The sequence below is a fragment of the Acinetobacter sp. AS167 genome (assembly GCF_037152175.1).
Lineage (GTDB): Bacteria > Pseudomonadota > Gammaproteobacteria > Pseudomonadales > Moraxellaceae > Acinetobacter.
On record NZ_JBBCMP010000019.1, the window covers coordinates 1 to 44,126 of the forward strand.

Annotated in this window: 33 protein-coding genes, 4 tRNA genes, 1 rRNA gene and 1 pseudogene; 11 read left to right on the forward strand and 28 right to left on the reverse strand. The window is 36.4% G+C overall.

Annotation, left to right across the window (positions count from 1 at the left end):
- Positions 1-34 precede the first annotated feature (34 nt).
- From WFN33_RS19265 to WFN33_RS19285, 5 genes are all read right to left on the reverse strand, one after another.
- Positions 35-110: transfer RNA gene (locus WFN33_RS19265), tRNA-Val, on the reverse strand.
- A gap of 71 nt (positions 111-181) precedes the next feature.
- Positions 182-258: transfer RNA gene (locus WFN33_RS19270), tRNA-Asp, on the reverse strand.
- Positions 259-303: 45 nt separating this feature from the next.
- Positions 304-380, reverse strand: a tRNA-Asp gene (locus tag WFN33_RS19275).
- A 24-nt stretch (positions 381-404) separates the two neighbouring features.
- Positions 405-480, reverse strand: a tRNA-Val gene (locus WFN33_RS19280).
- Between the two features lie 274 nt (positions 481-754).
- Positions 755-1,153, reverse strand: coding sequence for a YbaN family protein (locus WFN33_RS19285; protein ID WP_336954645.1), 399 nt, complete (start codon positions 1,151-1,153; stop codon positions 755-757).
- A gap of 226 nt (positions 1,154-1,379) precedes the next feature.
- Between WFN33_RS19285 and WFN33_RS19290 the strand changes: the two genes are divergently transcribed.
- From WFN33_RS19290 to dapE, 3 genes are all read left to right on the forward strand, one after another.
- Positions 1,380-2,213: a DUF1853 family protein gene (locus WFN33_RS19290; RefSeq protein WP_336954647.1), complete on the forward strand. Its 834-nt coding sequence runs from the start codon at positions 1,380-1,382 to the stop codon at positions 2,211-2,213.
- A gap of 128 nt (positions 2,214-2,341) precedes the next feature.
- A complete protein-coding gene (locus WFN33_RS19295) occupies positions 2,342-2,482 on the forward strand; it encodes an entericidin A/B family lipoprotein (protein ID WP_336954649.1) in 141 nt (46 codons plus the stop codon).
- A 156-nt stretch (positions 2,483-2,638) separates the two neighbouring features.
- Positions 2,639-3,772, forward strand: coding sequence for a succinyl-diaminopimelate desuccinylase (gene dapE, locus WFN33_RS19300; RefSeq protein ID WP_336954650.1), 1,134 nt, complete (start codon positions 2,639-2,641; stop codon positions 3,770-3,772).
- A 74-nt stretch (positions 3,773-3,846) separates the two neighbouring features.
- Here dapE and WFN33_RS19305 read toward each other — a convergent pair whose 3' ends face one another.
- The 6 genes from WFN33_RS19305 to pilG form a co-directional block, all read right to left on the reverse strand.
- Positions 3,847-4,311 (reverse strand): hypothetical protein, encoded by a 465-nt coding sequence (locus WFN33_RS19305; protein WP_336954651.1) that lies wholly within the window; start codon positions 4,309-4,311, stop codon positions 3,847-3,849.
- Between the two features lie 8 nt (positions 4,312-4,319).
- Entirely contained in the window at positions 4,320-8,843 is a 4,524-nt protein-coding gene (locus tag WFN33_RS19310) for a hybrid sensor histidine kinase/response regulator (RefSeq protein ID WP_336954653.1), read from the reverse strand.
- 143 nt (positions 8,844-8,986) lie between these two features.
- A complete protein-coding gene (locus WFN33_RS19315) occupies positions 8,987-11,056 on the reverse strand; it encodes a methyl-accepting chemotaxis protein (RefSeq protein ID WP_336954655.1) in 2,070 nt (689 codons plus the stop codon).
- A 43-nt stretch (positions 11,057-11,099) separates the two neighbouring features.
- Complete coding sequence (locus tag WFN33_RS19320; protein WP_336954656.1) at positions 11,100-11,636, reverse strand: chemotaxis protein CheW; 537 nt, start codon at positions 11,634-11,636, stop codon at positions 11,100-11,102.
- 3 nt (positions 11,637-11,639) lie between these two features.
- Positions 11,640-12,008: a response regulator gene (locus tag WFN33_RS19325; RefSeq protein ID WP_336954657.1), complete on the reverse strand. Its 369-nt coding sequence runs from the start codon at positions 12,006-12,008 to the stop codon at positions 11,640-11,642.
- Positions 12,009-12,028: 20 nt separating this feature from the next.
- On the reverse strand, positions 12,029-12,412 hold the full coding sequence (gene pilG / locus WFN33_RS19330) for a twitching motility response regulator PilG (RefSeq protein WP_004723803.1): 384 nt from the start codon (positions 12,410-12,412) through the stop codon (positions 12,029-12,031).
- Positions 12,413-12,696: 284 nt separating this feature from the next.
- On the opposite strand from pilG, the gene WFN33_RS19335 reads away from it, so the two are divergent.
- Together WFN33_RS19335 and WFN33_RS19340 are read left to right on the forward strand one after the other, a co-directional pair.
- Positions 12,697-13,338 carry a hypothetical protein gene (locus WFN33_RS19335; protein WP_336954658.1) on the forward strand — a complete coding sequence of 214 codons (642 nt, stop codon included), beginning with the start codon at positions 12,697-12,699 and terminating at the stop codon, positions 13,336-13,338.
- A gap of 247 nt (positions 13,339-13,585) precedes the next feature.
- Positions 13,586-15,301 (forward strand): proline--tRNA ligase, encoded by a 1,716-nt coding sequence (locus WFN33_RS19340; RefSeq protein ID WP_336954659.1) that lies wholly within the window; start codon positions 13,586-13,588, stop codon positions 15,299-15,301.
- A gap of 69 nt (positions 15,302-15,370) precedes the next feature.
- Here WFN33_RS19340 and WFN33_RS19345 read toward each other — a convergent pair whose 3' ends face one another.
- The 5 genes from WFN33_RS19345 to WFN33_RS19365 form a co-directional block, all read right to left on the reverse strand.
- Positions 15,371-16,318 (reverse strand): DUF6160 family protein, encoded by a 948-nt coding sequence (locus WFN33_RS19345; protein WP_336954661.1) that lies wholly within the window; start codon positions 16,316-16,318, stop codon positions 15,371-15,373.
- A 95-nt stretch (positions 16,319-16,413) separates the two neighbouring features.
- Positions 16,414-18,903, reverse strand: coding sequence for a DUF6160 family protein (locus WFN33_RS19350; RefSeq protein ID WP_336954662.1), 2,490 nt, complete (start codon positions 18,901-18,903; stop codon positions 16,414-16,416).
- Between the two features lie 26 nt (positions 18,904-18,929).
- Complete coding sequence (locus tag WFN33_RS19355; RefSeq protein WP_336954663.1) at positions 18,930-19,667, reverse strand: hypothetical protein; 738 nt, start codon at positions 19,665-19,667, stop codon at positions 18,930-18,932.
- A 16-nt stretch (positions 19,668-19,683) separates the two neighbouring features.
- Positions 19,684-21,867, reverse strand: a complete 2,184-nt coding sequence (locus tag WFN33_RS19360; protein WP_336954664.1) for a hypothetical protein — start codon at positions 21,865-21,867, stop codon at positions 19,684-19,686.
- A 258-nt stretch (positions 21,868-22,125) separates the two neighbouring features.
- Positions 22,126-23,655 (reverse strand): hypothetical protein, encoded by a 1,530-nt coding sequence (locus WFN33_RS19365; RefSeq protein WP_336954665.1) that lies wholly within the window; start codon positions 23,653-23,655, stop codon positions 22,126-22,128.
- Positions 23,656-24,356: 701 nt separating this feature from the next.
- Here WFN33_RS19365 and WFN33_RS19370 point away from each other — a divergent pair.
- Positions 24,357-24,932 (forward strand): annotated as a pseudogene (locus WFN33_RS19370) (DUF4882 family protein); the annotation flags it as partial.
- Positions 24,933-25,040: 108 nt separating this feature from the next.
- Here the strand turns inward: WFN33_RS19370 and WFN33_RS19375 are convergent.
- The 5 genes from WFN33_RS19375 to WFN33_RS19395 all read right to left on the reverse strand — a co-directional run bounded on the left by WFN33_RS19375 (position 25,041) and on the right by WFN33_RS19395 (position 33,369).
- The gene (locus WFN33_RS19375) at positions 25,041-26,723 is read right to left on the reverse strand and encodes a ShlB/FhaC/HecB family hemolysin secretion/activation protein (protein WP_336954666.1); all 1,683 of its coding nucleotides are present in this window, start codon (positions 26,721-26,723) and stop codon (positions 25,041-25,043) included.
- A gap of 84 nt (positions 26,724-26,807) precedes the next feature.
- Positions 26,808-29,792, reverse strand: a complete 2,985-nt coding sequence (locus WFN33_RS19380) for a two-partner secretion domain-containing protein (protein ID WP_336954668.1) — start codon at positions 29,790-29,792, stop codon at positions 26,808-26,810.
- A 500-nt stretch (positions 29,793-30,292) separates the two neighbouring features.
- Entirely contained in the window at positions 30,293-31,741 is a 1,449-nt protein-coding gene (locus WFN33_RS19385; RefSeq protein WP_336954669.1) for a hypothetical protein, read from the reverse strand.
- 325 nt (positions 31,742-32,066) lie between these two features.
- On the reverse strand, positions 32,067-32,636 hold the full coding sequence (dcd, locus tag WFN33_RS19390; RefSeq protein WP_056515236.1) for a dCTP deaminase: 570 nt from the start codon (positions 32,634-32,636) through the stop codon (positions 32,067-32,069).
- A 139-nt stretch (positions 32,637-32,775) separates the two neighbouring features.
- A complete protein-coding gene (locus tag WFN33_RS19395) occupies positions 32,776-33,369 on the reverse strand; it encodes a LysE family translocator (RefSeq protein WP_336954672.1) in 594 nt (197 codons plus the stop codon).
- A 455-nt stretch (positions 33,370-33,824) separates the two neighbouring features.
- Between WFN33_RS19395 and WFN33_RS19400 the strand changes: the two genes are divergently transcribed.
- The gene (locus WFN33_RS19400; RefSeq protein ID WP_336954673.1) at positions 33,825-34,376 is read left to right on the forward strand and encodes a DUF2062 domain-containing protein; all 552 of its coding nucleotides are present in this window, start codon (positions 33,825-33,827) and stop codon (positions 34,374-34,376) included.
- 28 nt (positions 34,377-34,404) lie between these two features.
- Here WFN33_RS19400 and WFN33_RS19405 read toward each other — a convergent pair whose 3' ends face one another.
- From WFN33_RS19405 to WFN33_RS19415, 3 genes are all read right to left on the reverse strand, one after another.
- Positions 34,405-35,283 carry a 5'-methylthioadenosine/S-adenosylhomocysteine nucleosidase gene (locus WFN33_RS19405; RefSeq protein WP_336954675.1) on the reverse strand — a complete coding sequence of 293 codons (879 nt, stop codon included), beginning with the start codon at positions 35,281-35,283 and terminating at the stop codon, positions 34,405-34,407.
- Between the two features lie 343 nt (positions 35,284-35,626).
- Positions 35,627-36,877 carry an iron-sulfur cluster carrier protein ApbC gene (gene apbC / locus WFN33_RS19410; RefSeq protein ID WP_336954676.1) on the reverse strand — a complete coding sequence of 417 codons (1,251 nt, stop codon included), beginning with the start codon at positions 36,875-36,877 and terminating at the stop codon, positions 35,627-35,629.
- A 676-nt stretch (positions 36,878-37,553) separates the two neighbouring features.
- Positions 37,554-37,742 carry a hypothetical protein gene (locus tag WFN33_RS19415; protein ID WP_336954677.1) on the reverse strand — a complete coding sequence of 63 codons (189 nt, stop codon included), beginning with the start codon at positions 37,740-37,742 and terminating at the stop codon, positions 37,554-37,556.
- Positions 37,743-37,935: 193 nt separating this feature from the next.
- Here WFN33_RS19415 and WFN33_RS19420 point away from each other — a divergent pair, with 193 nt between their 5' ends.
- Positions 37,936-38,154, forward strand: coding sequence for a DUF6500 family protein (locus WFN33_RS19420; protein WP_336954678.1), 219 nt, complete (start codon positions 37,936-37,938; stop codon positions 38,152-38,154).
- Here the strand turns inward: WFN33_RS19420 and WFN33_RS19425 are convergent.
- The 3 genes from WFN33_RS19425 to WFN33_RS19435 form a co-directional block, all read right to left on the reverse strand.
- Positions 38,151-38,462, reverse strand: coding sequence for a putative quinol monooxygenase (locus tag WFN33_RS19425; RefSeq protein ID WP_336954686.1), 312 nt, complete (start codon positions 38,460-38,462; stop codon positions 38,151-38,153). The genes WFN33_RS19420 and WFN33_RS19425 overlap by 4 nt on opposite strands.
- A 68-nt stretch (positions 38,463-38,530) precedes the next feature.
- A complete protein-coding gene (locus WFN33_RS19430; protein WP_336954679.1) occupies positions 38,531-39,025 on the reverse strand; it encodes a hypothetical protein in 495 nt (164 codons plus the stop codon).
- A gap of 102 nt (positions 39,026-39,127) precedes the next feature.
- Complete coding sequence (locus WFN33_RS19435; RefSeq protein ID WP_336954680.1) at positions 39,128-39,928, reverse strand: hypothetical protein; 801 nt, start codon at positions 39,926-39,928, stop codon at positions 39,128-39,130.
- Positions 39,929-40,108: 180 nt separating this feature from the next.
- On the opposite strand from WFN33_RS19435, the gene metG reads away from it, so the two are divergent.
- The 3 genes from metG (at position 40,109) to WFN33_RS19450 (ending at position 43,877) form a co-directional block, all read left to right on the forward strand.
- Entirely contained in the window at positions 40,109-42,163 is a 2,055-nt protein-coding gene (metG, locus tag WFN33_RS19440; protein ID WP_336954682.1) for a methionine--tRNA ligase, read from the forward strand.
- 120 nt (positions 42,164-42,283) lie between these two features.
- Positions 42,284-42,757: a hypothetical protein gene (locus WFN33_RS19445; protein ID WP_336954683.1), complete on the forward strand. Its 474-nt coding sequence runs from the start codon at positions 42,284-42,286 to the stop codon at positions 42,755-42,757.
- A 142-nt stretch (positions 42,758-42,899) separates the two neighbouring features.
- Positions 42,900-43,877: an MBL fold metallo-hydrolase gene (locus WFN33_RS19450; RefSeq protein ID WP_336954684.1), complete on the forward strand. Its 978-nt coding sequence runs from the start codon at positions 42,900-42,902 to the stop codon at positions 43,875-43,877.
- A 158-nt stretch (positions 43,878-44,035) separates the two neighbouring features.
- Here the strand turns inward: WFN33_RS19450 and rrf are convergent.
- Positions 44,036-44,126 (reverse strand): 5S ribosomal RNA (rrf, locus tag WFN33_RS19455); the annotation flags it as partial.

Consider the following 44,126-nt stretch of genomic DNA (forward strand, 5'->3'; position numbering starts at 1 on the left):
ATTCTAACCAACTGAACTACCGCTGCGTTGTATATGGTGGGCGCTGACGGGATCGAACCGCCGACATTCTGCTTGTAAGGCAGACGCTCTACCAACTGAGCTAAGCGCCCTAAACTAGAAAAATAAAAAACTATTTAAATTCTAATTAGGTATTACATCTTACTACAAAATCATTGTAAAGTGGCGCAGCGGACGGGACTCGAACCCGCGACCCTCGGCGTGACAGGCCGATATTCTAACCAACTGAACTACCGCTGCACTTTTAACAATAAAATTGCTACACATACGATGATTGAATTTAAGTGGCGCAGCGGACGGGACTCGAACCCGCGACCCTCGGCGTGACAGGCCGATATTCTAACCAACTGAACTACCGCTGCACTAAAAAATTCAACGTTAAAGCTTGGTGGGCGCTGACGGGATCGAACCGCCGACATTCTGCTTGTAAGGCAGACGCTCTACCAACTGAGCTAAGCGCCCTAACGACTTCATCGTTTGTGAGGTGCATTATAGAGAATCTTTACTGAGTGTCAAACGCTTTTCTCGATGTTTTACCTATTTTAGGTTTGAGTGATTAAAAAATAGATCATTTTTGTTTTAATTGGTGTTTTTTGTTTATTATTTATCTATTTATAAAGTTTTAAAACCTGTATTTAAATAAATTTAGCTGATCATTTAATCACTATTTTAATCGTATTATTCATTTCATCTAGACTTAATAAGATTTTCAGTGATTAAAAATACCGAATAAAGGCTATTCGGATTTATCCACTTCATTCAGATTTTTTATAGTAAGTTTTGGTTCAGGACGTAACCAAAGCCAGATAGCCACAATTAACATGGTCACATCGGTAAAAATTTTCACAGCCAATGGCGCATTGGTGAATAACATAATCACCCCACTGATCAACATCATAATACTGGCGATCCACTTTGCTTTACGTGGTACTGTGCCATTTTCACGCCATGCACGAAGCGTTGCACCATATTTGGGATGATTGAGTAACCAAGCATCCACCTGTGGCCAACCTTTTGATGCCGCCCAAGCTGCCAAGATGAGGAAAACTGTCGTTGGCATTCCCGGTAATATTGCCCCGATAAACCCGAGTACAATAAAAACAATCACCAATGTTCGCCAAAACAAAACTTTCATAGATTAACTCAATCTGCCCATTCGACTAGTATACCGCCCAAATGATTTTGCCAGTATATTTTAAATCAATTGAAATCATTGTATTTTAAAATCACGATGTTCATCATTTCCAATACAGTCAAATTGAGCTTGCATCTATATCTACTTATTTGCTTGAATCTCAATACACTAAAAACCTTTTCTTTAAAAATAAACTGAGTGAGTCCTCAGCTTAGGACAGCATACAATGACAGACTACTTTGAGCCTTGGTTAAAGTACAAACACCCTATTGTTCGTCAATTGGCTTTTTGCATTGCCAGTCCCAATATTATTCAGCATCTGCCTGATGAATTAGAAATTAAAAATCGTTTTGAAGTACACGACACAGCGTTTTGGCAACAACAATATATAGATTTTCAAACGCGCTTAGATCAACTCGATCACGACCCCACCCCACTCATTGAATTTTTGCAACAACTCAAAAGTACACGTTTAGGGTTACGTTTTGAATATTTATTTTGGTTCTGGTTGCAAGATGAAGCCAATCAACATTATCAACTCATTCAGCATAGTATCCAAATCATTGAAGCAAAGAATACATTAGGCGAAATTGATTTCCTTGTTCGTAATCAGGCCACAAAACAGATCGAGCATTGGGAAGTTGCTTTAAAGTACTATTTAGGCGAATCAAACTTACAATTAATGCATTGGTATGGTCTAAACCGTAGTGACACTCTTTTACGAAAACTTAATCATTTCTCAAAAAAACAATTTCAATTTACACAGGCTTTAGATTTTAAAATTGAAAAGAGGCTGGCTATAATGAAAGGACAACTTTATTTGCCAAATCTTGCAGACCTTACTGTACTTCCCTCATGGATCAATACTCAACATCGATTGGGACAGTGGGGTCATCATATTGAAACAGGGTATTATCGGTTACAGCGGCATGAATGGATTTGTCCAGATCTAGAGCAAAGCTCACCTGTTGCACAATGGTGGTGTAATGGCTTATATCACAACACAAGTACCCTACAATTTTATATGTACCGCCAAGCCCCCTCTGGTATTTTCTTTTGACATAAATGCTTAATTATTCACGTTTCTTATACATGGATTAACGAATTCACTCATAAAAGCATAACGATATATTTACGAGATACTCGTATACTAAAATTCTAATTAACGCGTGAAACACGGAGATAGTAATGAAAAAAATTTTAGCAGTTTCAATGTTATTCGCTTTTGTTTTAGCTGGTTGCAACACATTTAAAGGTGTTGGCAAGGATGTCTCTAAAGCGGGGGATGCTGTATCGAATTCTGCAGAAAAAGTTGAAAATAAATTGTAATTCTCAATTTTATTCTACAACATGAGCCTTATCTAATTAGATAAGGCTTTTTTAATGCTGATTTAAATAGTTTTCTACTTTCTCTCGTTTTTAGGTTTTCATTCGGTTTTATCTTCCTCTATTATATTATTCAATTTACTTACTTGATCAATGTCCATGAATCATTCGGATACTTTAGAACTGAGTTTACAACTTCTTCGCCAGCCTTCTGTGACACCTATAGATCACACTTGCCAAACCATTATGGCAGATCGTCTATCTGCTATCGGCTTTAATATTGAAAATATGCGTTTTGAGGATGTTGATAATCTTTGGGCAAGACGCGGAACAGCATCTCCAGTTTTCTGTTTTGCAGGTCATACCGATGTGGTACCTACAGGGCATCTAGATGCATGGGAGTCTGATCCATTCTTACCTGAAATTCGAGATGGTAAACTTTATGGTCGTGGTAGTGCTGATATGAAAACAGCATTGGCCGCAATGGTGGTTGCATCAGAACGTTTTGTGAAAAATCATCCCAACCATAAAGGTTCTATTGCTTTTTTAATTACTTCTGATGAAGAAGGCCCTTCTATCAATGGTACGGTTAAAGTAGTTGAAACTTTAGAAGCACGTAATGAAAAAATGACATGGTGTCTGGTAGGTGAGCCTTCAAGTACAGATACGTTGGGGGATATAGTAAAAAATGGTCGTCGTGGCTCATTAAATGCAGTATTAACTGTAAAAGGTAAGCAAGGTCATGTTGCCTATCCACATTTAGCCATTAACCCAATTCATACTGCATCAAAAGCCTTATCTGAATTATGTGATACTGTTTGGGACAATGGCAATGAGTATTTCCCAGCAACTTCTTTTCAGATTTCCAATATTCAAGCAGGTACTGGAGCAACCAATGTTGTACCTGGCAGCATGACAGTAACCTTTAACTTCCGTTATTCTACTGAAGTTACTGCGGATCAGCTTAAACGACGCGTTGTTGAAATTCTAAATCTTCATAATGTTGAACATGATATTGAATGGACTTTATCAGGTTTGCCGTTTTTAACTCCAGTTGGCGAGTTGGTCAATGCTGCACAAACTGCAATTAAGAACGTGACAGGAACAGAGACCAAACTATCAACCAGTGGTGGTACTTCTGATGGACGTTTTATTGCGCCTACAGGTGCTCAAGTGCTAGAGTTAGGTGTTTTGAATGCAACTATTCACCAAATTAATGAACATGTAAACATTGATGAATTAGAGCCATTAGCTGAGATCTACGAACAAATCTTAGTCGAATTACTTGCTTAAGTTTTATAATTTTCAATCAATAAAAAGGACGCAAACGCGTCCTTTTTATTGATATTCTTTGGAGTTATGACAGATTAAGTCTTCTTTATCCCAATCTGTAACTGAATTTGATCTAGATCTGGCACATGATAAGTCTGATCACCAATTTTCACATACTGTAAAATAGTTTTATCTTTAACTGTATCCTCTGCATCGACTACTTCAGAAATACGTAACCGTATCGAACTTGGCATTTCATTGCACATCAAGGCAAAACGCTCATCTGCGTCTTCCCCTTCAATGATCAATGCGACACCCAGTGTCTTTTTAGGATCATTCACACTAAAAGTCGGTAACTTCTTTTCATGCCATTCTACGACATTAACATAGGTCGGACTATTCTGAGCAGAAAGCACCACATTTTGTGGTAACAACATCGGTGCTTTATCATAACAATCAACAATATATGCATCAATAAATCCAGTAGACACCGTAATTAAGTGCTGTAATTCTCGTGTGCTAATTTTATCAATGGAAGATTTTTCGATATTCTTTATCATGAGTGCTCCTATTTAACCGTCAACAAAGCATCAATATTTTCCAATAAATCAGCTTCTTGGAATGGTTTACCCATATAATTTGTCACCCCTAAGCTAAATGCACGTTCACGATGTTTTTCCCCTGTTCGTGACGTAATCATAATAATAGGCAAATCGCGGTGAATTTCATGGTGGCGAACCAAATTTGTGACTTCAAAGCCATCCATTCGAGGCATTTCAATATCCAGCAACATCAAGTCTGGTTTGACATTTTCAAGTTGCTCAATCGCATCCACGCCATCTTTGGCAGTAATCACATCGAAACCTTGACGCTCTAGCAAACGTGAAGTGACCTTACGAACTGTAACTGAGTCATCCACAATCATAATCAAACGGCGTTGATCACGATGACGTTGTTTGTCCTGTTGAAGATGTTCAGCACTACTACGAGTAGATGCCTGAACCTGTCGTGCAATATTTTGCCCATCAAGAATCAAACAAACCTGCCCATCACCAAGAATGGTTGCACCTGCAATCGCATTGATTGTTGCAAACTGCTTACCAATTGGTTTGACCACAATTTGTGAGCGTGAACCAATTAATTGATCGACAAGAATGGCAATGGATTGCCCTAAGCTTCCCTTGATCAGCAATACCGGTAATGAATGTGCAAGCCCGTGTAAACGTGGAGTGACTTGACTCGCTGTGAACTCACCTAAATAACGTAGTTTATAGCTCTGGAAATCGATGTCAAAATAGTCATTTTGAGTTTCAAAATACTCTTCCAAAGCAGCTGGAGAAATTCGAACAATACGATCAATTTGCGATAATGGCACTGCAAATTGCTGATCACCCACTTTCACCATCAAGGCATCACTAACCGCAACTGTTGTGGGTACAGTAATTGTAAAGGTTGAGCCGTAACCTAATTCAGAACTGACACTCACTTGTCCACCAAGTGATTTAATTTCACTTTGCACGACATCCAAGCCAACACCACGACCAGAGATTTGTGTTACTTGCTGTGCTGTACTGAAACCAGGATGGAAAATAAACTGAAGTATTTCCTCAGGCTCTAACTGTTGATCAGTTTTGATCAACCCTTTTTCGATTGCTTTGTCACGAATAACTTTTGGATCAATTCCTTTACCATCATCTTTAAACGATACAAGCACATCTGTACCTTGACGACTAATATTCAAATCAATTCGACCTGTCAACGCTTTGCCAGATTTCTGACGCTGTTCGGCATCTTCTATCCCGTGGTCAATCGCATTACGTAGCATATGTTCTAACGGCGAAACTAACTTTTCCAGAATATTGCGGTCCAATTCCCCTTCAGTATTATTGACTAAAAGCTCAGTGGGCTTATTAACTGTTGAAGAGGTCTGGCGAACCAAGCGCTGTAATCGAGGTAACAATCTTGAGAATGGTACAAGACGAGTACGCATCAAGCTTTCCTGAATTTCAGCTTGAATACGAGATTGCTGCAGCAATAAGCCTTCAGTATCACGAATCTTTTCAGCCAGTGTGGTCTTAAAATCAACCAAGTCAGATGCAGATTCAGCCAGCGATTTTGATAACTGATTTAGAGATGAATATTGATCCATTTCTAAAGGGTCAAAATCGGCATAACGAGAGCTTAAATCACCATGTTTTGCAATGATTTGACTTTCCAACTCGCCTTCCATTCGGCGTAGCTGATCAGCCAAACGTTGGATTGCCAACTCCATATCAGTCAAGGTATTACCTAACTGCCCTAGATCCATCTCAATACGTGAACGGTTAATTGCATTCTCACCAGAAAGATCAATCATTTTTTCGACTAAATCCGCAGAGATACGGATCATCTCATTGTTGGATTCAGTTTTTTGTGAAAGATCCCATTCACCCAACATTGACGGTGGCTCAGTGCCATCCCCCTGAACAAACTCATTAATTGATTGCTCAAAAATTAAATTGGTACGGGATAATTTTTCTGGAAGCTGTGCAGATACATCAACATATTCAATGCTATTTAAACTCGATTTTAAGCTTTCAAAGTTGTCATAATCATGTTTAAAAATAGCTGTATCTAGCCAATGAAAGGTTTTTTCCAGCAAGCCATCATAAACATTTGAGTTAAAATTATGTAAACCAAATTGTTCAAATGCATTTTCCAACTCATAAGCAATATCTGCGACTTCTTCCAATTTCACCATCTTCGCACCACCTTTTAAGCTGTGTGCAATACGTTGTAATTGGAGTAAGAAGCTACGATTACTTCGATGATCAAACCATTGAGTTAAAATGCTTAGACCTTCATCAATCAGCTCTCGAGCCTCTTCAATAAAAGTTTCTTGAGCAATCATTTCAACAGGATCCAAATTCAGATCTTGATCAATATCTACAAACAAGTGATGATCATTAATTGCTGATTGATGATCTTTATCAGATTGTTCAATTTCAAGCTGTTCCGATATTGGATCGTTCGTTAAAACAATTTCATCTTCAATATATTCAACTTCATGCAAATCTGATAAATCATGGGTAAATTGCGATTCAAGTGCTGTTGAAGCTTGGCTCGTGTCAATCGGACGTTGCTGATCAATATTTTGTAAAACATTGAGAATGTGAGTCGCAGGATAATCGATTGCTTTTTCACGAATCAATTGAATACGATCTGCCACATCATCCTGAATTAAACGAATAGATTGAATAAGATGTGGTTCAGCTTTGAGCTGACCTTTGATCACTCGTTCATAAATCGTTTCTAACTCATGTGCAATCAAACCAATAAAGGTGGCTTGAACCATATTTGCCCCACCTTTTAAGGTATGCAAATAACGCATCAAATTATTTAATGCAGTTGTGTCATCAGGATGGCTTGACCAAGTATTTAAGTCATGATCCATCCCAACCAACAACTCATCCGCTTCTTCAATAAAAATGTCTAAGACATCTGCATCAAATTCACGCTGACTATGCTCTGAGTCAATATTCTGTTTATCAAGATTAATTTGTGTCAGTACATAATTACCCACTGATTCAACAGGATTTACTTCAATGAATACTGTACTTGACTGTTGCTCAATTTCCGGCTCTATACTTGTTTCAATAGTCTGATCATCAATACTTGTGTCTATTTCTTGGTGTAAATAGTCATGTAACTCAGCCAGAATCGCTTGTGTTGAATCATTTAAGCTGACCCGTTGGCCTGAGGCCAAGGTGTCGAATAAATGAATAAATTCTTGATGCGCCTTAGAAAACATTTCAAAAGCATAATCAGTATTTAATAAATCAGGCTTGCGAATAACTTGCTCATAGCCATCTTTTAAAGCCAGACTAAAATCATGGATGCCTTGTGCAGCACGATTATTAGTATGATCAATCAGCATCTGTGCTTGTTGTGTTAGCTGTTGGAAATATGCTGGATATTCAACTTGGGCTCGCTTATCAAACTCAAACTCGGCATCTAACAGTAGATCAATCTCCAGATCAACTAATTGTGTGACTAACCCCGTTTGTGAATGCTGATATTGGTGTTGGAAATCATAACGCTCCCAAGCATCATTAAATTTTTGATATATAGTTTTCAGCTCAATGGCTTGATTACCTTTCAGCTTTAAAACATAGAGATAGTCACTGACAAATTCAGCATAGTAGGTTAGTAAAGCATTTTCATTTTTTGAAGATTCAGTATCTTCTTGAACCAATACTTTAAATAAATGCTCTACTTTACCACTTGCTTCAAAGACCTCATTGACATGCGCCATTGAAGAACTACCACGCAAAGTATGTAAGGCACGAATCAAGCGATTATATTGATCAGGCGTATGTTCTTCTAAGTGCAAAAAGTCTTTAATTGCCGCCAGATGTTCCTCTGACTCTTCGACAAAAATCTCCAAGGTTTCAGATGTTAAACTATCATCTAAAATCGTCGATTCAAGCACTACATCTTCAACAGTATTTAAGGAACCACTTACAACTGGATCAATCACATGCGGAGTTGTCATAGAGATTAGGTCTGCTATTACCGTATCTTCGCCAATCTCCAACCCCGTAATGACATTTTCATTATCTAGTGTATTTGATAATGCCAGTAACTCGCCTAAAGCAGGTTCTAAGCTTTGTTTCTGTTGTAATTGTTGCCCCAAATACACCAAAGGTGCTAAAGCTAAATGATGCGGTTTTCTATTTAAAAACTCTGAATACAGTTTAAACTTATAAATATTAAATACTGCGCGTACATATTGTTGAATCTCAGCAGTAAGTTCCAGATTTTTCGTAATAGTACGATTTAATGTATCTTCAACAGTCCAAGCAAGCTCACCAGAACGTTTAGCCCCCACCATGCGTCCAGACCCTTTAAGAGTATGAAAATAACGGCGAATATTGACCAATTCTGTATCTTTAAACTCTTCGAGTTGCCAGCGATCAAGAGACGTTTGTAACAATTCAAAAATTTCTTCGAGTTCTTCTACAAAAATTTCTAAAATTTCATCATCCTGACCAAGATACTCATCTTCAGGTAAAGTGACATGTTCCACTAAATGTTTTAATATTTCTTTCATAGCTCAGGCTTCTATGTTAGTTCCCGTCTTTGGGACTAAAACCTTTCAAAATACAGTCAATCTGAATGGCTTTAGAAGGCTTTCCATTCAGTGCAATACCCACTTGTTACAGGAGATATTGCACGTATAAAGTATCAATCGTTTTAGTCAGGTAATTTAAAGTCTGAAACTGATTGACGTAATGAATCCGCCATACTTGCCAATTCAGAAACCGAACGGGCTGTATCAAACGTTGCCCCTGTAGTTTGTGAAGTAATTTCTTGTACGACATTCATCGTATTTGCAATATGACCTGCTGAAGCAGACTGCAATTTAGCCGACTCAGAAATACTTTCAATCAAACCAGCCAAATTACTTGATACCGTTTGAATTTCACCCAAAGCAACGCCCGCATCTTTTGCAAGGTTCGCACCACGCACAACTTCCGATGTGGTTTGTTCCATTGAAATTACAGCTTCGTTGGTATCGGTCTGAATGGTTTTAACCAGCGTTTCAATCTGTTTCGTTGCAGATGCTGAACGTTCAGCAAGGCGCTGTACCTCATCCGCAACCACAGCGAAACCACGTCCCGCTTCACCAGCCATAGATGCCTGAATTGCTGCATTCAATGCCAGAATGTTGGTTTGGTCGGCAATATCATTAATTAGCGATACAATGTTACCAATCTCTTGAGAAGATTCACCCAAACGTTTAATACGCTTAGAAGTTTCTTGAATCTGTTCACGAATGGTATCCATACCTTCGATTGAGCGGTTTACCACATCTGCACCATTGGATGCAATTTGTACTGAACGCTGTGCTACTTCTGCTGATTCAGCCGCATTTGCAGATACGTGGTCAATGGACTGTGCAATTTCATTAATCGCTGTTGATGCCCCTGCAATCTCTTGAGCCTGATGCTCAGAGGCTTCAGCCAATTGGTTAGTAATCTGTTGCGTATTCTGAGTATATTGTGCAACTTCTTGAGAAGTATCGTTAATTCGAGATACCAGATCACGTAATTGGTCAATCGCAAAGTTAATCGAATCGGCAATAGCACCCGTAAAGTCTTCCGATACTGTTGCATACGAACTTAAATCACCATCTGCCAAATCGGCAATTTCATCAAGTAAACGTAAAATCGCATTCTGGTTACGGTCATACTCATCTTGTAAGCGTGTTACACGGACTTTATCCGACTCACTACGTAAACCGAGTAGTTTAAATACTGCAAATAAAAATGCGACGAGGGCAAGGATTAAAATCAATGCAGGTAAAATCGTACCCACACCAGTATTCACTGAAAGTCGATCCAAACCTTTTAATAAATTATCCGATTGAGCAAAGATGTCTGACGATGCTTGACGTACTTTAAAAATCTGATCCGAGTTCTTCAATACAGAAGTCGAAGCAAGTTGCACAATTTCATTGTAATCAGCTTTAATACTCTCTAAAGACTCGCGTAGTTCAGGTTTATCAATACGTGTTACACCTAAATCAGCACTACCATCTAATTGAGCATTTAAGTAGGTACCAAAAGTTTCGGTATCCGCATTAAAGTCGTCAGCTGAAGCACGTGTATTATCAGAACCACCTAGTACTGAACCAATAGAACGTAAAATACGTTCCGCAAGAAATACTTGGTTCTTCGCGATGACAACCTGGGTACTTGGCATATTATCACGAGCCATCTGGTCAACCATTGCGTTATATTCAGCCTGCATCCCAGGAATCACATCAGCAACAGCAATGTTGGTATCATATAATTGGTTAATAATTTTCTGATGTGTCGCGATCATGTCGATATCAGCAGAAACTTGTTGCCAAATTTTTTCAACACCCTCTACTTGTTTTGAAGACGCATGAATATCTTTGACGACATCTAAGTTTTCTTTAAATTTCTTTTGTGATGTAACTAAAGCACTAATTGATTCTGCTGAACCAGATGCCGTCGCTTCAGTTGCTTGACGAGATAATGTCTGTGATAAAAGTTTTAATTCACCCAAACTACGAGTTAAGTCGTTATTTCGAGGAACTGTATAGAATAAAACCAAAAGCAAAATAATCGCAACGATGATACTGGCAATGGCCATTTGAATAAATGGCTTAGATTTGTCGCTTTCCCCAAACAACTTTGCAAATTCATCAATTTTTGATTTGGTTTTGGTTACTACACCTGAACTACTTTTTTGAGCAGTATCCCCTGTATTTTTCTTCTTTAGTTTAAAGCCCATTCAGCTTCTCCCGATTCGCTTAACTCTTAATTAGGCGTCAAAGCTAGTTTATAAATTTTTCTGATGCATTCATGTATTGAGGATCATTTAACAAACGACTAAATAAGAATATATTCCAAGCTTGATTATGCTGCTGAAAATATCCCTGACAGTAAGTTTGAAGGTTTTCTTCTAATTCATTGTTTTTAGAAAAAAAACCTTTTTTATTAAAATGTTGAATCCCCAAAACCTGATCTACGATCAGCCCAACATAGTGGTCATTATGACTAATACATAAGACTTTTTGAGTAGGTAGAAATTGGCTTCTATGCCCCGTTAAATAAAAAGCCAAATCAGAAACTGATAATAATCGTCCGCGAATATTTGCTAAACCTTTCACCCAACCTTGAACATTAGGAACAGGTGTATATTTTGGCGGATAAATAACTTCTGAAACCTCACCCAAAGGAGCAACAAAATATTGCCCCATCATTTCAAATGCAATGCCTGACCATCGGTTTACTTCATTTTCATTGTCAGCGTAATTTTTATTTCCTCGCTTAGACAATCGAAGTAATTCGATAAATCCATTTGCTGCCATACACTACCCTGCTTGTAGATGTTGCTTAATCGTATTGATCAGCTGATTCTCATCAATTGGCTTTGTTAAGTAGTCACAAGCCCCTTGACGTTTTCCCCAAACGCGGTCGGTTTCTTGATCTTTAGTACTTACAATCACAATCGGAATATGCTTGGTGGCCGCACCGCGCGCGATCTGACGAGTCGCTTGGAAACCATTTACACCTGGCATAACAACATCCATTAAAACAAGATCAGGCAATTCAGCTTGCGCGAGTGTTATACCATCTGCCCCATTGGTCGCTTCAATCACCTCGAATCCATGTTTAGCTAGAATTTCTTTAAATCTAAACATTTCTGTCGGTGAATCATCAACTATTAAAATTTTTGTCATTATTTCCCCCAAATTAACCGTTAAGCAGTTACATGATTGCGAATAGCATTTAATAGTTCATCTTTACTAAATGGTTTTGTTAAATATTCGTCCGAACCGACAACACGACCTTTTGCTTGATCAAACAGGCCATCTTTACTTGATAACATGATGACTGGAATATTTTGATAATTTTGAGAATTTTTAATCAAAGCGCAGGTTTGATAGCCATCAAGACGAGGCATCATGATATCGACAAAAACAATATCTGGATTTGCTTCAGCAATTTTAGATAAAGCTTCAAAACCGTCTACAGCAGTGACAACCTCACAACCTTCTCTTTGTAATAATGTTTCAGCAGTACGACGAATAGTTTTAGAATCATCGATCACCATGACTTTTAAATTTTGAAATTTATCGTCCATTTAATGCCCCTTTCCGTAAGCTTGGAATGAATTGTGCTGTACAGATTTATTTTTACAATTAAGCATGTTTTTTTAACATATATTAACTCACTTTATCAATGAGCATTTCTTGTCGGAAATCTCACTTCAAACAGTAAAACACAGCAAAGCTCACATAAAAAAAAATATTATGCTTTTTTTTAGAAGTTAATTGTTTATTAAAATTTTGTAACCACATAAAATGGCCAAAGATAGTTTCAAAATCATATAACTTACATTGATTTTTTGGGGATGGCAGACTTTAAATGGATAGAATAATCTATTACCAAAATTTAGGTTCAAAAATAAAAAAAATATTCAGTATTTTGCTCTCAGTTTGCTTACTTATTTACACGTTATCGGTCTATGCTGATACACCTCCGGCTAAGGCAGTATGGTATAGGTATTATGATAAAAATGGGGTTGCTAACATCAGCACATCGGTTACACCGGCACACATTAAAAATGGTTATGAAGCACTTGATCGCAATATGCAAGTCATCAAACGCAACCAAGCTTATAATGTCGAAAAAGATTTGCAACAATCGACTTCACGCGCATCTGAAGTACGTAAGTTAGAACAAGATGCACGTTTAAAGCGTGCTTATGGCAACTCATCTGTTGCAATCAACAAAAGAAATGAACTTCTAAACAGTCTAAAACAACAAATAGCACTCCAAAACCAAACACTTAAACAGCTTCAAAGTGCAAGAATTATACTTAAACGACAGGAAATGGAATATTATCGCAAAGGAAATACCGTCCCTGTAACACTTAAAGATCGGATCAAATACAACTCAGAAAATATCGAAAAAACAAAAAATTATATCGAAAACCTACAAAACAACTATCGCTCTACACAAACACACTATGATGATATTATTAACCGTCTCAAAAAGCTTGAATAATCACCTTTTAATTAAAAGTTTTTCAGCTTTATTATTAAAGAAATCTTAACAAAAAATCTAAACTTTGAGAACAGCCACCCGCAATGTTGGATGCTTTTAAGTTAAAAGCAAAGTCAGATCACATCGATAGCGTAAGAATATAAAGTTTTCAATTTAAACAATCATTAAAAATGTTCAGCTTATTTTTTTATCGTATTTTTTTATCGTATAATCCTTTTTTAAATCTAAAAATTTTAGGACAGTTTCCATGCGCGCGAGTCGCTTTTTATTTGCAACGTTAAGAGAAACCCCAAATGATGCTGAAGTCATTTCACATCAGCTCATGTTACGTGCTGGGATGATCCGTAAATTGGCTTCAGGTTTATACACTTGGCTGCCAATGGGTGTGCGTGTGCTCAATAAAGTTGAAGCGATTGTTCGTGAGGAAATGAATCGTGCAGGCTCTTTGGAAACATTAATGCCCGTAACACAACCAGCTTCGCTATGGGAGGAATCTGGTCGTTATGTACAATATGGTCCAGAACTGCTGCGTTTTAAAGACCGTCATAGCAATGATTTTGTATTAGGTCCTACACATGAGGAAGTCATCACAGATTTAGCTCGTAATGAATTAAAAAGTTATAAACAACTTCCGATGAATTTTTATCAAATTCAAACTAAATTCCGTGATGAAATTCGTCCACGTTTCGGCGTAATGCGTTCTCGTGAATTTATTATGAAAGATGCCTATTCTTTTCATGTCGATCAAGCCTCATTACAAGAAACTTATGATGTCATGTATGACACATATTGCCGAATTTTCACACGCTTAGGTTTAAATTTTCGCCCTGTTCAAGCTGACACTGGCTCCATTGGTGGTTCAGGTTCACATGAGTTTCATGTACTTGCTTCAAGTGGCGAAGACGATATCGCCTTTTCAACAGTATCGGACTATGCGGCCAATGTTGAAATGGCTGAAGCAGTATTGACTGGTGAGCGTGCTGAACCAACTCAAGATCTAAAAATTGTAGATACACCAAATAAAAAAACAATTGCTGACGTTTCTGTATTTTTAAATACAGATCCAGCTCAATCTGTAAAAGCCTTACTTGTACAAGGTGTTGTTGATGAAAAGGGCCATGTCCCAGTTATCGCGTTATTCTTACGTGGCGACCACGAGCTTAATGAAATTAAAGCTGAAAAGCATCCACTCATTGCTGCACCTTTAACATTTGCAACAGATGCTCAACTGAATGCTCTAGGTTTAACCGCAGGATTCTGTGGTCCACAAGGACTCGTAGATAAAGGTTTAACTGTAATTGTTGACCGTGCAGCCTCAGTACTTTCTGATTTTGTTGCTGGTGCCAATGAAGTTGATAAACATGCAACTGGAATAAATTGGGAGCGTGATGCAAAATTTACAGAAGTTTTTGACTTACGTAATGTGGTTGAAGGTGATCCCTCTCCAGATGGTCAAGGAACAATTTTAATTAAACGAGGTATTGAAGTTGGTCATATTTTCCAATTAGGTACAAAATATTCTGAAGCATTAGGTTGTAAAGTTTTAGGTGATGATGGCAAACCTTTAGTCGTGACGATGGGGTGTTACGGGATTGGTGTAACACGTGTAGTCGCTTCAGCAATAGAACAAAACTTTGATGAGAAAGGTATTATTTGGCCATCTGCGATTGCACCCTTTGAAGTTGCAATTGTTCCAATGAATGCTCAAAAATCTCCACGTACACTTGAGGCTGCTGAAATACTTTATGCTGAATTACAGGCTGCAGGCTACGATGTTTTACTCGATGATCGTAATGAACGTCCAGGCGTTAAATTCTCTGACTTAGAGTTAACGGGTATTCCTCACCGTATTGTCATTGGTGAAAAAGGCTTAGATGCTGGTACTTTCGAATATAAAGGTCGTAGAGATGCAGAATCTATAAATCTAAGTAAAGATGAGTTATTGGCTAAATTAGTAAAATAGTTTTTTCAATAGTATTAAAAAACCCACTGCATGCGGGTTTTTTAATACTTTACTATTTATAAAACATTATTACAGCCCATTAATTTTTACTTTTAAATCTGTAACGGATGTCCCGATTGCCCCAAAGTTCCCCATCGAGCCATTTTGCAAACCATTAAAAGCTCCTGCTGCACTTGCTCCACTTGTTCCCATAATCATCTGATTGATTCCAAGATCAAACTTACTCGATTCACCTGTATTACCAAATACAAAACCTGTTGGTTCAACACCAGCATAGAAACCTTTTAATGAAAAACCATTGGTTTTATCTGTTCCTGTTAACTGGAAATTAAAATTTGCACCAATATCACTATCATCCGATAAAAGTGTAATAGCACAGCCTGTTCCCGTACCACAAATTGATTGAATTGCCCCACCAAATACAATCATACGTCCTTGAGGTGCATTTCCAAGCTGCAAATTAATCGATGGTTTAGCTGCAGTAAAGTTAATATCAAAACCGTTGTCCATTTTTAAAAATTTAATGACATCTGACTTTTCACTGGTTCCTGTAAAAATAGATTGAGATCCTGTAGGCCCAGAAGATGAATTCGCCCCAACCAAGTAAAGTGCAAATGGTGAAACTTTAATACCCGAAATATTGCTTGCAAAGCTCATTCCTATATTGGCAAAAGGTTTACCACTTATTCCACTATCTGTGTCCATGACAATATTCATGGTTGGGGTATTTGAAGCCCCAAGAAAAGTAATATTAACGCTTTGGTCAGCAACAGTAGTTGCACTTTTACCCGCAAGAACTAGGGATGCTTTATTGGCATCATTCACAGTCGAACCAAATCCATCACGATCAATGATTGACAGTTGATTCAGTTGAACCTTACTCAGATTTATACCAACATTAATTCCATCTTGCCCTGTTGTTTGGGAAAGACTTTGATCATCCATAGGTTCCATTGCCATCGCAACTGGACTTAGTATCAATAATGATATACATCCTAGCTTTCTATTTTTTTTCATTATCCTAATCCTTAGGAAAATTTATATACTGCCTACCACGTCACAGTCTAATCAGAAATTCTTTATGATAAAAGCATAACCCGACCAATAACGCATTAGTTCCGTGGAATAATGTTGAATTCACTGGTTAAACGACCACCTGTCAACGCCATTTCACCTAAACGCGCACCTGAAACCAAAGCACCATTCATTGAAGGTGGATAAAAGTTTAAATCTCTCGCTCTAAATACACCATCAACCGATTGTGTTGGATTAAATTGTAAACTTGCATTAAATCCAACCTGACCATTCCCAGTGGTTGAGTTTTTGCTGATCACAATCGCATTGTTAAAACGAATATCGCCTGTCAAGTTATCTAAACCAAGTGTAGAACCATTTGCTGGATCACTAATTTGAATTGTATTATTTGTAGTTGCCAATTTTAAATCGCCGACCACAGTTAAACGATTTCCTGTTCCATCTGCTTTAATTTCACTATTTGGAATAAGTGACAAATCCATATCACCACCAAAGCGAAGTTTTAGACCAAATAGCACATCATCACTTTTGGCGAAATTATTAGAATCTGAAACACGCTTATTTCCACAAGCTACACTTGCTGTCGCAATACCACCAGCACATGATGCATATGTGGTTCCAGGCAAATAACCTGCTGCCACTTCTGCCGCCATTACCACCAGCATGTTTTTTAAACTTAAATTTAAACTTCCATTCTCAACGCCTATGCTGCCATTCCCTTTCAGCAACATATCAATGTTTCTTAAGCCTAAATAATAGTCCCTAGAAGTACCTGCTATAGGAACACCAGCATCATTTTTCACCTGACCACCATCAATCACCAGAATAGATGTGGTTTTATTGCCAAGCTTAGTTGTCCCATTTTTATCCACACCGTCCGTACTAAGACCTAAAGAAAATCCAAGTCGAGAGGTTTGAGTACCAGCTGTTGCTGCTACACTGTTTTTAGTACCATCAGTTAAGTAGTAATAGGCTTTATCAGCATCAACTGTTGTACCATACATCGCTAAATTAGCATTTAAGTTATAAAATGGTAAAGCCAGCCCCCATCGATTATTTAGACCGTTCTCGGTAAATAAATTCCCCGCGGCAACACCAGCAGTAGTAGTAAATCGTCCTCGTCTGGAGATGGCTTGGAACTCTCCACCACGGATTGAAGCTACCACAGCATAAGGACGATTAGCTGCCGATAGGGTCGTATAAATATCTTGTTTATAATCATTCAAACTGGTTAAAGCTTGACCATTACCAAAACTTGAATTTTGAAAGGTTGCATTTACAGGTATGGTGACTTGCTTAGAATCAGTTAGGTTTAAAAAAATATTTCCCGTATCAAAAGAAGCACGAGTTCCTTTTTGTAAACCTGTTAAATTACCAAACTCGAAGCCATAACTATTTAATCCTGCACCACCAATTTCCAAAGTTGTTGCATCTCCACCGCCAGTCAGCATAGTATCGCCCTCTTTGGTGAAATCCGTCTTCATACGAAAGGCGATACCTGAACTACCAACGATATCTTTTCCTGTATCTGTACCACTCGAATTAACAGCAGAACCAATTAAACTACTGGCATTTTGCACACCACGAAATTGGAGTGAGCCATTCACCATACGCCCACTTGCACCTACGCGAATCAGTCCTTTTGCTCCCGTTGGCGTATTATAATTATCTACATCATAAAGAGAGGTAGGATTTATTCCTTTATTATTCACCATAATTTCAAGGTTTAGTCCGGCATTTGTTGTAGAACTTCCGTTTCCATAACTACCTGTATTAATAAAACCTGCTTTTGATGAAGCTGGATCAACCACTCGTGTTAAATCCACATAGCCATAATTAGTATCGGGTGCCTGACTTGCACCTGCTATATTGCTTCCAGAATTCGTTTGTAATTTAAAACCTTCAGCGGCATCTATAAATGCAAAGCCTTTACCTTTAAAATTAAAATTAAAGTTTTTTAGAATTAGTTGATTTAACTCACTTTTTGCACTACTCTGCCCCAAATAGATGTTGGCATTTTGAAGTCCTAAAGTCAGCTCAACCTGATCTGTTTTACTTAAAAGGCCATTGCTGGTTTTTAATCCAATACTTGTATTTGACGCCGTTTGTACCGCTAAATTGCCCAGTTTTGCACTACAACGTGCTCCACTTGGATCACTATCACAAACACGAAATGAATCGACAGTCATAAGCATAGGAGAGAGGGATAAATCTAAATTCACTCCAGTTTTTCCTGCAACAGTCCCTATATTAAGCTTCATATCGGCTTTTAATGGATCTGTAGAAGTATTGCTCTGTTGTATTTTAACCGTATCTGCTGTTGCAATAAGCGCTTGACTGGTTGCATCTGATTCTGCGCGACCGACCTGATCTGTCCAATATAATGTTTTAATATTGGCTTCTTTTAAGCTTGCCTCAATATGTACACCATCTTGACCATTTACGTTTCTTAAATCACTATCATCTAAAGCTTGCAACGCATAAGCTGGTATATGTATAGCCAACAAGCTCAAAGCTAATGTATTTAAAATAAATCTTTTTCCATGGTCTTGTTTTTTTATGTTCATTCCTAAACCCTCAGATTTACTTTATCTTAGCAACGCTTGTTACTCGTAGAATTACAACTAAACATCATGATTTTACCTTGCAATGCCAAATTTCCATTCATACGCATGCCCATAAAACCGGTTTCGTTACCTTGGTCATAAGTGGAGTTGGCTGCAGTCGTTGCATCATAGATGGTCTTTTTTAAATAGCCGTACTTATCGGCTGTTGCTCCAGAAGAGTTTTCAGTGACTGTTCCATTTGCATTGGTCTGGCTTGTGAACTCATCCTTTTCAATCGATAATGCATTAAAACCAAAGTTTCGAATTTGAATTGGATTTGTTGCATCAAAACCCAGCTGAATTGCAGGTTTAATCCATGGTGTCCCAGCAGCGTCAATACCTCTGTAGACTAAGTCCACACCATCTAATCCAAGTTTCTGAATATTAATCGTACCTTGAATTCCTTTAAATACCACCCACAGTTTATTGCCACTGACACTGTTTGCAGCGCCACCAGCATCTACATATCTATTGTTTACTGAAAGTGCTAAGCGGCAAAACTCTAATTTTGCGCACACCCCACCAGTATCACTATCGAACTTATAAGCATTTCCAGTAGCGTAATATGAGTCACTTGCATTAACCTGATTCAACACCAATTTTAAAGATAAATCTGCGCCAGCTTGCCCCTCAACCTGTTGCAAATCGGAATCAGTTAAAGCTTCCATAGCGGCCAAATGAAAACTTACCAAACTGGTTAAAATAAGAAGCACACTTTTTTTCATCATATTTCTCCTTATCTTATAAGCCTTTGGTGGTTATTTTCATATGCTGAATCAGCATTCCATCAATTAAGGCTGAACCTAAATTATTCAAGGGTGTCCCTGGTATATTTGGTGTTTGAGCCATGTTATTGTTTAATATTGTCGCCCCTGTAATTCCATTACCCGATCCTATAAAATTATCAACTGTTGTATTTGAAGCTGTACGCCAAGCTGCACCATTTAAATTTGTATCAGACCAAGTACGGTTCGCTGTAGTAGCATTTATTTCAGTTGTATTCGGGTTTGGATTTGGAAAATTATTACAAGAGTTGCTTGCACCAAAACCTGTACCACAAGCTGTTGCATCATTTGGCTTAGTCTGCGATCCAGTTAATGAATTAACCCAGTTAGAACCATTGTTATATTGCCACTGAGTTAATGTTCCAGATGTTGATGTGACATTACTACATCCAAAAATACCAGTAGTAGAACATCGACTATTCTGAAGCCATGTTTGACTTTGTAATTGACGCTGAGCATATCTTATTTCATTAGTTGTTAATGTATTTGAAACAGTACTTGACTTTACTAAATTGCCAAAAGACACCCCTACAGCATCTGCTCCTGTATATGCTTTTAAAGTTTTTCCACCATCATCACTATAAACAGTTCCGATACTAATACTACTGTGGGTTGCATTGTTGCCTTGATAGCCTGAGATAGTTGAAGTACCACATTGGTAAATATTACAAGTTGAACCCAAATAGGATGAATCGGCTCCAGTATAATCCGTATAAATCTTTTTATAGATCGACTCTTTATTTGGAATACGTGCAATTTCCAAACTAAAATTCTTACCATCAGATCCTAAAATTAAAGGCTGATACAAAGAACCTAAAACCAAGTTGGTATTTAAATTATAAATAAAAATACCTTCGTCTTTTGCAAATGTTGGTGCTTTTGCATTTCTAGAAGTATCTAATGCTGGTGTGTACAGTAAATTAGTATCTGTGGTTTCTTGAGTGCTTAAACGTAACACTCTATTTTGATATTCTGCGGGTAAATCCCAACTACGTGTTAACGTTTTCGAATCAGTGCGTGTTCGTTTTTGAACTATATATTGACACCCAACACCAGAACCATTACTAATCGCTCCTGTACCACTGTTACCACAATTCCCTGTTGAAGATGTACTTAATGTCGAATTTGCTCCTGCATGGAGAGTATTAGTAGAAATTGCACTCATACTTTCAGATGCAATGTCTGTTGTTTTTAATTTCAAATTAGCAGCATCACCACTATTTAAACGGATTACACCAGCCAAACCCAAAGTTTTATTATAAAATGGACTCAAACCACCAGTATTAGTTGCACCATCTAAAGTTTGAAATAACTGAATTTTACTACCATTTAAACTAAAGTTATTCCAAATTGCTTGCAACCGAATCCGATTTTCTCGATTTGTTATTTCGGTTCCATTACCTCGAGTGCCTGTACTTGTTCCATATTGGAACTGGTTTGGATCACCATCTTTTTTGTTTGGATTTCGGACAAAAGCATCTGCCCACATCCCTAGTTTAAGCTTATAAGCATCTGAACCCTCGGCATCCAATGTTCCAGTCTCAAAAGCAGGTGCTTCTAAAGCTAAATAAGTGACTTTGCCTGTGTCCGTATTTTTTGAGCCACCTGCAATATCTGGCGTAAATGTTGGCACGGCATCCATCGTATCTACTTTCAAAATCCAAGGATTAGTTGCAGTTCCCCAGCTTTTGATTGCATTAATTGCTGTTGCAACACCTGAAGTATTTTTAAGCATTCCCACCCGTTCATTGATATCATTTGGATCTGCATCATTGGCTTTAGAAAGTGCTAAACCGTATAAAAATAAATCCGCTTTTCCTACAGCCAAATCACCAGAATCAATGCTGTTATTTTTATTAGTGTCTGCGGCCGTAAGACTTAATGGTCCAACAGGAATATAGTTAATAGATCCCGTATCTTTAGTTCGATCTAATAATTGTGTAGCTGTTTCATTAACACCAACGCCACGAAAAACCATATAAGCATCTTGAGGAAGTAAGGCAATCCCTTCACCCGTTGTATTACTTAACTTTTCATCTGACATTTCTTCAAGTGCGAAGCAAGATTGACTGATCAATAAGCCAATAAAACTCGCTAAAACGGTTTTATGAAATTTTACCGTATAATTGAGTGTAGTCATCCACGACCTTCCTGTGTTATACGATGCTCCGCACCATATTTTATTTTATTTCTTAAATTTTCACTTCAACTGTATAAAATTATCTTCCCTTGTTCATACAGTTTTGTTATCTATATCACATTTTATATTATGCAATATTTTTTATTATGACAAAGTCTTTTATGTAAAATATACGATTTTCCGATAAACGAATATTCGTAGACAATGAAAAGCAATAGCCTTTAACGCTATTGCTTTATAGATCTTCAAATAGTTGGGTTAACAAAATTTTAAAGAACCATAACAGTTGGTTGAAACTTCTTGGTTCGTTAATTTTAAATTTTGAAGTGTTAATCTTGCTGGATTTGTGGCCGTATATGGACCAATATCAATATTCAGAGTTTTGGTAATTGGCGCACTGACTAATGCTGTAATTGCATCTCCAAGTCCTAAATCAATTGGATTATCTGCTAATTGTTTAGTAATCAGAACTGCTAATTGTGGCAAAACGGGAGAAATGTCAACTTTATCCCCACCTTTTAAATAGCCTAGCTGCACAGGATCAGCAAAAGACATCCACCACCCCTTTTGAGCAACATCAGTTTTTGTCATTTGGTTTAATGTCTTACCAGTAGTATCAGATGAATCCACATAACTTCCTGGCCATAGTAAAGCCATTTGTTGCAAACTTAAATAACCACCTGTTCCTTGTAATGGAATATTATGAAACATACTTAAAGCCTGATTAAAAGTTACATTTAAATTTAAATTACTTAAATTTGAACCTTGACCCATTTTGAAAGTTGCATCACATAACCATAAAATACATGACTCAGCATTATGATTACCCGTATCTCTTAAATTTACTTTTAATTGATCATTTGCCCATTGATTACAATATGTTGCCCCTCCAGTACAATTATCAGGAGTTGCCAAAGGAATTGAAGGAAGTGTTAACAAAATATCTTTTGCTATTGCAGCATTTAGTCGAGAACCATTTACCTGAAATGATGGTAATGTGAAACCTACTCCATTAATTTCAGGAACAGTAATACCTGTTGTACCATTGAGTATATTGTCTTGTGCATTTGGATAACTTTGAATCCATTTATTTATAGCCCCTCCTAATAACTTAATATTTCCACCAATTGATTGATCTTTTACCAAACCAAATTTACCACCTAAAGTATCAACTTCCCCTTGTGTCTGTGCTATACGCATAAAGCCACTAAGTGACTGGATGCCATCTGTTGAAGAAGGAGTGCTTCCATTGGTTAAACCTGCTGTTAAAAGCCCCGTAATTTTTTCAGCACTAAAACGTAAACCAACAATTTCACGAGTTGAAGCGGAGTTTGGATTTTTTACAGCAAACTCCATGAATGGATTGCTTAATTTTGCGCTAGTAGATGCTCGACCCGCACTTCCGAAATCAGGGGAATTACCACTTGAGGAATCGTAATTTGCAGGTAACCCACTCAATGATAAATTTTTAATATCAACATCACATGCACCAGCACCATTTGCACCACCACAACCTAGCTGCAAGTTTTTAATATTTGCATTTAAGTCCATTTCTGCTTCAAGTCCAAGTTTATAAAAACCAACGTTTGAACCACTACTATATTTACTCATTAAATTAGTAGAATCATTTGGTGCAAGATAAGCTAGACTCATCAAAGCTTGGCCTGTGGTTTCAGACAGTTGTTCATCTGACATACTTTTTAAAGTTGTAGGTTCTGCGTATACATTAAATACTGCAAAAGCACTTAAAGAAAAAAGTGTTAAACATAAAGGCTTTATTTTCAGCATGAACATCTCCTTATCCTTAGACTATGTTCAAAATTGTGAATCTCTATTATTTTAATAACGCAGCCAGTTCTTAGATAAATCTCATAAAATTTAGGCTGTTAGCGCTACAAAAATGTATTTTAGTTTTCAATAGAGAAATATATTGTGATTAATCTATCACAATATATTTCTGTTAAGACTAAATTTCCGATAAAGTGATTTTTCTTTTTAATAAAACTTATTGGATTTTCCCTATTTCTAGTATCGGTAATATGAGGAAAGGTTTTTATGCGAAATAACATAATTCCTAAAAAGAATTCAATTCTCTTATATGAGAACTGAATATATCTACGGCCACATAATTTAAGATTAACCTATCACAGGCAGGTTGTGATCTCTAAATTTTACAACTACTCTTTTATCTGTTTTTTACCATTTGTTTATTTCTTTATCTTATATTTCAATTTCAAGATAAAAAGGATAAGTTTGTGAAAAAGATAATAATCAGGTTGACTATCGGAACTATAAGTTTAGAGAGTTGGGGAGCGTGTAATTATAATTTTGATGCAACAACTACTGAAATCCAGCAGATGATTGGAAATCCCATTCCACCTGCAAAAAAACTTCCCTACTTAAACTGAACAACTGCTAGTTTTCCACTTGAGAATTCATCATATCAATATCATGCAAGCACTTCTGCATTTGCGCAATCTTATAAAAATTATATGAATGGAACGAATAGCACAACTCTTGGAGATAAGAATTTATCGAGCACAGGAAAGTATGCTGTTGAGCTAAAAATTGATAACTTTGCAGATATTCCTATAGGATCTCATTCGAGTAATCAGAGTGGTGTATATACATTAGGTTATAGTTTTTATGGTATAAAAAATGGAAACTTGAAGTATGGAGGCTTCGTATGGATTGTAAATTCAGATGATGCTAAAACCAAAACAGTCTATATTAGTTTTTCTGATTTAGGTGCAGGCATTAATTATGGGAAAGAGTTCGATATAGGCTACAACACTGCAAATAATTATAGAATTGGTCTTTATTTAGATCAAGATGCAAAACAAATTGGAATAAATTTAAATGGTGTAGATAAAGGCTATATTAACAATACACCATTATCAGACTTAGCTACTCAAATCAGTTTCCTGATGTTTGGTCTTCTCGGTGGCTATCCAACATTACTTACAGGAACTTATCAGCCAACGGAAACACTTATCTTTGACAGCAACCAAATGACTTTAAACTATTCTTCCAACACCAAAGATATCTGTGGCAATAAAATTTAAGGTATCCGTCTATTAAACTTTAATCCAATCCCGCTCTTTTAGCGAGGGAAAACCCTCTGCACCCACAACACATAGAGCTTTAGTTAATTTCTTTTTTACATAACAATATTAAAACCGCCAACCAACTTGAAACAACAGTCTTGGATTTTTGTCTTTATCGCTTCTCGCTGCTGAAGTATCTCGCCATCCCAATGTCGCATTATAGTCAAAGTTTTGATAGCCTCCTCCAAAACCAACGCCTGTACCGCCAAGAAAGCGAGTGTTTTTTTCAGTTAAGTACTGATTCTTATTTTGTTGTATTTGACCAATATCTTGAAATAGATACATATTTAGAAACGGTTTAAGTTGATAATAAAAATTTATTGAAGCTCCCCATCCCTGATCACCTAGACCTTCTGCAGACGGATAGGCTCTCATTTGATTAAATGAGAATTTCTCAGAAGAATCGAGATTTTTAGATGCAAGTTGTCCATAAAACTCACCCGTCAACCAAGAATATTGAGTCAGTCTTTGTTGTCGAGCAAATTTTATCTCATGTTTATTAAAACTGCCTTGGGTCTTTGCAGACAAACTATCTATGTTTAATGCTGTAGGACTTTTAATATTTAAACTGCCAAGAGTAGTCAACAATTCAAGTTGATTAATACCGCCTTTTGCATCGCCTATCCCCCACTCGTCAGTTCGACTAAAATTCAGTGCTATACGACTAGCTTGAGTGTGTTTAGAGGTTTGGGTATCTGTAACTACAATTTCATCGAATAGTCTTCTTTTCTCTAGTTGCAGCTTTAAATTGAGGTTGGTTTTCTGGGATCGGATCAATGGATAAGTAAAGTTTAAATTATAGTTTTCAGAATTTCCTTTAGCATCCAATAATTTAAATTGTTCTCCTAATTCATATTGAGTAAGGCTATATCCTCCCCCAATCCACAAACCATTTCCCATGATCGGAAATTGGGCATTTAAATTGCCAGATATAAGATCTTGATTGCTTCCTAACAGTTGAGCAGATATTTTTTCACCGTATCCCATCATACTGTTACCTTCTACATATCCAGAAAGACGATATTTGCCTGTATATGTACTTCCAGCATTATCAAATCCGACTCTCCCTTGAAATTGCTTCTGACCAGCGATGTCCAAGATTAAATCTGTTTGCCCTATTTGCTTGCCTGCTTGCAAATTCGCCTGTATTGGTCCAATACCAGATAAATCGGAAAGATGTAATAGTATTTGATTACTTCTTTGTTGCTCTAAAGCTTGTTGTTTCGGAATTCTGTTTGTATACCTACCAATAACAGAATTTTTAATATGAGATTGATTATTTAAAATAATATTATCTAATTGTCCTTCTAATACTTTAATTACAAGAATTCCCCTGACTAGCTTTTGTTTCGGTAAATAAGCTTTTGCTAAAAAATACCCTTGTTTTTTATAGTATTGGGTAATGCTTGCTACACCCATTTGTAAATCGGCTAGGACATTGTTTTTATTTTCTAAATGCTTAACCAATTCATGCAGTACTTTTGTGTCAATCTTTTGATTTCCTTCTATTTCAACCTTTCCCACCCAAATCGGGGTTTGGTCTTGACTATAATTTTGTTGAGATGCATCTGAGTCAAAATACTGTTGAGCTGCTTGAGTATTTTGACTGAATTGTTCTGGACTTAACTGCTTAACAATTGTTCCGCTATCAGGTACAGATATTTCTGCATGAGTATTTTCGGAAAAGCTAATAAGAATAAAAACATAGCCTATTTTTCGAGGAGTTTTTTTAGTTAAGTAAAAGGTCATATTTTCTCTAAATGTGCTCAAGATTGATACATAAAGCGAAGGGTAAATGCCCCTCGCTTTTAAGGCTTAAAATTTATTTTTATATCAATGATTATATCTCAGCCATGGAGTCTTATTATTTTCATCAATAACCCATATTGAATTTGAGGTTAGATCAGAAACATCTGCGATGTCCCAGCCTGTAAAGGTCATGATTTTCCGAAGTTCTGCTGTTGTTTTGCCTTCTCCACCAGCACTTTGAGTTTGACCAGAAGTTTCTATATTCCAAAAGCTATCTAATACAGTTCCACCAGTATAGTATTCTCCCCCAATTAAACCACCAGTATGGGCAACTCCTACTACAATTCCTGTAGAATAACTAGTCTCAATAACTCCTGTATTGGATCCAATTAGTCCACCTATAGACACATTCCCATCAACACTACTAGTTGAAAAAGAATTTTTCACAATACCTTGATAATTAGCACCTATTAAACCACCAACATCTTGATTTCCTTTTACCTGACCAGTAGCATAACTATTAGATACCGCTCCCCATAAAGAACCTACCAAGCCTCCTGCACGGTAACTATTTGAACTTACATTTCCAGTAGCATAACTGTTTGAAATATTAATCATCATCTCTGGACTAGAACTAACAATACCTATTAGGCCACCTGTTCCTCCATAAGTTAATGAGTTAGTAACAACATTTCCAGTAGCATAACTATTGTCTATGGTTAGATTGGTTTTATTAAAATAATATGTACTTGCACTACCAATTAACCCTCCAGCTGTATCTTCGGCTAGGACTTGGCCAGTTGCGTAACTATTTTCAATCCTATGACTATCAGTATTTTTGAGCCAAAAAGAGCCGACCAACCCTCCTATAGTCGAACCACCAGTTACATTACCATTAGCATAACTATTGCTAATACTACCATCGGTAACTCCACCAACTAACCCTCCTATTCCCACAGTAATATTCTGAAGTGATTGCATAGAGTTTATTACAATATTTGAATGACTATCTTTAATCATTAGATTTTCTGCATAACCAATAAGGCCACCAGTATTTGAAATCCCATTTACAATACCCGTTGCATACGAACTTAGTATCAACGATTTACTTTTTTCATTACCTACTTGACCAATTAATCCTCCCACATAATCCTCACCAACGACATCAACATTACTAGCATATGCATTTTTTACTGTGCCTTTTGGCATATAAGCAACTAAACTACCCACTAATGATAGACCTGCTATTTTTGCTTCAACTAGACCAATATCTCTTAATGTATTAGTTGCATTACCAAACATTCCTGCCGCATTCATACTATATTTTTGAGTTAGACGATCCACTTCAGGAATATCTTTAAATAAATTAATATTAAGATTATTTACACTATGTCCTAAACCGTGAAACTGGCCTATATAGGGTTTATCAATTTTCTCAAAAGAATCATTTGATCTATCAATAAAAATTTCTAATTCACCAATAGGCTCAAAACCATCACCATTGTTCCAATTCACAGTGTCAGTAGCATCGATATTGCTTCCTAACGCATAGTTCCCACTCAAATTATTTCTCATACCTTGCAGAGTATTTATACTTGCGTCACCTTCCTCTCCTAAATCATTGATGACAACATAAGATGTACCATTGATAAGTAAAGTTGGTGCAGAACCTGTAATATTAATTTTCGATCTATTATTTAAATTGTAATCTGAACCAACACCATAATTCATTGCTAGTTTGGCCTTATCCCCACTTAAGTCCAAATCACTATTAAAGTTAATGTCTTTGGTTGCATTTAAAGTTAGAGCTGTATTGTTACTCCAATTGGTTGCATCATTTAAATTAATAATTCCTTGAGCATCTCCAGTTCCAACAGCACTCAAGGTTACATTACCTTTATTCAACGCATTTCCCAATGTTGTACTACTTACACTACCACCAAAAAAATCTATATCTATATTTTTAGCTTGTAACTCCCAACCACTGGTTGTTGGCGGCAAACTACTTGTAGTATTACGCTGAGTTGTAATATTTGTACCAGTACTGATTTGCACATTCGAAGCAGTAGTCTTTATTTGCCCACCATTCCCACTGGTTGGAGCTGAAGCATCTAAAATTCCACTCACATTTACCGTGCCACTTACTAGATCACTACCTAGCTCAATGACACCGCGAACATTATTTACAGTCTGTGCTTGTACTACTCCTACGCTATTTACAACAGCATTGCTTAATTCATCTAAACCTTTTGCAGTTAGAATAACCTTTCCTCCATCTGCTTGAATCATTCCACCCGAATTAATTAGTGCTTGTGCTTTACCCTGATTGATCGTATAGCCAAGTAAACTACCATTATTTAAATTTAAAGTAATATCTCCACCTGCAGCAAGTAGCACATTCCCTTGCGGTGCTTTAATTGTACCTGTTTGTCTCACACTTGGTGCAATTAGTGCCACTGTCCCCCCTACAGGTACCGTAATTTTTCCGCGATTTTCTACAGTTTTATTATTTGCTGCATTACTAAATTTAAAATCATTGTTATTAAAATCACTATTACTTAAATTAAGCGTTGAGGCAACTAAGCCTCCAGTATTGACTTGTGATGTACTACCAAATAAAACACCATTCGGGTTGATAATAAAAACTTGCCCATTTGCATTCAATTGACCATTTAAGGTTGAAATACTATTACCAGTCACCCTGTTTAAAGTAATTGAGCTTGAGTTCGGTTGAACAAAATTGATTGCCTCGTTACTATTACTCGAGAAGCTACTCCAATCAATTGCTGCTTTTGCAGTAGATTGGTTAATTGTAGTTGTACTCCCTGTTGTTGAGATCGTGGCTGCCCCTGAACTCACCACCCCACCCGTTGGCCCTGCAAGTGCGATACTTGCACTCAGTAAATTAATTGTTAACAGGCCTATTCGTTTCGTAATTAGACTTAAAGTCGCTTTAGATTTAATTCGACTGGGTGATTGTTTTGAGGCTGTAGTACTTTTTGCCAATTCACTTACAGCTTGCCAACAGAAGTATGTTTTGTTCCAGATGAGTCGATAAGTTCTATTCATACGTGTTTCCTTTTATTTTTGGCTTTCACTAATATTTTTATGAAGAAATTTTTAGCATATTTTTTATTTTAATAATTACTTTTTGGATAATTTCGGACAAATGGTAGTTATAAAAGGTTTCAACTTATTTATATTTTTAGAAATTAATATAAAAGAAATATATGGTCCATATTTAAACTAGAAATTGATAAACTTACATTAAAAATTTCTAAATTCAAAAAATTAATACTCTATAGATTTTATATAAACTAAAGACTTTATTGAAAATAATAATTATCTATTTCAATAAATGTTCATCTTAAATTACTCCCTTTTAATACAATAACTTTCTTCTAATCTCTCACTTTTTATTGAACTTTAATTATTTCACAAGAAAAATTTAAGCAACTAGATGCTTATATGTTTTTTTAATCTCTTTCAACCAATAAGTACCTTTCAATCAGAGTATAAAAGGTACTTTTTTTAAGATCGGTATAAAGTTTTTAAAATATTATTCAGAATTAACAGAATTTTAATGAGCCATAACAGTTAGCTGTTAAATTCTGATTTGCAAGCTGCAAATTTGCCAAAGTCAATGTTGCTGGATTTACAAGCGTCGCTTGATTTAAATCCACCACGATTGGATTTGGTGTAGTCATAGTAATTCCAAAAAGTGTACCAATAGCAGCACCAGCAGGTGCGTAAACTCTATTTTCTTCCTTTAGTAGCTCTGCGGTCATCAAACTAGCCACTTGAGGTAATACATTAGATATATCTACTTGTTGGGTAGCTTTTAAATATCCCAACTGTACAGGTTCTGCAAATGACATCCACCAACCTTTTTTTGCGACATCACTATTAGTCATTTGTGTAATTGCCTTGCCAGAAGTATCATTTGAATCAATATAATTTCCAGGCCACAATAAAGCCTGTTGTTGTAAACTTAAATATCCCCCAGTACCTGTTAAAGGGATGTTATGAAACATACTCAATGATTGATCAAACGTAATATCCATATTCAAATTTTTTACTGCTGAGCCATTTGCAAGTTTAATTTTAGCTTGTGTCGCAATAAGTAAAATCGGATCAAATGTAACTTTCAACTGATTTAACGGTCCTTGATCCAATGCAATTGAATCAATTTTTGTCGATACACCTTCAACATGCGCATTATTCAATCGGCTACCATTCACCTGAAATTCCGGTATGGTAAAACCTGCTTTTAATGAGGGTACCGTAATACCTTGCGTATCCGAACTAGTAGGATCTGATGTAAATACTCGATTATTTCCTAATGCATTCAATAGCCCTTGAATCTGATGATTTGGCTGATTACCAAATACAGTTGCTTTTGTAGATGCCTCACCTGTGGTTGCAGCAATTCGCATAAACCCACTCAGACTCTGAATTCCGTCGCTCGTGGAAGGTACAAGACCATTTTCAATTCCTGCAGTTAATAATCCCACTATTTTTTCAGCACTAAAACGCAAACCAACCACTTCGCGTTGTGATGCTGATTGTGGATTTTTAATTGCGAACTCCATAAATGGGTTGGTAAGTTTAGCACTTGTAGATGCTCTTCCTTCTGCTCCAAAATCAGGAGAACTACCACTAGAAGCATTATAGTTTGCAGGTAAGCCGCTTAATGATAGGTTTTTTATATCTACGTCACATGCTCCAGCGCCGTTCGTCCCACCACATCCTAGCTGCAAATTTTTAATATTTGCATTTAAATCCATTTCAGCTTCAAGTCCTAGTTTGTAAAAACCAATATTTGAGCCGCTGCTGTATTTACTCATTAGATTGGCAGAATCATTTGGTGCAAGATAAGCAAGACTCATCAATGCTTGACCTGTCGTTTCTGATAATTGCTCATCAGTCAGTGCTTGTAATGTTGCAGCATAAGTAGCATTTATCCCTAAACCACTCAATGCTAGCAATACAAAACTTAAATATTTTCTTTGGGACATCTTACGCTTCCATCCTTAGCAAAGCTTGACCTTATTACTTATGTTAAATTACCCTTCGAGATAAGAATAAATAACATGATATAAATTACATTTAGATTTAATGTTTATTTGTATCATAGATCGAAATTCAGACCGAATAAAAATTTGTATTTTCCGATAAAAAACAATAATTTCACATAAATTAAAATTTTATTTAACTAAACTTAACTCTCATTCTATTATAAAATTTTTATTATAAAATAATGTCTAAATCATATTTATTATGTTGGTGAACACATAAAGAAGCAAGTGATATACACTTGCTTCTTTCATCTCATTTTTTAATTTAAGCTTTAGGTAAGGTTACCCCAACCTGACCTTGGTATTTACCACCACGATCTTTATAAGAAGTTTCACAGACTTCATCAGATTCAAAAAACAGCATTTGAGCAACACCTTCACCAGCATAAATACGTGCAGGTAAATTCGTTGTATTTGAAAACTCTAATGTCACATGACCTTCCCACTCGGGTTCAAGAGGTGTGACGTTTACAATGATACCACAACGAGCATAAGTCGATTTACCTAAGCAGATCGTCAAAACATTACGAGGAATACGGAAATATTCAACTGTACGTGCTAATGCAAATGAATTTGGAGGGATGATACAGACATCAGACTCAATATCGATAAAACTACGCTCATCGAAATTTTTAGGGTCTACAATGGCAGAGTGAACATTGGTAAAGACTTTAAACTCACGTGCACAACGTACATCATAACCATAGCTAGATACGCCATAAGAAATTAGCTTTTCACCTTGTTCATCATAACGCACTTGGTTTTCTGCATAAGGTTCAATCATACCGTGCTTTTCGCTCATTTCACGAATCCAACGATCAGACTTAATTGCCATTTATCTCTATCCCAAAACTGTGCTATTTACTGCGCTGTACTTTAACTGAAATTGCTTTTGAAAGGAATGTTTATGACGAAATAGAGCAACCCAAGTCTGTAAGTAAACGTACAAACTTAAGTTTAACTAACATCGATTTTTAAAGGCTTAAAAGTGCTGAATAGCTCAGAGGTACAGTAAAACTCACTAAAACTAAAGATGCAGTTCTTTGCATATTGCGCTGATTGAGCCACGTCACTTTATTACTGCAAATTACAGAACCAATAAATGTCCAAAAAAATGCAATGGGGATGATTAACAATAAAAACACCAACATATGTGAAGTATAAGCAGATGCATTTTGCCAAACGTATGTTGGGAAAATTGCAGAAGCAAAAAGAAGTGCTTTCGGGTTTAAAAGGGTTGCAAAAAATAACTCACGCGCCCGAATTGTCGCATGACTAAAGTTTTCATCTCGATTTGCTGTACGCCATAATTTTAAAGCAAGAAATAAAATATAACCTGCACTAAATAATTTAAGAATAACAGGTACACTTGGAAACTGTTTAGACACAGATCCAATAATTAATCCCCAAATCGAAATGGAGATCAGATAGCCAAGTGCTTCTGCTGGAATTAATGCAAGAGATTTTCTAATTCCAACTTGAATCCCAGAAGATGCTAAAAGTGTATTGGTTGGTCCTGGTGTCAAAAGAATCGTCACCACCAAGCCAATAAAAAACCATGAAATCATCAAATGACCTCATCAATGGATTGACCGCAGATTAAATCTTTTAAATTGAATTGGCAAAAAAATAATTGTAAGAGAACTTATTAAAGAACATTATCCCAGATTAAAATACATTTAATTTTCAATGCATTGATAACTTAAAATCCGATAAAAACTGCAAAGTCACTGGTCGAAGAAATACTGCTTTATGTCCAAATTTAAACTTAAAAATTAATAATAATATCTTTTAAATCAGTATGTTTATTCCAAAATAGAACATTGATTAGCCATAAAATAAGAAGTAGTTCCAATATAGGCAGACCTAGTTACGAATAGAGGGCTTTTTTAAGTAAATTTTCAGTTTTATTGACTATTCTTTATCCATATTTTTCCCTTACTCATTAGGTTTTTGTCAGAAAGGTTGTCGTTTTTATCTACATTGATGCACAATAGTGACCTTTCTTGCATTTTCTACTTTTATGGCAAAGCATTTTTTTCAGTCTTGGCTCCCGAGTCCAGAGCGAGTCAACAATTTAAAATTCATGAAGATTTTTGGCGATAAAGCCTTAAGTCCTCAGCTTTGGTATGTCAATCGAAAATCGATTTCTAAGGCAATGTTTATTGGCACGTTTTGGGGCATCTTGCCTATTCCATTCCACACCTTATTAATTATTTTTTCAGTATTATTCTTTGAAGCAAACCTACCCATTGGTTTAATTTTAGCTTGGATCATGAATCCCTTAACCATTGTCCCGATTTTGATTTTTGCCTTTTGGATTGGTTCCAAAATTTATCATGTACATATGATCAATAAGGAAATGCTACTCGGCGTTTTCCATCAAATCATTCATTGGATCAAAAACTTTGGACACGGACATATTGACTTTAGCCTAGCTAAAATTCTTGCGACGGGTTTGTTTATTGAAGCATTTGTATTTGCATCGCTACTCTTTATTGTGACACGTATTTATTGGCGTTGGAGCGTGATTAAGAAGTGGAATAACCGTAAAAAGCAGCCAAATACTCTCTAAGCAAGCTCCAACTTATTCTGGTAAAACTTTACTTCAAAGTGGCTTGTTTAGCTTTCATGTATTCAACAACGATATCTAAAACATAATGCTGGCATGCTTCTCCAGTACCTGGGTCATATGCGCCCCCGTTGGTAATATTGTTCGATAAAATACGAACACCAAGGAATGGTACTTTATATTGGCTGGCAATCTGTGCTACCGACGCCGCCTCCATTTCCTCTACAGAAGTGCCATAATTTTTATGGAAAAATGCAATTCGATCTAATTCATTGTTCCATACATCAGCTGAACCAATAGTACCTTCAACCACACGACCCTTACTATAATTAGTTTTTGCACGCTGCGCTGCCAATAACAGCTCTTTATCTGCTTCAAATTTACGAATCGCAATCGGTTCAGGATCAGACTCATCCGTAGGAAGCACATCAAAAGCTTCTGTCCATTCAAGAGAATTCGAACCCTCTCCAACAGCTTTTTTAGGTGTTCTAAATGCACCAATATTGGTGGTGTAACGACCTAAAACAATATCATAGACATTAAGATCTGGATCATGGCCACCCGATGTTCCTTGGTTAATAATTGCGATGGGTTTATAACGTTCAATCGCAATTGCTGTTGCAGCAGCAGAGTTGCTCATTCCCATTCTTGTTTTAGAGATAATCACAGGATACCCTTGATAGCTACCCTTCCAAAACGTCCAGCCACCAAAAGTTTCAACTGTAGAATTGCTTAGTTTTGAGGCCATTTGCTCAGACTCTACAGGTAATGCACCTTGAATGACGATGGGTTGTAAAGTTTTCGGGGTCGTTGAATTAGAACTTGTTTTATCTGAATCACTATCGTTACATGCAGCCAAGAACATCGAACTACAGATTCCCAAAGCACATAAAAAATTTTTTAATAGCATGGTCTACTCAATGGTTTAAATTAGAAATTATACCTAAGCAATGAATATACCAGTTGATCAATTTTCTATATTTTTATATCGATATTAAAGAGAAGATGATTTAAATTCTATTATTGAATTAAGAATATTTTTAATCATTTTAGCATAGTACGCTGATTAGCCCTATTTTACCTTACTCCTCATATTTAGCATTAATTATTTGATTTTTAAGGATACTAAAAATGGGCAGTGCGTATAAAATCTTATTATCGAGTAAGTTTAAATATTTCATTGATTCATTCTCAATTTTCCTCTCTTTAATTCGGTCTCTAAAATAAAGAGAGGACGCTTTCGAAGTTGAATCTTAGAAAATTCTATGTGGATCTTTTTCGGCTTTAGGTAAAGCTTGTGCAATTTTTTCAGCAATAGCCATATAGTTTTCTGCAGCAACATCTCCTGCAATTACAGAAGGCTTGCCTGCATCAGCATTTTCACGGATTTGAACATTTAAAGGCAATCGACCCAGCAACGGGATATTATATTGCTCAGACAATTGATCTCCACCACCTGTACCAAAAATTTGTTCTTCATGACCACAGTTTGAGCAAATATGCGTTGACATATTTTCTACAACCCCCATGACAGGAATATGTACTTTATTAAACAGTTCAATACCTTTAACTGCATCCATTAACGCAACATTCTGAGGTGTTGTCACAATCACGGCACCTGTCACAGGAATACGTTGGGCAAGGGTTAATTGGATATCTCCTGTACCAGGTGGCATATCAATGACTAGAACATCTAAATCAGGCCATAGCGCTTGATTAAACAGTTGCATCAATGCACCTGTAGCTTTTGCACCACGCCAAGCAACTGGCGTATTTTCTTTCCCAATTAAATGACCGATCGAAAGTACCGCCATTCCATAAGCTTCTAGTGGAACAAAATTTTCACCTTCAATTTTAGGTGTTTGTCCTGCATTCCCCAACATTGTTGGAATACTTGGACCATAAATATCAGCATCTAAAACCCCGACTTTTAAGCCTAGTTTGTGCAAAGCCAATGCGATATTTACTGTGGTGGTTGATTTACCCACACCACCTTTACCCGATGATATAAGGATGACATTTTGAATTCGAGGATGCTTCGGAATATCTCGTTGTTGTGGTGCTGCTTTTTGAATTGGCGGATTATTAGGATCTACTTGTGTGTTTGCCATTTTAGCAGAAGCATCAACAACAGGAGGAAGATTAGTGTGTTCAGCTTTTGGCTTTGAAGAGCAACTATGTCCTGCTTTTCCATGCTGATCACTAGCACAACTCGAATCATGTTGAATTTTTTGTTGAATCACATGCAGATTCAACTCTTGAATACCGCACTTCTCCAATTCATCTGCAAGATCATCATGAATTTTTTGTAAATGATCTGCTTCTTCAGGATAAGTATTAATTGTCAGTTGTAATACCCGACCTACAACATTGACTTGGGTAATACGTTCTTTTAAAACACTGGAATTTGGCAAAATATAGTTTTGCAAAACAGATTGGACTTCTTCCTCTTTCACCTCCTGTGCAGGAGAAAAAACTGATTTAAGCGAAGAAAGCCACGACATAGATTTGCTCCAAATTTGCAAATACAATAAATACTGAGACAGCTAGTTTAACTGTAAATTGACGTGAGGTTAAGTAAACTTCTATTCAGCTTTTTGAATGTCGTTATTAATCCTACTTATTTAGTTGGTTTTAATATCCAAAATAGTCCATTTAATTATTTTATCTGCTTGTTCAGAATGAACTTTTAGTTTTTATCATTTAGATTTCTATGGCAAACTCTGTGTTAATAATTCCCATACAAATACTGGATAAAAAAATAGCTATAGTCACAGTGGGTCAATAACAACTTTATATAATTTTTGACAATAATAAGATCCATCTATGGAGTTTCTATTATTTTTATCTTTAATCATTTCAAGTTTAGCTTTTGCTAGAACGTCTACAACTTCCAACTGCGTACGTACATCTTAAGCATTAAGCACAATTGGTTTCTGTAGGTGATAGTTTGACGGAAATGTCATCACGTATTGACCAATCTCCAATTTCAATGAACACTTATGAACGTACAAAAAGAAAACAACAGTGACAGTATCTAACTATACCTATGAGATTGATCATTTAAATGATAGTTTTACTGTGGTGAATAATCAGATTTATGAAATTGAGTGGATTTGTAAAAAATATTAACTACAAGGTATCACTGAACAGCGTGACGCTGTTCAGTGATTGTTCCATTTAATTTTCATCATCTTTTTTGTGCTTCAAATCATTTACAGCTTGCTCACCTTTAAGCAGTGTTTCTTTTGCTTTATGTTTGAGGTCATCTGCAACCTTTTCAGCACCTAATTTTGCTTCTTTGGCTTTTAACTTAACGTCATCAATTACTTCAGAAGCTTTGTTTTTTAAATCGTCTAAATTTGTCATGATTTTCTTCCTATTTAATTAAGTCTCACCCTAGTTATAACAACAGAAACTCCATAAAATGTAAAAAGATGCATTTCTTTAACAATTCATACACAGTTTGTATCGATGTGTTTTTTTGTTTCAAAATGAATAAAATAGCTTATTCTGATTGATTGAAAAATCCTTCAATTAAAACAAACACTGAGTCTATTTAATGCAACAAATAATGAAAGAAAAAATTATCCGAGTCTGTAATGATAAAATTGCCAAAAAGGGAGATGATGTTGGTTTATCCTTTTATGCATTCTTTGCCAATAAAAATGATGATCCTGAAACCTTAATGCAAGTGGCAGAATGGTGGATTAAAACCCATCAACTTGATCATTTTGAAAAGGCAATAAAAATTAAGAAAATGATCAAAAATGAAGATTAAGTATTCATTTTTTTAAACAATTCATCATAATGCTGCATATGGGTAAAAATTCCATCTTGTCTTCTATGTTGATCAATTTTCGGAACTAAATCCTGAAAATGGAAGGATTGAACATGGGCGTCTAAAGCAGCACGATCAATCCATTCCTCAATAAATACAAAATGCCCTCTGTTGCGTAAATCATGATATAAATCATAGGCAATACAGCCTGCTTCTTGTTTGGTTTTCTCAACTAACTCTTTATATAATGGTAAAACTAAATCAATTTTATCCACTTGGATAAAGTCTTCGGCAATCAGTTTAAGCATGGATGATTTCTTATTGATATCAAAGCTTGAACATAACATGAAATGTTAACCTATAGGCAATCATTCAATTAAACCCAATGATGCACTTGTTTTCTAAATATCTTCTGAGTATTAAATTTTTTATTTAAAATTAAGTAAACAGCATTTCCGAAGCTTAAACCTATACAAAACGGGAGCAATAACAGTAAATAAACCAAAATTAAATAACTCAATACCTCGATAAAGCTATATAGAGCACCATCTAAACATAAAACTAAGAATAAAAAACTTAGCATCATGATAAAGATCAAAGTTATAGATTTTATAATTTGTGTTGTTTCGATGATTTTTTGAGGTGCTTTAAATACTTTAAAAATAACTGTGTAGCTAAAACACCCGACCAGCAGAAAAAACGGGGTGAGATAAAACACGACTTGAATACCCTGTGTTGGGCTTCGTTCTGAAGCCGAAATAAATAAATCACCTTGATAAAAATATAGAAAAAAACAAAATGGCACAACTAAACTGAGAACAGCCGCCAAACTGGCAATTGCTGAGGCAACAAATACATACCAAGACCGCATGATTTTCTCCTTCTTCGATCTTGGTGTTAGTTTCTAAAATTAAAATGTAGCGTGTTTGATTAGGATGTGAAGTTTAGGTGAAGAATCATCACGATTCGAACTTTATGATCGGACATTTCCCATAAAACTGACTGCCGCAAACAGCCAAATAAACAATACGAAACTGCGCTCCTGATTAAAATGATTCAAATCTGTACCATGTAGAATGTTATGCCGGGTCATGCTTACCGTTGAGCTGCTATCCATCTTATAAGCAGCCAACTCTAAAAAATAATGATTCAATTCATTGGCAATTTTAGCTTTATGCCACAAACTTTTAATCTCATGACCTTTTAACCCAGGAACGATTTTATAGACATCAATAAACTTGGTGTCCTGTTGTTTTAAATAACCATTTTGAACTAAAACAGCTGTTAACAAACCTTCCAATTGGGCATAAAGCAATGGAATACATCCCGCATACAACTCTAATTGATAGAGTTTAAAGCTTTGTTCTAACACAGCTTGATATTGTGGCTTCTGCTCGCCCAACGCTAATTGATCAAAAGCTTTAAACATTTCAGACTGAAAAAACTCACTGTTGATCACATCTAAAAGATTAAACTGAGTAATATCTTTAGCTTCATGTATCAATTGCCAAAAATACAATAGATTAAGAGCGTCATTGGCAATTTTAGTCCCAACAGGCTGATTCAATTGATTGGCTAAAACTTCAAAATAAGCCTCCTCCTGAGCAAACCCATTGAGTGTTTCAATAAGATACTGATGTTCATTTTCTGAAATATCTTCAAAATAGCGTTCAGCTTGTTTCAGAATATTTTTTTCAATTAGATTTTTACTATTTTGATTTTGTGGAATACGGATTACAGGCTGGTCATCATCAAAATATTCATCATCAATCATAGATTTATTGCTCTTGGGAAATACACGAATACACCATTCTATAATAATGAATTGGCAGTTATAAGAATAAGCATAAAAATCTACATTTGAAAAGAATTCACCTATTCTGTTGTGCATCTTCATAGCAATTACGCTAAAATCAATGCCCTTGCATTAACTTTGAGAAAGAGAGTTATATCCGTGCGAAATATTTTAGTCACTAACGCCCTTCCATACGCAAATGGTCCTATTCATATGGGTCACCTACTCGGCTACATCCAAGCAGATATCTGGGTTCGTGCCATGCGTGCAATGGGTCATGAAGTGACTTATGTCTGCGCGGATGATGCGCACGGTACAGCAATCATGCTCCGTGCAGAAGCAAATGGGATTAGTCCAGAAGTACAAATTGCCAATGTGCAAAAAGAGCATATCCGTGATTTTGATGGCTTTGGGGTACATTTCGATCACTATGATTCAACCAATAGCGATGAAAATAAAGCACGCTCGGAAGAAATCTATATTAAAAACCGTGAGGCAGGCAATATTGCGATTCGTCCTGTTACTCAGTTGTTTGATCCTGAAAAAAGCATGTTCTTGTCAGACCGTTTCATTAAAGGGACTTGCCCAAAATGTAAATCAGAAGATCAGTATGGCGACTCTTGCGAAGTGTGTGGTACGACCTATAATGCGACAGAGCTATTAAATCCACGCTCAACATTAAGTGGTGCCACACCTGTTGAAAAATCATCAGATCATTATTTCTTTAAACTTCCAAACTTTGCTGAATACTTGCAAAAATGGACGCGTGATGAAGGTCGTTTACCTGTTTCGATCGCCAATAAGTTAGATGAATGGTTTGAAAATGGTCTAAACGATTGGGATATCTCTCGTGATGCACCTTATTTCGGCTTTGAAATTCCAGATGCACCTAATAAATATTTCTATGTTTGGGTTGATGCCCCGATTGGCTATATGTCAAGTTTTGAAAATTACATCAAAACGAAACGCCCAGAATTAAGCTTTGACGACTACTGGAAAAAAGATTCTAAAAATGAGGTGTATCACTTCATTGGTAAAGACATTGTATATTTCCATGCATTGTTCTGGCCTGCGATGTTAGAAGGTGCAAATTACCGCACCCCTACAGGTTTATTTGTAAATGGTTTCTTGACTGTAAATGGTCAAAAAATGTCAAAATCGCGTGGCACATTTATTAAAGCTGAAACCTATTTACAGCACTTAAATCCTGAATATTTACGTTATTACTTTGCATCAAAACTCTCTGATAAAGTTGAAGATTCTGATTTAAATCTTGATGACTTTGTACAAAAAGTAAATTCAGATTTAGTAGGAAAAGTTGTGAATATTGCCAGTCGTTGTGCAAAATTCATTAACAGCAATTTTAACAATCGCTTGTCTGCAACATGTGCTGAACCTGAACTGGTTCAAAGCTTTATTGATGCGGGTGACTCGATTGCTCAATCTTATGAAGCTCGTGAGTTTTCAACCGCTATACGTGAAATCATGGCACTTGCTGATCGTGCAAATCAGTATATTGATGAGAAAAAACCATGGGCTTTGGCGAAACAAGAAGGTCAGGAACAACAAGTTCATGATGTCTGTTCTGTTGGAATCAACCTATTCCGTCAATTGGCTGTTTACTTGGCACCAGTACTTCCAACTTTGGCAACACAAGTTCAAGACTTCTTAAAACTTGAAAGTTTTGATTTTGCTTCAGGAAAAACGGTTTTAGTTGCGCATGAAATTGCTCAATTCCAGCCATTGATGCAACGTGTTGATCCAAAAGCAGTTGCTGCAATGGTTGATGCATCAAAAGAATCTTTAGCTGCGGTAACACCAGCGAAAGCAGAAAAGAAAACTGAAAAAACCAAAGAGAAAAAGCCTGAAGCCAAAGTGGGTGAAGCAGAAATCATTACGATTGATGACTTTATCAAAGTTGACTTGCGTGTTGCTGAAGTCTTAGAAGCAGCAACAGTAGAAGGTTCTGATAAGTTGCTTCAATTGACTCTAAATGTCGGTGAAGCTGAACCACGTAATGTATTCAGTGGGATCCGTGAGTTCTACAAACCTGAAGACTTAACTGGCAAATTGGTGGTTATGGTTGCAAACCTTGCTCCGCGTAAAATGCGTTTTGGTATTTCAAATGGTATGGTGCTTGCTGCTGGAAATGGTGATGGTGTTTGGGTGATTTCACCTGAATCTGGTGCAAAACCAGGTGATAAAGTTTCTTAATTATTGATTGTCTCATCCTAGACGATCATAAATCACTAAAAGGCTTCTTCGGAAGTCTTTTTTTATACTAATGTTTTACTATACTATCATTATAAAAATGAAAAAAGGGCTAGCCTCAATATGGATATGTCAAAAAATAACAAAAGAAAAATATCTGCATTTATCCTCTGTGGTCCATTCATCGGTACATTTATTATAGCAATCACATTTCACAGCGAAATTATTTTTTATAATCCAATGCGGTTTTTAAAAGGACTCATTACACCATCTATTATATTTCCAATGATCGCTGCATTCATCTTGATTACTCCATTTGGTTATCTCCTAGGGTGCATTCCAGCTATCATTACCAATCTCTTATTTAAACACTTTTTTGCAAGTAAATTAGCCTTAGCCTCTTGGCGTTATAGTTTAATCTATGGGTGTCTTTTAGGCTTTATGCTAGCTCCTTTTATTCTTATCATCGCTATAGTTACGCCTTCCCCTTTATTTACTTTTCTTTACCTCCAGTTTGTCCTTATACTACCAACAACGCTGATTTGTACTTTTATTGAATGGATAAGAGCCAGAAATCGTCAGAATATAAACGAATGACCTCACATAGCTGATTCGATCATTGTGCATATTAATAAAAAATTCGCTTACAAAAGTAGATTTTTTTTCATATATAAAAAGCGCCGTGATGAACCAATCCATGTTAAAAAATAATTCGTTAAATTAATTTTGATCAAATCCAATGAAAAAAACTGCCCTATCATTATCAGTCCTTTTATTCGGCTTATTCCCTCTTACATCACAAGCAGAAGTCACCAAAACATTGCCGATCATTGAACAACAAGCGCAAGTAGCAGGGTTTTACCAACATCAGCTGGGCAATACACAAATTACCGCCTTGCTAGATGGCACCAACTTTATGTCTCCCACACTATTTAAAGATATTTCACAGGACAAGGTTCAAGAAATTTTAAAGAAATATCATGCAGATCAAGCCAAAGGTGTACAAACATCGGTGAATGCATTTTTAGTTAACACAGGTAAATCACTGGTTTTGGTGGATAGTGGTACTGCAGATTGTTTCGGTGCGCATCTAGGCTCTGTATTAAAAAATCTCAAAGCTTCAGGTCATCAACCTGAACAAGTCAATACGATTTTACTGACACATTTACATCCTGATCATTCCTGTGGTGTCAGTAAAAATGGCATAGCAAACTACCCAAATGCCACTATCTATGTCTCTGAAGATGAAGAAAATTATTGGTTGAATCCGAAACAGGCTGAAAAAATAGCACAAGATAAACGTGCCAATTACTTAGCAACTGTAGAAAAGATCAAAGCCGCCCTTACACCCTATCAAGCTAAAAAGCAGTTTAAAACATTTAAACTGGGTGACAACATCAATGGATTTGAAGTGATCAACACAGCAGGTCATACCCCGGGACATTTTAGTTACAAACTAAAAACAACGGGTGAAGATATTGTTTTTATTGGGGATATTGTCCACTCTCATACAGTACAATTCGATAAACCTGAAACAGCAATAGAATATGATATTGACCCGAAAACAGCTGTTCAAACCCGATTAAAGCAGTTTGCTGATTATGCAAAACGTGGACAAACCATCGCAGCACCCCATTTGCCTTTCCCAGGCATTGGACATATTTACTCAGCAGATGGGAAGAGCTATCAATGGATTCCTGTTCATTTTAAAGATTAATGATTTTATTGTTTAAGTAGAATCTTTTTAATGATCTTTAAAAGCTCCTGCTAAGGCTAGAGCTTTTATTTTGCTTCTTAATTTCTTATCTTTTTCTTTCATCTGGGCATAAAAAAACACCCTGCTCTCGCTAGAGAGCGGGGTGTTTTAGATTTAAAAGCTGGCGATGACTTACTCTCACATGGGTAACCCCACACTACCATCAGCGCTAAGAGGTTTCACTTCTGAGTTCGGGAAGGGATCAGGTGG

Coding starts and splice junctions, on each gene's coding strand:
- WFN33_RS19285 (WP_336954645.1), bottom strand. CDS start 1,153: ATGAAAGTTTTGTTTTGGCGAACATTGGTGATTGTTTTTATTGTACTC.
- WFN33_RS19290 (WP_336954647.1), top strand. CDS start 1,380: ATGACAGACTACTTTGAGCCTTGGTTAAAGTACAAACACCCTATTGTT.
- WFN33_RS19295 (WP_336954649.1), top strand. CDS start 2,342: ATGAAAAAAATTTTAGCAGTTTCAATGTTATTCGCTTTTGTTTTAGCT.
- dapE (WP_336954650.1), top strand. CDS start 2,639: ATGAATCATTCGGATACTTTAGAACTGAGTTTACAACTTCTTCGCCAG.
- WFN33_RS19305 (WP_336954651.1), bottom strand. CDS start 4,311: ATGATAAAGAATATCGAAAAATCTTCCATTGATAAAATTAGCACACGA.
- WFN33_RS19310 (WP_336954653.1), bottom strand. CDS start 8,843: ATGAAAGAAATATTAAAACATTTAGTGGAACATGTCACTTTACCTGAA.
- WFN33_RS19315 (WP_336954655.1), bottom strand. CDS start 11,056: ATGGGCTTTAAACTAAAGAAGAAAAATACAGGGGATACTGCTCAAAAA.
- WFN33_RS19320 (WP_336954656.1), bottom strand. CDS start 11,636: ATGGCAGCAAATGGATTTATCGAATTACTTCGATTGTCTAAGCGAGGA.
- WFN33_RS19325 (WP_336954657.1), bottom strand. CDS start 12,008: ATGACAAAAATTTTAATAGTTGATGATTCACCGACAGAAATGTTTAGA.
- pilG (WP_004723803.1), bottom strand. CDS start 12,412: ATGGACGATAAATTTCAAAATTTAAAAGTCATGGTGATCGATGATTCT.
- WFN33_RS19335 (WP_336954658.1), top strand. CDS start 12,697: ATGGATAGAATAATCTATTACCAAAATTTAGGTTCAAAAATAAAAAAA.
- WFN33_RS19340 (WP_336954659.1), top strand. CDS start 13,586: ATGCGCGCGAGTCGCTTTTTATTTGCAACGTTAAGAGAAACCCCAAAT.
- WFN33_RS19345 (WP_336954661.1), bottom strand. CDS start 16,318: ATGAAAAAAAATAGAAAGCTAGGATGTATATCATTATTGATACTAAGT.
- WFN33_RS19350 (WP_336954662.1), bottom strand. CDS start 18,903: ATGAACATAAAAAAACAAGACCATGGAAAAAGATTTATTTTAAATACA.
- WFN33_RS19355 (WP_336954663.1), bottom strand. CDS start 19,667: ATGAAAAAAAGTGTGCTTCTTATTTTAACCAGTTTGGTAAGTTTTCAT.
- WFN33_RS19360 (WP_336954664.1), bottom strand. CDS start 21,867: ATGACTACACTCAATTATACGGTAAAATTTCATAAAACCGTTTTAGCG.
- WFN33_RS19365 (WP_336954665.1), bottom strand. CDS start 23,655: ATGCTGAAAATAAAGCCTTTATGTTTAACACTTTTTTCTTTAAGTGCT.
- WFN33_RS19375 (WP_336954666.1), bottom strand. CDS start 26,723: ATGACCTTTTACTTAACTAAAAAAACTCCTCGAAAAATAGGCTATGTT.
- WFN33_RS19380 (WP_336954668.1), bottom strand. CDS start 29,792: ATGAATAGAACTTATCGACTCATCTGGAACAAAACATACTTCTGTTGG.
- WFN33_RS19385 (WP_336954669.1), bottom strand. CDS start 31,741: ATGTCCCAAAGAAAATATTTAAGTTTTGTATTGCTAGCATTGAGTGGT.
- dcd (WP_056515236.1), bottom strand. CDS start 32,636: ATGGCAATTAAGTCTGATCGTTGGATTCGTGAAATGAGCGAAAAGCAC.
- WFN33_RS19395 (WP_336954672.1), bottom strand. CDS start 33,369: ATGATTTCATGGTTTTTTATTGGCTTGGTGGTGACGATTCTTTTGACA.
- WFN33_RS19400 (WP_336954673.1), top strand. CDS start 33,825: ATGGCAAAGCATTTTTTTCAGTCTTGGCTCCCGAGTCCAGAGCGAGTC.
- WFN33_RS19405 (WP_336954675.1), bottom strand. CDS start 35,283: ATGCTATTAAAAAATTTTTTATGTGCTTTGGGAATCTGTAGTTCGATG.
- apbC (WP_336954676.1), bottom strand. CDS start 36,877: ATGTCGTGGCTTTCTTCGCTTAAATCAGTTTTTTCTCCTGCACAGGAG.
- WFN33_RS19415 (WP_336954677.1), bottom strand. CDS start 37,742: ATGACAAATTTAGACGATTTAAAAAACAAAGCTTCTGAAGTAATTGAT.
- WFN33_RS19420 (WP_336954678.1), top strand. CDS start 37,936: ATGCAACAAATAATGAAAGAAAAAATTATCCGAGTCTGTAATGATAAA.
- WFN33_RS19425 (WP_336954686.1), bottom strand. CDS start 38,462: ATGCTTAAACTGATTGCCGAAGACTTTATCCAAGTGGATAAAATTGAT.
- WFN33_RS19430 (WP_336954679.1), bottom strand. CDS start 39,025: ATGCGGTCTTGGTATGTATTTGTTGCCTCAGCAATTGCCAGTTTGGCG.
- WFN33_RS19435 (WP_336954680.1), bottom strand. CDS start 39,928: ATGATTGATGATGAATATTTTGATGATGACCAGCCTGTAATCCGTATT.
- WFN33_RS19445 (WP_336954683.1), top strand. CDS start 42,284: ATGGATATGTCAAAAAATAACAAAAGAAAAATATCTGCATTTATCCTC.
- WFN33_RS19450 (WP_336954684.1), top strand. CDS start 42,900: ATGAAAAAAACTGCCCTATCATTATCAGTCCTTTTATTCGGCTTATTC.